The 57,671-nt window shown below is 37.8% G+C and carries 40 protein-coding genes (1 of these 40 running past the window's edge); 8 read left to right on the forward strand and 32 right to left on the reverse strand.

The window, feature by feature from the left end; translation table 11 throughout:
- Positions 1-102 precede the first annotated feature (102 nt).
- The 16 genes from G6N06_RS06645 to G6N06_RS06725 all read right to left on the reverse strand — a co-directional run bounded on the left by G6N06_RS06645 (position 103) and on the right by G6N06_RS06725 (position 26,241).
- On the reverse strand, positions 103-1,620 hold the full coding sequence (locus tag G6N06_RS06645) for an RNA/DNA-binding domain-containing protein (protein WP_163515292.1): 1,518 nt from the start codon (positions 1,618-1,620) through the stop codon (positions 103-105).
- 4 nt (positions 1,621-1,624) lie between these two features.
- On the reverse strand, positions 1,625-3,106 hold the full coding sequence (locus tag G6N06_RS06650; protein ID WP_163515293.1) for a type I restriction-modification system subunit M: 1,482 nt from the start codon (positions 3,104-3,106) through the stop codon (positions 1,625-1,627).
- 1,284 nt (positions 3,107-4,390) lie between these two features.
- On the reverse strand, positions 4,391-5,587 hold the full coding sequence (locus G6N06_RS19850) for a transposase (protein ID WP_503826523.1): 1,197 nt from the start codon (positions 5,585-5,587) through the stop codon (positions 4,391-4,393).
- A gap of 348 nt (positions 5,588-5,935) precedes the next feature.
- Positions 5,936-6,934 (reverse strand): multidrug DMT transporter permease, encoded by a 999-nt coding sequence (locus tag G6N06_RS06665; protein WP_163515294.1) that lies wholly within the window; start codon positions 6,932-6,934, stop codon positions 5,936-5,938.
- A 71-nt stretch (positions 6,935-7,005) separates the two neighbouring features.
- Positions 7,006-7,800 carry a DUF4595 domain-containing protein gene (locus tag G6N06_RS06670; protein WP_163515295.1) on the reverse strand — a complete coding sequence of 265 codons (795 nt, stop codon included), beginning with the start codon at positions 7,798-7,800 and terminating at the stop codon, positions 7,006-7,008.
- A 49-nt stretch (positions 7,801-7,849) separates the two neighbouring features.
- Entirely contained in the window at positions 7,850-9,406 is a 1,557-nt protein-coding gene (locus G6N06_RS06675) for an alpha/beta hydrolase-fold protein (RefSeq protein WP_163515296.1), read from the reverse strand.
- A gap of 9 nt (positions 9,407-9,415) precedes the next feature.
- Positions 9,416-11,029 carry an alpha/beta hydrolase-fold protein gene (locus tag G6N06_RS06680; RefSeq protein ID WP_163515297.1) on the reverse strand — a complete coding sequence of 538 codons (1,614 nt, stop codon included), beginning with the start codon at positions 11,027-11,029 and terminating at the stop codon, positions 9,416-9,418.
- A gap of 23 nt (positions 11,030-11,052) precedes the next feature.
- Complete coding sequence (locus G6N06_RS06685; RefSeq protein ID WP_163515298.1) at positions 11,053-12,621, reverse strand: ADP-ribosylglycohydrolase family protein; 1,569 nt, start codon at positions 12,619-12,621, stop codon at positions 11,053-11,055.
- Positions 12,622-12,633: 12 nt separating this feature from the next.
- Positions 12,634-14,298 carry an ADP-ribosylglycohydrolase family protein gene (locus G6N06_RS06690; protein ID WP_163515299.1) on the reverse strand — a complete coding sequence of 555 codons (1,665 nt, stop codon included), beginning with the start codon at positions 14,296-14,298 and terminating at the stop codon, positions 12,634-12,636.
- Positions 14,299-14,300: 2 nt separating this feature from the next.
- On the reverse strand, positions 14,301-16,313 hold the full coding sequence (locus G6N06_RS06695) for an ADP-ribosylglycohydrolase family protein (RefSeq protein ID WP_163515300.1): 2,013 nt from the start codon (positions 16,311-16,313) through the stop codon (positions 14,301-14,303).
- Positions 16,314-16,315: 2 nt separating this feature from the next.
- Positions 16,316-17,824: a RagB/SusD family nutrient uptake outer membrane protein gene (locus G6N06_RS06700; protein WP_163515301.1), complete on the reverse strand. Its 1,509-nt coding sequence runs from the start codon at positions 17,822-17,824 to the stop codon at positions 16,316-16,318.
- A 19-nt stretch (positions 17,825-17,843) separates the two neighbouring features.
- Complete coding sequence (locus G6N06_RS06705) at positions 17,844-20,786, reverse strand: SusC/RagA family TonB-linked outer membrane protein (RefSeq protein ID WP_163515302.1); 2,943 nt, start codon at positions 20,784-20,786, stop codon at positions 17,844-17,846.
- Between the two features lie 32 nt (positions 20,787-20,818).
- Positions 20,819-21,730, reverse strand: a complete 912-nt coding sequence (gene rbsK, locus G6N06_RS06710; protein WP_163515303.1) for a ribokinase — start codon at positions 21,728-21,730, stop codon at positions 20,819-20,821.
- 212 nt (positions 21,731-21,942) lie between these two features.
- Entirely contained in the window at positions 21,943-23,514 is a 1,572-nt protein-coding gene (locus tag G6N06_RS06715; protein WP_163515304.1) for a citrate lyase subunit alpha, read from the reverse strand.
- Between the two features lie 9 nt (positions 23,515-23,523).
- Positions 23,524-24,738, reverse strand: a complete 1,215-nt coding sequence (locus G6N06_RS06720; protein ID WP_163515305.1) for an aldolase/citrate lyase family protein — start codon at positions 24,736-24,738, stop codon at positions 23,524-23,526.
- 18 nt (positions 24,739-24,756) lie between these two features.
- Positions 24,757-26,241: an SLC13 family permease gene (locus tag G6N06_RS06725; protein ID WP_163515306.1), complete on the reverse strand. Its 1,485-nt coding sequence runs from the start codon at positions 26,239-26,241 to the stop codon at positions 24,757-24,759.
- Positions 26,242-26,410: 169 nt separating this feature from the next.
- On the opposite strand from G6N06_RS06725, the gene G6N06_RS06730 reads away from it, so the two are divergent.
- The 3 genes from G6N06_RS06730 (at position 26,411) to G6N06_RS06740 (ending at position 30,009) form a co-directional block, all read left to right on the forward strand.
- Positions 26,411-27,940, forward strand: a complete 1,530-nt coding sequence (locus G6N06_RS06730; RefSeq protein WP_163515307.1) for a BT2802 family ribose utilization protein — start codon at positions 26,411-26,413, stop codon at positions 27,938-27,940.
- Between the two features lie 385 nt (positions 27,941-28,325).
- Complete coding sequence (locus G6N06_RS06735; RefSeq protein ID WP_163515308.1) at positions 28,326-28,883, forward strand: porin family protein; 558 nt, start codon at positions 28,326-28,328, stop codon at positions 28,881-28,883.
- 322 nt (positions 28,884-29,205) lie between these two features.
- Positions 29,206-30,009, forward strand: a complete 804-nt coding sequence (locus G6N06_RS06740) for a class I SAM-dependent methyltransferase (RefSeq protein ID WP_163515309.1) — start codon at positions 29,206-29,208, stop codon at positions 30,007-30,009.
- 286 nt (positions 30,010-30,295) lie between these two features.
- Here the strand turns inward: G6N06_RS06740 and G6N06_RS06745 are convergent, their stop codons facing one another.
- The 5 genes from G6N06_RS06745 to G6N06_RS19855 form a co-directional block, all read right to left on the reverse strand.
- Positions 30,296-32,020, reverse strand: coding sequence for a glycoside hydrolase family 10-like protein (locus G6N06_RS06745; protein ID WP_308469747.1), 1,725 nt, complete (start codon positions 32,018-32,020; stop codon positions 30,296-30,298).
- A 165-nt stretch (positions 32,021-32,185) separates the two neighbouring features.
- Positions 32,186-33,007: a GIY-YIG nuclease family protein gene (locus G6N06_RS19710; protein WP_205334734.1), complete on the reverse strand. Its 822-nt coding sequence runs from the start codon at positions 33,005-33,007 to the stop codon at positions 32,186-32,188.
- A gap of 880 nt (positions 33,008-33,887) precedes the next feature.
- Positions 33,888-34,196, reverse strand: coding sequence for a transposase (locus tag G6N06_RS20115; RefSeq protein WP_163515311.1), 309 nt, complete (start codon positions 34,194-34,196; stop codon positions 33,888-33,890).
- An 85-nt stretch (positions 34,197-34,281) separates the two neighbouring features.
- The gene (locus tag G6N06_RS20120) at positions 34,282-34,482 is read right to left on the reverse strand and encodes an NADPH-dependent FMN reductase family protein (RefSeq protein WP_371865817.1); all 201 of its coding nucleotides are present in this window, start codon (positions 34,480-34,482) and stop codon (positions 34,282-34,284) included.
- Positions 34,476-34,742, reverse strand: a complete 267-nt coding sequence (locus G6N06_RS19855; RefSeq protein WP_240337997.1) for a flavodoxin domain-containing protein — start codon at positions 34,740-34,742, stop codon at positions 34,476-34,478. The genes G6N06_RS20120 and G6N06_RS19855 overlap by 7 nt, the downstream gene beginning before the upstream one ends.
- A gap of 691 nt (positions 34,743-35,433) precedes the next feature.
- On the opposite strand from G6N06_RS19855, the gene tyrS reads away from it, so the two are divergent.
- On the forward strand, positions 35,434-36,639 hold the full coding sequence (gene tyrS / locus G6N06_RS06765; RefSeq protein WP_163515312.1) for a tyrosine--tRNA ligase: 1,206 nt from the start codon (positions 35,434-35,436) through the stop codon (positions 36,637-36,639).
- Positions 36,640-36,914: 275 nt separating this feature from the next.
- Here the strand turns inward: tyrS and G6N06_RS06770 are convergent, their stop codons facing one another.
- Complete coding sequence (locus G6N06_RS06770; RefSeq protein WP_163515313.1) at positions 36,915-38,141, reverse strand: C40 family peptidase; 1,227 nt, start codon at positions 38,139-38,141, stop codon at positions 36,915-36,917.
- 410 nt (positions 38,142-38,551) lie between these two features.
- Between G6N06_RS06770 and G6N06_RS06775 the strand changes: the two genes are divergently transcribed.
- Entirely contained in the window at positions 38,552-39,940 is a 1,389-nt protein-coding gene (locus tag G6N06_RS06775; protein WP_163515314.1) for an MATE family efflux transporter, read from the forward strand.
- Positions 39,941-40,044: 104 nt separating this feature from the next.
- Here G6N06_RS06775 and G6N06_RS06780 read toward each other — a convergent pair whose 3' ends face one another.
- Positions 40,045-40,368: a hypothetical protein gene (locus G6N06_RS06780; protein ID WP_163515315.1), complete on the reverse strand. Its 324-nt coding sequence runs from the start codon at positions 40,366-40,368 to the stop codon at positions 40,045-40,047.
- Between the two features lie 336 nt (positions 40,369-40,704).
- On the opposite strand from G6N06_RS06780, the gene G6N06_RS06785 reads away from it, so the two are divergent.
- On the forward strand, positions 40,705-41,643 hold the full coding sequence (locus G6N06_RS06785; protein WP_240337998.1) for an N-acetylmuramoyl-L-alanine amidase: 939 nt from the start codon (positions 40,705-40,707) through the stop codon (positions 41,641-41,643).
- A 278-nt stretch (positions 41,644-41,921) separates the two neighbouring features.
- Here the strand turns inward: G6N06_RS06785 and G6N06_RS06790 are convergent, their stop codons facing one another.
- The 6 genes from G6N06_RS06790 to G6N06_RS06815 form a co-directional block, all read right to left on the reverse strand.
- Entirely contained in the window at positions 41,922-43,673 is a 1,752-nt protein-coding gene (locus tag G6N06_RS06790) for an AMP-dependent synthetase/ligase (RefSeq protein ID WP_163515316.1), read from the reverse strand.
- Between the two features lie 19 nt (positions 43,674-43,692).
- Positions 43,693-44,751, reverse strand: a complete 1,059-nt coding sequence (locus tag G6N06_RS06795; RefSeq protein WP_163515317.1) for a CaiB/BaiF CoA transferase family protein — start codon at positions 44,749-44,751, stop codon at positions 43,693-43,695.
- The gene (locus tag G6N06_RS06800; RefSeq protein ID WP_163515318.1) at positions 44,751-45,185 is read right to left on the reverse strand and encodes an acyl-CoA thioesterase; all 435 of its coding nucleotides are present in this window, start codon (positions 45,183-45,185) and stop codon (positions 44,751-44,753) included. The genes G6N06_RS06795 and G6N06_RS06800 overlap by 1 nt, the downstream gene beginning before the upstream one ends.
- Positions 45,185-46,390 carry an acyl-CoA dehydrogenase family protein gene (locus G6N06_RS06805; protein WP_163515319.1) on the reverse strand — a complete coding sequence of 402 codons (1,206 nt, stop codon included), beginning with the start codon at positions 46,388-46,390 and terminating at the stop codon, positions 45,185-45,187. Before G6N06_RS06805 ends, G6N06_RS06800 begins: the two co-directional genes overlap by 1 nt.
- A gap of 466 nt (positions 46,391-46,856) precedes the next feature.
- Positions 46,857-48,998: a 3-hydroxyacyl-CoA dehydrogenase NAD-binding domain-containing protein gene (locus G6N06_RS06810; protein ID WP_163515320.1), complete on the reverse strand. Its 2,142-nt coding sequence runs from the start codon at positions 48,996-48,998 to the stop codon at positions 46,857-46,859.
- An 18-nt stretch (positions 48,999-49,016) separates the two neighbouring features.
- Entirely contained in the window at positions 49,017-50,216 is a 1,200-nt protein-coding gene (locus G6N06_RS06815) for an acetyl-CoA C-acetyltransferase (protein ID WP_163515321.1), read from the reverse strand.
- Positions 50,217-50,400: 184 nt separating this feature from the next.
- Here G6N06_RS06815 and G6N06_RS06820 point away from each other — a divergent pair, with 184 nt between their 5' ends.
- Positions 50,401-51,063, forward strand: a complete 663-nt coding sequence (locus G6N06_RS06820; RefSeq protein ID WP_163515322.1) for a transglutaminase-like domain-containing protein — start codon at positions 50,401-50,403, stop codon at positions 51,061-51,063.
- Between the two features lie 162 nt (positions 51,064-51,225).
- Positions 51,226-51,795, forward strand: coding sequence for a TetR/AcrR family transcriptional regulator (locus G6N06_RS06825; protein WP_163515323.1), 570 nt, complete (start codon positions 51,226-51,228; stop codon positions 51,793-51,795).
- A 153-nt stretch (positions 51,796-51,948) separates the two neighbouring features.
- Here the strand turns inward: G6N06_RS06825 and G6N06_RS06830 are convergent, their stop codons facing one another.
- From G6N06_RS06830 to G6N06_RS06840, 3 genes are all read right to left on the reverse strand, one after another.
- Positions 51,949-55,653, reverse strand: coding sequence for a DEAD/DEAH box helicase (locus G6N06_RS06830; RefSeq protein WP_163515324.1), 3,705 nt, complete (start codon positions 55,651-55,653; stop codon positions 51,949-51,951).
- A 153-nt stretch (positions 55,654-55,806) separates the two neighbouring features.
- Positions 55,807-57,405, reverse strand: coding sequence for a glycoside hydrolase family 10-like protein (locus G6N06_RS06835; RefSeq protein WP_163515325.1), 1,599 nt, complete (start codon positions 57,403-57,405; stop codon positions 55,807-55,809).
- A 113-nt stretch (positions 57,406-57,518) separates the two neighbouring features.
- Positions 57,519-57,671, reverse strand: the final stretch of a protein-coding gene (locus G6N06_RS06840) for a DUF4397 domain-containing protein (protein WP_163515326.1). It continues 639 nt past the right edge of the window; the window shows 153 of its 792 coding nt (coding positions 640-792); its start codon lies beyond the right edge, outside the window; it ends in the stop codon at positions 57,519-57,521.

Consider the following 57,671-nt stretch of genomic DNA (forward strand, 5'->3'; position numbering starts at 1 on the left):
ATAGGTTGGCAGATTCATCTGGCAACAAAGCTATGTTTTCAAGTCCGTTCGGCTGACAAACCTCTATAACCAACTAAATTTCAAATATTTCAAAGAACAATTTTAAGTTTTAATGGGACAGTAATGAGGTTCAATGGTTAATAACAATATTCTAATAAGATAGCTTGTTTTTCTATGAAGTAGCTTGGCACCATTTTGAGTCCAGCTTGGCACCTTTTTAATTTCAGATTCTGTAAACACTTGTTTTTTTGGCCAATCAAGCTGATCTAGCTTGGCACCATTTTGGGCCCAGCTTGACACCAAACGTAGCAAAACGGTTTCCCAATCGGCCTTATTTAAAGCTGTAGGAAGTGGTATTTGCATCAAACTTCTTTTTAAATAATCGCTTATTTCATCTGAGAAATTAAACATCGCAACCAATTCCTTTTGATAATCATGTAAGGTCACATTCACTAAAGGAATTTGAGTAATAAAAATGTCGTTCTCAATAAATACCGGTTTTGCTCCAGGGACATAACTAGTTAAATACTTTTTGATATTTCGCACTCCGGAGCCCAGCTCATCTGTCCAACCAAAAGCTGTAAAAAACTTTCTTATATTAGGGTTTTTGGGATAAGGATTAAATTGGTCCAGGTCCAGTGGGCCATGAAACAAGGCTTTATTTGGATTGGTTACGACCACTTGATCCTTATAAATAATTAATTCAGACGAATGTGCGTTGGTATATTCCCTATGTACAATGACGTTCCCTATCACCTCTCTAAAAATAAGTTCCCTCAAATCTTTACGTTGCCCATCTTCTGTAAAAAACTTTTCATTTAAATGCTTTTTAACAAAGTCTTGCAATTGTAGATAGGTATCAATAAGATTGGTTCTTAGTAGCAATCGATCATCGTATCGATCTGTATTTTCCTTTCTGACTAAAGCATCTACTTTATAAGCAGGAAGCAAATTAGCTATGGTTTCATCTGTTCCAAAAATTAAAGCTGCCGCAAGTGTAAATCCCTGTTCTCCTGTTTTATAATCTGTACGATAAAGTGAGGCAGAAGCAAGCATATCTTTATCGCTCATCTGCAACCAAGGATGCATACTATTGACATTTTTTATAATTGCTCTTGCTTTTTGCAATAGTTTTGGATCTAGATCATCCATTTTTAAAAACGGATAAATAGTGTTTTCCGAAAAGTACTCTCGTTTTTGAAAATAAACTTCTGAAATTTTATTTTGATTTCCTGTAATATCTTGGTCACTATCATCTGACCTAAAATAAATTTTTCCAGCATAAGTATGTAGTTGAGAGGAGACATACACTCTTAAAACAATTAAATTACCTTCTTGAAGACGCACCGTTATTGGTTTAAGATATAAAGGTGGATCAATGCACTCCCTGTTATTTAAATTAGCAGTAATATCTTGAATATACTTAGACAAATTACTTTCATCAATACCATGTATCTTTCCATCATTATCAGCACCCAAAACGATTATGCCTCCGTCCGTGTTACTAAAACTTACCACCGTTTCATACAAAGATCCAGGAACACCAACTTGAGCCAATTTATACTCAATGGTAGTTCCTTCTCTTTTGTTTAGTATATCGTGAAGTTCTTTGGGACTCATTATTTTAAATAAACGTCTTTAAAATAGTTTTAAATTTTTCTTCAGCCTTTTGGCTTTCTGCCCAAGCCGATTTTAAATCGGAAAGCGCTTCTTCTACACTTGGTAAATTATCCTCTATGATTTTTTCAACATATAACGGAATGTTCAGGTTAAAGTCATTTTCTTCAATGTCACTCATGGCAGCTACTTTCACATAGTTTTCAACATTATCATAGTGATTATACCACTCAAATAATTGATGCACGTGCTCTATTTCAAGATAGTTCTGTGCACGGCCTACTCTCACCTGGTCGGAACCATCAATAAACAGGACTTTATCCTTTTTACTTTCTTCTTTGTTCTGTTTAAAAACAAGTACACAAGCGGCTAATTGAGTTCCGTAGAAAATATTAGGGCCTAAACCAATAACGGCCTCCAACAAATCCTCCTCCAATAACTTCTGTCTGATTTTGCCTTCGGCTCCTTTTCTGAATAAGGCACCATGAGGAAGAACAACGGTCATACGGCCGGTACTGTTCATAGATTTAATCATATGTTGCACCCAGGCCATGTCGCCATTTCCCTTTGGTGGCACCCCGGCAATGTTTCGTCCAAAAGGATCATTGGCCCAATTTTCTGCTCCCCATTCCTTTAGAGAAAACGGTGGATTGGCGATTACGCAATCAAAGGTCTTTAAACCATCGGCTGCAAAAAAAGCAGGTTGTCTCAAAGTGTCGCCTCTTGCTATTTGAAAATCTTCAATGCCATGTAAAAACATGTTCATTCTGGCAATAGAACTGGAGGTTAAGTTTTTTTCCTGCCCGAATAATTTAAGTGTTCTATAATCTTCGTTGTTTTCTTTGAGATGATCTACGCACTCCAACAACATACCACCAGTACCACATGCAGGGTCGTAAATGGTTTCGCCCTCATGCGGATCCAAGATTAAACCTAATAAATGGACGACAGAACGCGGCGTATAAAATTCGCCAGCTTTCTTGTTGGTTAAATCAGCAAAGTGTTTAATAAGATATTCATAGGCATTCCCTAAAATATCTGGTTCAACTAATGAATTTGATAAGGTGTATTGAGAAAAGTGTTCTATTAAATCAGTCAATAAACGATCTGATAACTTGTTTTTGTTGCTCCATTGAGCATCGCCAAAAATACCATAGAGAGATTCTTGATTGGCCTGTTCAATTCCGCGAAGTGCTTTTTCAATGGCCAGTCCAACATTGACAGTTGTTTCTCTAACATCTTTCCAAAGACAACCGTCTGGAATTTCAAATCGGTGAAATTCTGGTAAAGAAGCATATTCCACATCACCATCAGATTCTTCTAATGCGAGTTGGTATTCTTCATCGTAAACATCGGATAGCCGCTTGAAGAATAGTAGCGGAAATATATAAACTTTAAAATCGGAAGCATCAACCGGACCTTTAAGAATCCAAGCTGCTTTTGATAAGTATTGTTCGAGTTGAGATAAGGTTAATTTAGTTTTTGTCATTGAAATTGATTGAAAGCCAATAAAAACATAGCATAACACTCACCCTTACAACAAGATGAGTGTTTTACGTTTTTTATAAGTTAGGAAAGGTCAAGATATGAAGATTTTTCAATATTTATCAAGCTTCTTGGATTCCAATCGTGAAATTTTTATGAAAATACGTAGAACTACGTATAGATTCCGCAACTACCCTCATTCAATTCTTATTAGGAGTTAAACTATTAGCGCAAATAATGATGGGTTGAACTAAGTTTTAATAAGTGTTCTTCAGGCATGATATTTATAGAAAAACGCATCAAATTTTCATTAAATATTAACCGTTTTGACACCAAAATTTCATCAAAAATCTTTGTTTATTCCGTACCTATTTACCTACATTAATTAGTTATTTTTAGGAACAAAAGTGAACACGATATGGAATACTATCAACAATAGTGAAGGCTTGAAATTGATTTTATCTCACTAAATTCCTTGTCGTACGAGAAATAGCTTTAGTCAAGTTCATCGGATAGTGGTATTGTTTAGGAATGTCATTTAAGTTACGCTTGATACTTGACTCGTAATGTATAAGACAGGTAAAGCCAAAAAGGTATTGTACCTGGCTCATGACGCCAAAATTCAGCTCGAAGTATGCATAACGGTGATTGATTATCGTGTTACATAAAAGGAAGAGTGTTTTCCCAGAATATATTATTGATGGCCAACAGGCCATTTAATGACAATTCAACGGCATTAATCAACTGTATATATTTATTTTACTTGTAGGAGGGGTGTTCCAAGAGAACATCTATTCCACCATTGCGAAATCCATTCCGATGAAGCGAAATGACTTAAGTTCATTATATCACCCGTGTTGACCATTTTAGGGAGTTTTTACCAGATTAGGATATTTTGCTTAATCTTGTAGTATGATACAAAACGAACAATTATGTTTTAGTAGATAATTAAAAAAACATATATGAACGTAATGCTTGGTAGGCACTTTCAGAAAACAGTTGATTTTTTGAAACAGGTCTTTACAATTTTTGGCTTTATTGAAGTATTATTGGTTAATTGGTTCTTTTTTTATGATAGGATTGGATTTTACTGTTTTTTCCTGACGACAGGACGCACGTTCCCCTTAGTTTTTTTGCCAATTTAAAATCAGGCTGCTTTTTGGTTCAAGTTAGCGTGCATTCGCCTTCCTATTTCCAATGCATTTGCTGTGTGGATCCCGAAGAATATCCAAAGTATTTCAGTTTTCTTGGTTTTGGCCTTGATCTTTTTGAGGTGGTAATGTTCTTTTTACTTGCCAAAACTGCCTTCTAATCTCGAAGCTCTTTCTTTGGTGATTTGTGCCTTTAGCTTCTTTTCGTCCGCATAGCCTTTGGGCAGCTTTCCCTTGCGCTTAAAATCTGTCTTTATCCCATGCCTGGTCACAAACTTTCTGTTTTTATTGGTAGCGTAGATGGCATCAGCACCCAGTACTTTTAGTTTCCTTTTGGTAAGGCTTTGTGTTTTATGGACTGTGGATTGCAGCCTTGTGCCCTCATTGAAGGCATCAAAGCTGATATGTTCTATGAAATTGATCCCATCAACCTGTACTTTATTGACCTTAGCTCCAAACTCAACAGGTTTGACTTCTTTGCCCCTGACAATGGGCCGTATGTAATCTTTCGAGATGCTAACGATGCGATCTTTTATTCTCTCCCCGGCCCTGAAATGTTCTTCTTGCTGTTTGTATATTTTCCTTATGGTTGCCACTCTTCTGTAGTAGCGTACCGTAAAGGTCAGGTCGTGGGATTTTCGCAATTGATCCTCAAAACCTATAAACTTCTTTAGCAATTTGAGCAGCGCTCTTGTCAAGTTTACCCGTTTTTTATTGGTCTTGCGGCGCATCTTGCTAAAGCTTTGGTAACGACGTTTCCACTTTGGGTACTTACTGCGGACCATCCTAGTCCCTAAAATACGGCAGGTCTTACGTAGCTGATTGTACAACCAGCTCGTTGCCTCCCATAACAGTTTCTGTACAGTGGGATAACGCAGTTCACTCTCATAGCAAGTGGCATCTGTGGTGGCTTGATTGGCACTGGCGATAAAGTCGGACCAGTGCCCGTAGAATATTTTTTCTGTGGAATCTATATCAAGGTGGTCTGCCAGCTCACATCTTATTTGACTGACGATCTTGTAATTATCAAGACGCTTGTCGCCCAAGGCAATATCACAAAAGAATTGATATTCCAAATTGCCATTTAGCTGTTCTACCAGCTTTCTATCGGAACAGCAGGCATAATGTTTTAAGAACATTAATCCCAAACGACCTTTGGGACTAAAGAGCATGTCGCGTCCATGTCTTTCTTCGGTAAGGTTGAAATGGGAAACTAAATTGTCCCAGGGAATGGCCTGGTGTATTTTTCCCAGGTCGCTTTCTATAAATCGCGAGTAAAAATTGCCATAATCCTCGCTCAGGGGAAAAAAGAGAAAAACGACCTTGCAGGTCAGAAATTCTTTGTACTTTCATGATAGATTATTTTTGGAAACCCCGTTTTTTGACATTATAGGTCATTTTCGGGGTTTTTGTTACTATAAATATACAATAAAACCCGTGTAAATACAAGGGTTTTAAGGCTTTCTGAAAGTGCCTTGGTACTTTGATACCCAAAACACTACCTTAATTGCATCGAAACAACAAATACACTATCCTAAATGAAATATTCCAATAATAAACCTATATGATAAATTGTATTTATATACTATTATTATAGACAACACCTCCCTCTACTCCATACATTCTATCCCTATTAACTTAGAGCTAAAAGACAAATTTCACGTTAAAACGGTTCATTTTAATTAAACATTTTTTGCCATTATAATTAGTGTAATGCCAACAATAAACAACAAAAACATCAGCGCTATTAATTTATTTGTTCCTTTGGGTGCATCTTTAAATTCTTTCCATATAAAAATTCCCCAAATGGCGGCAACCATTGTTGCCCCTTGTCCTAAACCATATGAAATTGCAAATCCAGCTTCTCCAGCCGCTATCATATTAAATATAAAGCCTATACACCATATAGCACCTCCCAAAATTCCAATAAAATGAAGTCTAGGCGTTCCTATATTGAAATAATCTTTATATGTTACTTTACTACCACTTATGGGTTTATACATAAAGTAAGTATTGAATAAAAAGTTAGAAATAAATATTCCTATTGAAAATACAAACACCGCAGTATATGGGGTCAATAAACCTTCTGTAGGATTTGCGAAATCTGAAGACATCGATGCTGCTACAAATCTATAAAAGAAACCCATTAAGACCCCAGCCGCTAAGGAAATCGCTATTCCTTTTGTTGTCGCCGCTCCTTTTGAAATACGCTTATATGCTAATGCATCCACAATTATTGCCAAAGCCACCAAACCTACTCCAGTAAACAACAAGATTGGATCTCCCACAGGTATAGCTACGTAATTCACTACCACACCCAACACTAATGCAATCCCTATTCCAATTGGAAATGCAATTGCCATACCGGCGATATCTATAGCCGCAACTAATAATAAATTGGCCATATTAAAAACAATACCTCCCAATAATGCATAAAAAATTGCATTCATAGATGCATCACTTAAATTTGGTATAAATGCTTGCCCACTATCACCACTACTTCCCATAGTTAAACCAAAAACAAGAGATATTAGAATCACTCCCAATGTATAATCCCAATAAAAAAGCGGAAAACCCCACTTTTTGGAAGCTAACTTTTGTGTATTGGCCCAAGAGCCCCAACACAACATTGTAATTACGCATAAGAAAACGGCTAAAGAATAATTGTCTATTACAAACATGATTTATTTTTTTGGGTTATTAATATGTTATATTATCTTAATTATTATGTATGGTGCTAACTTAATTCAAACTAATCTTCATAGTAGGTATATGACCATGATTCAGAAAAATTTCCTCCACTGCCTGTGCCATTTTTTGTTTGCGTTGCTACTCGGTTTTCATCGTCAAATGTATATTCATAGCTTGCTCCATAATTGGAATCTGGATCCGATGCCAACTTTCTAACATAGTTTTTCACCAATTTTTTACTTTGTTTACCATATAATCCACTGATAACTTTCCACTCTGAATCCACAGCATAAATCTGGTGAATCGAACTTGAATTATCACCAATTGTGTAATCAAAAACCCTATCTTCTCTTATGGTTGTACCGTCGTCTTCATACCTAATTCTATTGGTAATATTATTTTTAGTAATCTTATTTTCATATTTTAAATGATCTTCCCCATCGTAATGCTCAATGATTTTTATTAAAAAACCTTCACTATTATATTCAAAACCTGCGTATTCAGTCCCTTCGTCATTCCATAATTCTCTGCTAATACGACCCTTATCATCAAGTTTGTAATAAGTACTATTGTTCCCTTTAGTAATTACTAAATTCTCTGCTGAATAATCAAACGTAATTATTTCTGGTTCTCCACCCTCCCATGAATTTGCAATTGTTGTTACTCTACCCTCTGAGTCATAAGTGTAAACCCAGCTTTCCGAACCCCAGTCAGCGTCAAAACTTATAGACTTAATTTTCGAATCTGGTACTATAGGATACTCTGCAGTACCTTCTATTTCCGTTGTACAAGAAGACACTAAAAATAATGTCAAGCAAATAGAAATTGCGTTTAAAAATTTAATTGAGTTTTTCATAATTTATAAGTTTTAATAATTAATAATAGCTTGTTGTTCATAGGGTACTTTAATAATGAATCTTTTTTTGACTAAAATCTAAAGCGGTTGGAAGCTCATTCAAAAACCAATCGATATCCCCGAAGCCTTCACTTACTCTATATTCATGATATATTTCCTTCTCTTTTAATATGATGTGAGTTAAACCGTTTGATTTATAATTAAAGCTTTTATCGGTTGTAGATATGAAAAACCAATTAGATTTTAAGGATTTAATTTTAGGCGCGCTTAGTGCATTGAAAATTCGGATATCAATAGGGGCATCATAAACAGCACATGAGGTAAATCCTGCTGTCCTAACAGCATAGTCCAAAGCTTTTGCCCCACCCTCTTTATAACCTATTAAAGACTGAAAACGACGACCTTCACGAATTCGATAATTTTTCTTAACATTGGATATAATAGAATCCAGAGACAACTTAGCATCTACCAAATCAATAAAAACAGAAATACTCAGTGGAAACTTGTTTTCTTTAGTTTTATCTATTACTGTTTTAGATATGATTTCCTTGGTTGAAGCATCAAATTGACCTATAAAATAAACAGCTGGGTAATAACGAAAAGAACTCTCATAACCATCTGGCAACAATATGTCAAATTCATTATTTCGTATCAAATTTGAACTTAGTATATTGACCGTAGAATCTTCAAAGATGTTATTTTTCTCATCTCCCCGATATGGTTTTTGATTGAATGCATCATCTATAAAATTAAGCCCATTTATTAGTGAGCCTCTCCAATAATCAAAAGAATGTCCACCATTTCTTACTCTGAATTCATGATCAATATTCAACTCTCTTAGTAGGATATGTAATTCTTCATTACTTTTGCTTAGGGTTTGCTCATCATCCCCATTGTCAATGAAAATTTTTAATTTTTTAAATTGATTTAAATTATCTTTGCTTAACAAATGAAAAGGAGAATTATCTTTATAATATTGAGTAATTCTTGCTTGACCATATAAACCTACACCGCCAAAAAGTCTTCCCCATTGCTCATCCCATTCGTTTGGGTCTTCTGTCATATATTGATCATCTGTCCGGATTGAGATACTCAAGGGCACACAAACTGAGAATATTTCAGGATGTTTTAACGGGAGAATTAAAGCACCAAAACCACCCATAGAAACCCCGATTGTTGCTCTACTCCTATTATCGGGTATGGTCCTATAATTGGCGTCAATATATGGAACAAGTTCCTTCACAAACATGTCTTGATAAAGAAATTTACCGTAAAAATCATTTACATAATATGTTCGGTAACCTTCCGGCATTACGTAAATCATTGGTTGGATCTCTTCATTCTGTACCTTTTTCTCTATAAACTGGCTCAATCTACCGTACTCTAACCAAGAGTAATGACTATCTCCTAATCCGTGAAGAAGATATACTACGGGATAACTTTTATTGCTTTCATAATAATCTTTAGGAAGAATTATGGAATACTTAACAGACTGACTAAGAATTTCACTATCAATTGATTTTCCTTCATAAGTAAATACCATATCCTGAGTCAAACCTTTGTGAGATTGAAATAGAAAAAACAAAATTATTAGGAGATTCCTCATGAAGTTTGATTATAATTTTTTATTAATAACAGAAAGTGAGTTACTTAAACCGTTTAGAAATGATTGATATCCATCAATCCCTTGTCTTACTCTATATTCATACTCAATGTTTTGCTCCCTTATCGACAAATAGATATTATGGTAGCCCTTATATTGATCACTCTTGTCAACAATATCAAGATAGTAGAAAACGTTAACAGTTGGCACCACATTCTTGCCTGTTAACTTAGCACCAAACAAAAAACATGAATTAAAAAAAGAAGGTTCAACATTTACAAATTGAGCCGCCATAAGTCCTCCTTTCGAATTTCCTATGATTACCCTATTTTCTTTGTTTGGTAGTGTTCTATAATTAGTGTCCATATAGCTAATTATTTCATCTATTTTATTCGGGTTGAGATCTTTAGTTAAAAGGATATCCACAATGATTGAAGATGGAATTATTTTGTCATTCATTGCATTATTAAGTATGGACAAGGTGCTTAATTGATCTTCAGAGGATTGATCATCAATGTCATGAATCAAATACAAAACAGGAAACTGAGAAGTATTGGAAACATCGTACTCTTTGTTCTTTAATACTTTTAAGGTAACGCCAGAAACCGTTTGAATTTCATAGTCGGTTTTTTTAATCGTCTTCCCTATTACCACGGGCTCAGGCTCATCATTATATTCTATTTCTTGAAATGCATTGCTAATAAATTTTAGAGCCTCAGGATAAGATTCTTTCCAATAATCAAACGAATGACCTCCATTTCTCACTCTATATTCATGCGAAATATTCAAATCTTTTAATAAAGTGTGCAACTTATCGTTCGTAACAGAAAGAGACACCTCGTCATCTCCGCAATCAATCAGTAATTTTAAATTAGAAAAATTACTTGTAGCTTGATCTTTAAAAAAATGAAAAGGACTGTATTGTTTAAAATGATCTGTGATTCTATTTTGTCCGTTCGCTCCAATTCCACCAAAAATGGGACTCCATTGATAATCATAAACCCCTTGAGGCTCTTCAATATATTGACCGTCTGTTCTAAATGACATACTTAAAGGAACCCCAATTGAAAACACACGCGGGTTTAGGGCCGGTAGAATTAATGCTCCATACCCCCCCATAGAATACCCCATTACTGCTCTGCTTTTACTATCACGTTTCGTCCTATATATTTTATCTATTTCTGGCACCATTTCTGTTGTAAGCATATTCATAAAAGGATATCTTCCATCATACCGATTAACATAATATGTATTGTATGCCCTTGGGATAACAAAGATCATTGAGGTAATCTCATCTTTGAATCGGTCAGAATAATATTGTATCATACCATCATAATACCAAGCTTTTTCATCATTCCCGTAGCCATGTAATAAATATACTACAGGATAATCATCCTTCGATTTATCATATCCATCAGGTAATAAAACAGCGTATTGGAAATCCTCTCCTAACGCATTACTATAAAATTTCTGATTAGTAATAAGTCTTGAGAACGGTATTTCATCATCCTTAGGGAATGGGTTCTGTTCAGAAACAAAATCGTTGGTACAGCTAACCAAGAGTATGGGTAGTGCAAAGAACCACAACGATTTATAAAAACCATTTATTAGATTAAGGACGAACATCGTAATTCGGATTTAATATCTTATTAAATACTTGGAGTGTCAGCGTAGATCACAATTGATTTCATATAAATACTGAAATCAGCGTTTTTATTTACCCATTTAATTCCTACGTGATGGTCCTTATTATCTAATAAATACTTATGAAAAATATCATATTTTCGGACGATATAATCATAGGGCATCTTTACTTGCTCTACTTTTTCGCCGTCAATATAAACATCCAAAAGTGCGACATAATCACTTGATGGTACACTACAAATACTGTTTACATTTCCTAAAACCACAATACCATTCCCAGTGAAATCTATATTAATATCTTCGGTTGTATAATGTTCTCTTAGATAACGTTCTTCAGAAGGATAAAGCCCAGTGAAGGACTCTTCAAATCTAACCGTTTCTGGTTTTTGTATTTTTATTTTTATTGTTTCCCCGTCAATTTCCCCTCCATTTTGCTCAATCAACTGCAGACTATGTTTATAGGTTAAAGCGTAAACATCATTTAAAGTTATATCCATATATGGAAAGTTTATGTCCTCCACTTCCTCTAATGCTGGCTTCCAATAATCTGGTATAGCATCGTAACCAAACATTACACCTAAAATCCCAGCAGCTGTTGCTGGGTTACAATCTGAATCCTGTCCACATCTAGTCGCGATATCCATTGTCTTAAAAAAATCTTTTTCGCCATATAACAACCCGACAACAACATATGCTGCATTTAACCTTGCGTCTATATTGAACGAATTAAAGACCCCCTCTGGACATCCTTTCTCCGATGTATGTTTTTTTTCTATTTCAAACCAAGTTTGTTTCCAATCATCAGGATATTGTTTGTGCCATTGAATAACATCTGCTATAGTTTTATAAAAAAGACTTTCTTTTGGTATTGTACTTAACGCCTCTGCAATTACGTAATCAAGATCATCATTCACATAAGCCAGTGTGTACATAGCAGAAACAAAAACACCACCATACCAACCATCTCCATAGTTCATAATATGACCAATTTCATCACAATATTTGGATGCGGTATTAGTCATGCCAGGCGCCATCATACCAGCAAAATCAGCCTCAATTTGAAAATCGATATCATCGGCATGTGGATTGTTCATCCAATGACCAGAGGCAGGAGGCATTATTCCATTTAATATATTATACCGTGCCGCTTGGTTAGCATGCCATAATTTATAGTCTTCGTTCGCAAATTCTATAGCAAATGAATCTATCGGTGCATTTAACCCCACCTTTTCTAAAATATTGACAAAAGTAAGGTCGAGATATACATCGTCATATAGTCCCGGGTCTGCTTCAAAAGTTTCCTTTATGTAATGGTCATGCCAGATTATTTTTTGATAGTCCTGTATCATAGTCCCCTTAAAGCGAAATTCTGTTGGACCACCAAACGTTACCCCAATAGTCTGTCCAGCCCAACCTCCTCTTATTTTATCTTTCAATTCTTTTTTTGAAAAGATTTTAAATGTCTCAATAGGAATGGTATTATTTGCTGTTTGAGAATTTAGTTTAGCACAACTATATATCAAAACGCCGAAAATAAAGGAGAGAAAAAAATATTTTAAAAATCTAAATTTCATAATATTATTGGTTTATATGGGCAAATTGCTCACTGGTTTATTTTTTGAGAATACAATTAAATCATTAATTCTGTATTCATACTCAGATTTATGGTTTATCCACTTTAATCTCAAAGTATGTTTTCCTTCTGGAAGATTATATTTCCACGCGGGCTCCAATCTTCGTGCTGAATTCATCATTGGTAATTTTACAGTTTCTTCAAGTTCACCATCTATATAAACTTCCATTATTGCAACATAAGGATCATCGGGCTCTGCCAATCCAAATGACTCAGAACCATAAGTTCGTTTGGAAACTCTATCTACATATTCCACGTCAACTTTAGACCGTTTTACCATATTACCATAAAGCAGAAATCCATTACCCGTAAATTCAAAATTTATCTCATCTGTAAAAGACTCATCTATTTTATTTCTCTCTATCGGATGAGTATTTTCAAAATTCTGTTCAAAGGCTACAGCAATTGGTTCCATTAAAGGAATTGTCAATTGGTTTTGTTCTACTGTACCTCCTTCACCCTCTATAATTTGCAATGCATGCTTCATACTCAAGTCATAGGCTTTACTTAAGGACATATCTGTGTTCTCAAAATTATCATTTTCAATTTCCTGAAGCGGTTTCAACCAAAAATCTGGAATATCATTATAACCTACCATCACTCCTAAAACACCACCAACTGTTGCAGGGTTACAATCAGCATCTTGCCCACAACGAGTAGCAATATCTATCGACTTAGAAAAATCCGCATCACCATACAACAAACCAATGGTTACATATGCGGAATTTATTTTTGCATCTATATTGAAACCTAAGAAAATACCTTTTGGACAACCAACAGGTTTGTTCCATTTTTTTTGTAGCTCAAACCAAGTTTGTTTCCAATCATTTGGATATTCTTTTTTCCATTTTATAACATCATCTATGCACTCGCGAAACTTAGTCCCCTCAGGAATAGTTTTAATGGCATTTTCTACAATCATTGTTGGATCATTAAAAATAAAAGCAGATGAATATAATGCCGACACATAGACACCGCCATACCACCCATCACCACTATTCATTACATGACCGACTCGATCCGCAATTTCTGTGGCCTTATTAATCATTCCAGGGGCCATTAAACCAATAAAATCGGCTTCGATTTGAAAATCAAGGTCATCTGCATGTGGATTATTTTTCCAATTGCCGGATTCTGGTGGCAAAATCCCATTTAAAATATTGTAACGTGAAGCTTGATTTGCATGGGCTAAATGGTACGCAGTATTTGACCAATGTTCTGCGATGGATTTAGAACTCGCATTCATCCCATATTTTTCAAATGCACTTACAAAATTTAAATCTGTATAGATGTCATCAAAAAGTCCTGGTTTTTTATCCCACCAATATTTTACATAATGATCATTCCATGGTATGTTTTGATACTCATCGATTAGGGAGCCATTATATTTAAACTCCACAGGAGCTCCATAAACAACCCCTATAGTTTGTCCTGCCCATCCTCCTTTAATTTTATTTTGTAAATCCTCTTTTGAAATTACTAGTGATTCTTTTTGAATTGGCGAATTTGAATTAATATTACTGTCTGATGTTTTCGGTGTTTTATCACTACACGATAGAACTCCAAATACTAAGACAACAATTAATCCTTTTAAAAAACTCTGATTTTTTAAATTCATATCTAATTTTGTTTTTGGGAATTATGAACACTTAGTTCGCTTATTGATGTGAAACTCGATACATTTTTAGTGTATTTATGCCAATGATCTTGGACAGCAGCATCTCCGATAATTCGGATTGCATTAGTCGACACAGGTTGAAAAGTCAGAATATAATCTGCAAAATGAGGTTGAAAAAAAACAACATCGGTTTTTGGTAAATTTGGTTCTATACTTTGATTTTCAACCGCGACCCATTTACCCTCATTGTTTTTGTACTGGACATTTAAAGATGTAAACCACCCTCCAAACTCTTCCATTCCTCCTGTGGAAAAGACCATCATATCAATAGTTTGAGGCTTATTCCATTCATAACCATAGTAATCAACTTTAGGTATTTTTGCTTTAGCGGCAATACTATAAAAAACCGAATTAGGACCATTGAAAATACCGTCATTAATTATAGTTGGTGATTTAGAATAAATAGAATTGCCAAAAGTTGTCCAACAAGAATCTAAAACTGAATCATTCAAAATATTAACATTGGTGATTATGGAATCAGCATTCAAAGCAAGATTTTCGTTCTTTACCAATAAATCAAATGTTTTTGATAAAAAGGTTTTATCATTGTCAAGTTGTAATTTAATAGGAAACACTCCAAATGATTTTGGAACACCTTGGAGCCTTCCCTTATCGAAAGTAGTACCTGGAGGAAGATCCCCTCCAATCAATGACCAATTATAATCCTTATTTGCATTACTATAGAATGTAAAATCTACAGGTTGATTAATTTCCATTTTCACAGGGGGACCTAGATAAAATTCTATAGGAGCTTCAAATTGCGCACTGATATTTATATCAACAGTTTTAATATTATTCATTACATATACTCTACCTCCTTTTTCTTCAATAAGCTTTATAGCTATAGCTAAGGTTCTGTCTATTAAATCATCGATACTAGCGTCTGGCAATTCATGGCGAGTAATATTTATATAAGTATCGTTAAATGCTTTAGTCCACCCCTCTATTGGTAAGTACAAGTCTTTAGGCAATGATTTAAATCCGGAAGTAACGCCTAACAAACCTGCCAAGGTTGCTGCTTGATTATCCGCATCAAACCCCATTGCACAAGATAAATCCAAAGTATTTTGAAAATCTCCTTCTCCATAGAGCATTGCTAAAATTCCGCAGGCTCCATTTAAATTAGCATTCCAAATTGTTTTGGTTAGATTAGGTTCATTGATATAATACTTTTGAGCCATTTCTTTCCATGCATCTTGCCACTTTGGATGTTTCTTGTGAAGTGCAATCATATCGCGAACAGTTTGTGCGTATCTACCGTCGTTGGGTAATGCACTTAAACCAATTTCAATTAATTTATTAATGTCTTTTTCAAAAAAAGCTGCTGCATACATAGCACCATAATGTATAGTAGGTTCTGTACCCCAATCATCACTAGTAACACGAGCAGCCCAATCAGATTTTTGAGCGGCATAATCAACCATTCCTGGAGCTGTATAAGCCCATATTTCATTTATTAGTTGAGGGTCAATTTGAAACCAATGTGGGTTAATTTCTTTCTTACCCGTAAAAGGAGGGGTATAACCATAATGCATCAACCCGAGCGTTGCGCGATTCGCCAACCAAACACGATCTCTGATATGAAACATCCATGCCTCTCTCATTTGCTCATAGGTTGGTTCCACACCATATTTCTCCATAGTCAATAGATACATATACTCAACATCTGTATCGTCATCAGAAAATGCACCATTATATTGTCTAAGCTTATCAATGTTTTTCATATAGCCATAGGGCCAATTTTCCTCTCCAGGGGCATCTATATATTTATTCTCATGTGGTAAACCATATATATTGCCGATCATCTGACCTATCCACGCTCCAGCTATTTTATCTCTTAGCTCATTAACAGTTATAGTTTTATATTTTTTTAACTGAGGTTCAATTTTCTTAATACTATCGGCATTAATAAATAGTAGAGAGGAAATAAGACATATTAACAATTCCTTCTTCATTATTAATCAGGATTTTGAGTTAAATTAGGATTCGTATTTAAAGCTGTTTGAGGAATTGGAAAAAGCTTTTTGTTTGGTCCCGATGCTGGTTTTTCCCACCAAGAATTTCCATATACACCGAAACGAATTAAATCTTGTCTTCTTCTTCCTTCCCAAGCAAACTCTCTACCGAATTCATCTAATAACTCAGAATCTGATAAATCACCTACAGTATAGGGAGTTAGCCCCGCTCTAGTTCGTATCTTCTGCAAATCAGAATTATCAATAAATTCGCCGGCTCTTCCTAACCTATATAAAGCTTCTAATTTCATATAAAGTACATCTGCATATCTAAACAGAACGAAGTCATTTTCCATATCGGCTCCGTAATTTATATTTTTTTGATATTCATATTTAGCTATTCTAGCACCTTCCCATTTAGTACGAGAATTATAATTTGCAATTGTAGGTGAGTAAATAAAAGGCTCCCCATTCTCAACAATAGGGTTTCCATTACTATCATACTGTTGTCCGAATAAAAATGAATTGCGTCTAATGTCATTTTCAGAAAATTTAGTAAAAAAGTCTGGTTGAACCACAAAACCATCCCATGGATCGGCAATCATATCGAAAGAAGCTTTACTTGATGAATTTAGTGTTAAATAACCCCAGTAAAAACCGTCTCCTGTAAGACTAGGATGAAATGGAATGACAAAAATATTCTCAAAAGAATTTTCATTATGAACTAAAAAATTAGAAAAATAATTATCCTCAATAGCATAGGCCCCAATTTCAATCACTGCATCACAAGCTGACACAGCTTCCGAATATTTATCTTCACCAATCCATTCTTTCGCATTTAGATACATTTTTGCCAGTAGTGTATAAGCCATTCCTTGGGTTACTCTACCATAATATTCTGGAGTAGGAAGCTCTTGAAGTGCACCTATATTATCATTAATCTCTTTCACAATAAAATCAAAAATAAATTTACGATTTTGTTGTTGAGGAGGTCCTGGTTCAGAAAAGTCAATTGAAAAAGGGATGTTTCCCCAATAATCTAACGCCCAATAATAATAATAAGCTCTTAAGATTTTAATTTCGCCTTCTACTCTTAATTTACTCTCAAATTCCATAGGACCAATTACAGAAAGTATTTCATTGCAGGCACTAATCCCTTCAAAAACCATATTCCATGATTTAGTAAGAATTTTGTTGTTAGCAGTTGAACTATTCAATGTGTGTTTTTGAATTACTTGCCACCGGCCTTGCTCATACCAATCACCATTATCTTTACCAGGTATGACCATTTCGTCAGATGCATTCTGCCCAAGTGACCATAAAAACTGTTCTCCAGGATAATCTTGCAATTTGGTGTATGCTCGCCCTGTGTAGGCTAATAAATCTTTTTCACTATTGAAAAACTGACCTGCTTCTATTTCTGAATATACTGTTTCAGACAAATCAGTACATGAAAATACTGAACAAACTATTAGTAATAAGCTTACGATTTTTAAAGAATATGATTTCATAATAGTTTTATTTTAATAATTAAAATTTCGCATTTAATCCAAAAGATATCGAAGTTGTTCGCGGATAATAAGACAGCGCATCTATTCCTGGTTCTATCCCTCCTAAATTCACCTCTGGGTCTATGCCCTTATATTTTGTTATTGTAAAAACATTTTGTGCTGATGCAAATACGCTTAAGCTGGAAATTACTTTAGAATCAATTTTAAAATTGTGGTTTAAAGTAATATTATCCAATTTTAAAAAAGTCGCGTCTTCGATATATTTTGATGAATAAGTAATATTTCCAATAAACTCTGGATTTTCGTATTGTGAATGCACAACATTTTTAAGTCCTATAACATTCCATGATTCGTAATAAAGCCTATATGAATTTAAAACGTCTCCACCAATACCTGCGCGCATTGCAAAACTTAAATCCCAGTTTTTGTAACTCATAGAGTTACTCCATCCAATAATTGCATCTGGATTAGCATTTCCAATCTTTTCCCAATCACTTTTATCTACTTCTCCTAAAGGATTTTGATTTTTAAATACATCAACACCATCTTCACTTACCCCTAACCACACTGGACCATAAAAAGACCCAAGTTCTTGACCCTCTTGAATTCGCTGTGTATTCACAGTAACTGCTCCTCCCACGAAACCGCGTTCATAAGATGTTTGTGTAAATTCAGCATTTGATATTTTATCCAAGATATTTTTATTATGACTTGCGGTAAGCGTCATAGCCCACTTAAAATCAGAATTGTTAATGATTAATCCATTTAAAGTTACCTCAACACCAGAATTACTAATTGTCCCCACGTTTGTGAACAACTCATTGAATAAATAAGGTGGCACGGGCACTTCAAAGTTCCATAGGAGATCCTCTGTTTTACGCTTATAAAATTCTATACTTCCTCCAAATCTTTGATTAAAAAGAGAAAAATCAACACCTAAGTTATACTCCTTCTTTTTTTCCCACCTCAAATCAGGATTTGGGTTTTGTCCCGGGCCATATGAATTGATCCATTTTTGATTGTAATACAAACTCCCTACTCTTTTCAATAAGATAAGGGACTGATAAGATCCAAAGTCCTGATTACCAGTGACACCATAACCCAGACGTATCTTTAGATTATCCAACCATTCAACATCTTTCAAAAATTGCTCTTCATTTAACCTCCAACCTACGCTAACAGCTGGAAATAAACCCCATTTATTGTTATCTCCAAATTTTGAAGATCCTTCGCGTCTCAGAGACGCGGACAATAAATATTTTTCTTGATAATTATACATAACTCTACCAAAAAATGAAATCAATCGACTCATTCCCTTATATGATCCTAAACTCGCATTACCCTTAGATAATCCTAAGCCCGCACCAATGTTATTGTATAAAAATGAATCTGAATCAAATTCCGAATTGCTCATTGAAGAACTATTATATTCACTTTCCTGAAAGGAATAACCTGCAATAACCCCTAAAGTATGATCACCAAAGTTTTCATGAAAATCTAAAACACTTTCAAGTTGTGTATCTCGATTTCTTCCGTTTGAAATTTCTGCTTTGCCTCCTGACCCAAGTGAATTAGGATAAAAATTAGTTCTATAAGAACTGTCTTCCCATTCAGATTTTTGTTCTGATACAAAATTATCCCAAGTCAAATAGTCTGTGATCTTTGTTGTTATTCTTAAATTTGTTAATAGTTCATTGGTTTTACCGTCTCTAATTCTTTCATTGAGCAAAGCCACTGGATTGTAGTACTCTATACCCGAAACAAAAGAATAGCCCCCTGTTTCAGGGTTGGAATCATCATAGACGGGTTGAGTTGGATTCTGTATGAATGCCTGTCTGAAAACATCATAACTTGCAGGCTTGTAATTTCTACTACTACTAGTTAAATTGAAATCCAACTTAATGATATCATTAAATAAGCTCTGAACAATATTTGTCTTTACCAATAATCTGTTGGATTCATTTTGTTTCAACAAACCTTCATTTTTATCGTGGGTAAATGATGTTCGGTGTGACAAAACCTCATCTCCTCCTGAGAAAGATAGTGTGTTTTGAAAACTAATTGGACTTGACCTAGTAATTTCTTTAAACCAGTCTGTCTTACTCCCATAGAGACTACCGGTTTTTGATGGCTGATAGGTGTTAATAGCATCCACAAATTCATCAGCTGTGAGGTTTCTGACACTTTTGGGAGCAACTTGAGTTGATATCCGGGATGAATATTCAAAAGTCATTTTACCACTCTTCGCTCGTTTAGTTGTGATGATAATCACTCCATTTGTTCCTCTTGTCCCATATATTGCAGCTGCAGAACCATCTTTTAGAACATCAAAAGATTCAACATCTTGAAAATTTATATTCTTTAAATCAGCTCCTATTACTCCATCAATTATTATCAATGGCTCCTGCCCAGAAGTTAAGGTGTTTGCACCTCTCAGTAAAATTTGATAACCCGACATGGGATCTGCCCCATTTGGCGCAGTAATAGACAACCCTGCAACTTTTCCTTGAATTAGCCCCATGGGATCACTATAAGCTCCTTTATTAAATTCATCAGATTTGATTGAAGTAACCGCACCAGTATTTTCCTTTTTTGTAGACTTTCCATAACCAATTAAAAGGACCTCATCTAAACCCTCAATAGATTCCTGAAGAACAACATTGACAATCGAGTTCGTTGCATTAACTTCTATCTCCTGAGTATTATATCCAACGTAAGAAAAAACTATAATTGCGATTGAAGGGGCTATTATTTGATAATTTCCATCAAAATCTGTAAGAGCGCCGGTTTGTGAGTTTTTAACATAAACATTGACACCGGCAAGAGGCATTCCTTCCTCATTTGTCACCTGTCCAGTAATATTTATATTTTGCGCAAAAAGGGTACTAGTTGTAAAAATAAATATTAGAAGGAATGTCACTATTCTAAAGTCCTTTAATTTAAAGATAAGATGTGTTGCCATATTCTTTGGTTTTTATTAGTTAGTTTAAATTATTAGTTATCCGTTAGTTCTTTTTTATATGGAATTGAGGATTGAGCACCCATTTTTTGCACACATAGTCCAGATGCCTTTACGGCTAACTTTACAGACTCCACAATTGACTTCCCCTCCGAGAGGCCTACACACAAAGTTCCATTAAAGCAATCACCGGCTGCAGTAGTATCAACAGCAGTAATTTTCCTTGCAGCTATTTCGAAATACTTATCTCCTTCTTTTACAAACGCTCCAAGCGCCCCCATTGTAATTACCACATTAGACACGCCTTTACCACTAATAACATCGGCAGCCTCCTTTGCTTTTTCATAATCCTTGACTTTTATTCCTGACAGTATTTCAGCCTCACTTTCATTAGGTGTAATAAGAAAAAGACCTTTTAATAATTTTTCAGGCAAACTTCTTGCTGGAGCTGGATTCAGAATCACGGGTATATTTTTTTCAAAGGCCAATTCAGACACATATTCTACAGTTTCAATAGGTATCTCCAATTGCATTAAAATCAAATCAGCAATACCAATTTGAGTCTTAAACTTCTCAATATCCTTTGGCATTAAATTGGCATTAGATCCAGATGCTACAGAAATACAATTTTCACCCTCAGAATTAACCATAATAAGCGCTACTCCAGAGGGATTTTTAGAATCAGACAATATTAAATCAATGTTTATTCCTTCCGAATTGTATAACTCCAGAGATTGCCTACCGAACACATCGTTTCCGGTTTTGGCAATAAATGTAACATTACCTCCTTGACGAGCGGCAGCAACCGCCTGATTAGCCCCTTTTCCCCCCGGATTCATCAAAAATGTACCTCCAATAACCGTTTCCCCTGGCGTTGGCAATCGGTCACTTTTAATAACCATATCTGTGTTGCAACTACCTATAACAAATATTTTCTTCTTATTCATAAATTATTTTATTATCACAATGAATGTATTGTTTAATTTAAAACTGAAATGACAAATTTTTTATAAAAAACACAAGGTCAAATCATCACTTGGATTAACAATCAATTGATTATTATGGCTTTAATAGTATTTATTTTAATTGTTTTTATATTTATAAATAACTTTTTATATAGTATTTTAAATCAATAATTAAGTAAATGATAAAACAAAATTTATCTGCCTGGATTAATAACCCTTCTGACGGAATCAATTACAGTACCGTCAACCCATTTAATCACCGCAACAACCTCTTCTCCAAATATTGGTTTACTCGGAACACCACAAATTCGTTCCGCTTCATCTTTTAATTCATAGATTGATTTAATTGGCAATCCAGAACCCTTTGTTTTCTCAATCAAATCTTTTCGCAAAGGATTAATAGCAATACCTCTTTCCGTTATTATAACATCAATCAATTCCCCTGGACCACAAACGGTTGTGACACGATCCTTAATTACTGGTATTCTATCACGAAATAAAGGGATAGGTAAAATTGTACATTTAGAAAAAAGACAGTTTTGCCAACCACCTAAACCATGTAATAATAGACCGTCTGAATGGGTAGCCACATTTCCATTAAAATTGACATCCACTTCGGTGGCTCCCAAAACAACCACATCTACCAGTTGAGCGAAATTGCCTTTGCCGTGAAAATTATAACTTGTAAATGGACTGGTATCAGCATGATTAGGATTTAGCCTCATCGAATTCACGCCATCTAAATCGAAAGTCTGTCCATCCAAAATGAAATCTAACAAATTATCCCTTAACATATTTACCAAAAACTTATTACTGCCACCTCTAGCAAAGCGTGCCTTTATTCCTTTTCTTTTTAGAATTTCTGCAAAATAAAAACTAACAGCCAAAGATGTTCCGCCAGCTCCTGCCTGAAAAGAAAATCCGTTTTTGATTATTCCTGCCTGTTCACAAAAACGAGCTGTCAGTTTAGCAAGAAATAATCGATCGGGACTTTTTGTAATTGCTGTGGTTCCAGATAATATCCTTTCGGGCAAACCAATCTTATCTACTTTTACAACATAATCAACATTGTTACCTTGAATTTGCCAAGGCAAACAAGGAAAAGGCACTAGATTATCCGTTACAACAATAACTTTATTGGCATATTGAGAATCTGCTAACGCAAAACCCAACAAACCGCAAGCAGAAGGCCCATCAACACCATTAGCATTTCCAAAGCTATCTGCTGTTGGTGCTGCAATTACAGAAATATCTATTTGGACCTCACCATCTTGAATAGCTTGATATCGTCCTCCATGAGACCGTAGAACGCCCACGCCTTTCATTTTTCCGTGTGAAACATATTCCCCGAGCGCTCCATTTAGACTACCCTCTATATGGTGGATTGTACCATTGTCTAAGTATTTGATCAATTTAGAATGGCATTCAAATGAAGCCGAAGGAAACCATATCAAATTTTTTACGTTTAATTCGGAAGCAATTTCAAATATCCTATTAGCAATTAGATCCCCGTTTCTAAAATGATGATGTGTAGAAACTGTCATCCCATCTCTCAATCCGGATTTAATTAACGCTTCTTTTAAACCTTGAATCAACTTATTTCCATCTTCAGGAAAGTCAATGCATGTAGCAACTTTAGGAGCATGTTTAAAGCCTTCAGGTCTGTGCTTGTTAACTCCTTTGAAAGGAATCACATTCATATTATTTACAGTACTAGGCACCTCTCTATCAAGAGAATTAATAAGCATCATATTTTCTCGTTTCATTCTTCATAGTTATTTACATGTCCAATTTTCATCTAACCTACCTAATTCAATTGCATGTTTAATTATATGTTTTGCTTTTTCAACTACCGGAACGTCAATCATTTTAGTCCCCAACGAAATAACGCCCAATCCTTTTTCAATCGCCAAATTATATGCGACAATAATCGATTTAGCTTCTTCAATTTCATCATCAGAAGGCGCGAAATATCTTCTAATAATCTCAATCTGTCTCGGATGAATACATCCCATGCCTTCAAAGCCTAAAGACTTGGATGCAAGTACATTTTCCTTTAACCCCTCCAAATCTTCTACATCACTAAAAACTGAGTCTATAGGCTGAATTCCAAAGGCTTTACATGTTGTAATAATTTGTGACCTTGCAAAAAGTGATTCTATACCTAAATGGGTTCTACTTACGCCCAGATCAGCTGTTAAATCTTCCAATCCAATAGCAATTGCAACGATCGTATTTGAAGACTTAGCTATTTCTACAATGTTTAAAACACCTTTAGCGCTTTCAATTATTGGCATTAACCAAACGGGATTGATTGTTTTTGATTTTTTCTGAATCATTTCTATATGACCTACAATTGTTTTGATCTGAACTTCATTTTCACACTTAGGAATTAATATAACATTTACATTATGAGGAATTAAATATGGCAAATCCTTTAACCCTTCTGGAAATTGATTTATCCTAACCATTCTTTCTGCACCTAAAAAATTCAAACTTCTAAGAGCATTTCTCACTAAAAAACGTGCTTCATGCTTCTTTAAATATGCCACAGAATCTTCTAAATCCAAGATGACACCGTCAGGCTGATGAATTCCAGAATTAATCATTAGGCTAGGTGTATTACCAGGCAAATACAACCTTGTAATTCGATTCCGCTTTTTATTGGTTATCAACGTGTTCTCAGTAATCAGCTCTTGTAAAAACTCCTTATCTGAAGCTTTCGATTGCTTTATAACAGACTCAAGCCTAGCTGCTATAACAAAATCTAAAGCGCCACTATCTTCGATATCTAGTACCGCATGTTTTACTTCAAAATAATCAAGAATCTTAAGACATAATAACCTTATATGTTCGCCATAAATCGATTCAACCTTGCTAGACAAGGTCAGTTTTATGCCTCCTTCAGTCTTTAATTCAAAAGTCATAAAACAATCAGATCTCACTTTTTCACCTCTATTTCCAGCAGAAAACCTATTGATTTCTTCCATAATAATATGATTAATGTTTTACACTTGCGATGCCCAAGTAGGCAATTCCAATTCAATACCAAGCCATGGAATAATCACAAAATAAAATACCAATGGCAGCATTAACAAAATAATTAAATTTAACCAAAAACCACACTTTATCATCTCTGGAACTGAGACTCGATTACTTGCAAAAACTACAGTATTTGGTCCAGTAGCGGCTGGCATCATAAAGGCACATGAACAAACTACCGTTGCCGGAATCATAAAAAGTAATGGATTCATATTTGCTGCTAGAGCTGTACTTGCCAAAATAGGAAGAAGAATGTTAGCACTAGCGGTATTAGAATTAAACTCTGTAAAAGTCAAAACAAAAGCTATAACAACAATAAGAATGGTAAAAAAGGAAAAATTACTAACAAAATTGAGCTGACCACCCAACCAATTTGCTAAGCCAGTAGCATCAAATCCATTAGCAACAGCATAACCACCACCTACAATGATAACCACACCCCAAGGAACCTGTTTGGCTTCTTCCCAATTTAATAACTTTCTATCTTTATTTGCGGGAACAATAAACAGCAATATCGCCGAAGCCATTGCAATAGTCCCATCATGTACTCGGTCGGAAATTCCTAAAATTTCAGTCCAACCATAAACATGAAATTCTCCTATATAAATTGCATCTTTAAATACCCAAGCAAAGACAGTTAAGACAGCGATATACAAAACTCGTTTTTCCCCTGACTTGATGTGACCTAAATCTATTAACTCTTCCCTAACAACATTTAAATTATCACTTAATTTGCCCTTTATTTTAAAGTATTTTATAATAAACAGCCAAAAAATCGGTAAAAAGATGAAGACTACTGGAACGCCAATTTTCAACCATTTAAAGAAATTGAATGTCGGAGCTTCGGGGAAAAGCTTTTCAAATATTCCTATAAAAATCATATTGGTTGGAGAACCTATTAAGGTGGCAAGCCCTCCTATGGATGCCGAATAAGCAATGGACAGCATCAAGGCAGGTGCGAAATCGTTTTTGCCGCCAGTTATATTTTCGTCCTTCTCAATAATTGACAGACCTATGGGCAACATCATTAACGCCGTTGTAATATTAGCTATCCACATTGATACAAATGCCGTAGCAACCATCATACTTAATATTATCCTCGAACGGCTGGTACCGAAGAAAGTGAGTATTTTTAATGCTATCCTTTTATGTAAGTTCTGAACTTCTATAGCTTTAGCTAAGAAAAAGATTGCCAAAAACATGAGAACATAGTTGTGTCCGTAATTTGAAGAAGTTTCTGAGGGTGAAAGAATATTAAAAAATGGAAACAAAACAAGTGGAACAAATGCAGTCACATAAACGGGTACAGCTTCTGTAATCCACCAAACACTCATGAGCACAACTACAGCTGCAGTCCCTTTTGCTTCATAGCTCATACCTTCTGGCGTTGGCAAAAGTTGAATAATAATAAAAAGTGAAAAACCGAGAACTATTCCAATATTTTTTTTCAAAGCGCCTATATTTATTCTCAAATTTATCAGAATTAAATTACCATATTCATCAAAAAATTAACTAATTTCATATACTCAAAATCATTCTTTAATTTCTAAAGAACTATATACCAGCACTTTGCAAGGTAAATGCGATTAAAATATTATATATCTAAAATAAATTTTCGAAATGACGAAATCAGAATCATTAATTTATCTTATAAACTCATTAACAAAAGCTGAAAAAAAATCAATAAGTAGTTCTTTGTTATACTCAACATCGAACTTTGAGAAACTATATCATATCATCCTTAATAAAAAAAATAGTACCTCTGATTCAGTTAGAAAGGATTATAATATGATTTGTAAAGGGACTTCATTTGAAACTTCAGTAATTTATCTTCATAATTTTTTACTCAATGCCATCTTAGATTTGAGAAAAAATCAAGATCTGAATTTCTTATTATTTGATAATATTTCCAAGGCGCGAATATTATTTGAAAAATCTCTTTATAAAGAATGTTTTAAACTATTAAAAAAGACCAAAAACCTGGCTTTAAAACACGAATATCAATACGCTTTTCTTTTATCATCTCGTCTTGAATTAGATTATCTCCTCTCTTTAAACTATCCTGAAATAGACGAAAACACATTACTTAAAAAACAATTTAAACTGAACGAAGCGTTACTGACTATTCAAAAAGCAAATCAACTTTCATCTTTATTAGAACTGTTGAAACATAGATCTGTTTATGTAGGAAACGCTAGAACAGAATTACAAAAAAATAAGCTCAATGATCTAGTCATGAGTGAAATGAGTATCATCAATTCATTTACTAAAGAAAATGTAGAAATTGATAAGTTACATCAACTTTTTCAGGCAAATTATTTAATTGATGTAGGAGATTTTAAATCGGCTCAACGATCATTTTACGAACTAAATTCGTTAATGGAGAAAAATAAACATTTATGGTCTGAGCCTCCAATTTATTATTTATTTACCTTAGAAGGAATTTTAGACACCTTGAGATTCCAGCGAAATTATGAAGGCATGACTTATTTTATTGAACAATTAAAAAAGCTTCAAGGGGCTCATCAATATTTTAATTTAAGAATTCAATGCACTATATTTCTTTATGAATTAATACCATTGCTTGATAATGGCGATTTTGCTTCCGGCTTAGAAAAAATGAAATTGAGTGCTAAAGATTTAATTAAAAATGAAAACCTTCTTAGTCTATCTCAAAATGCTGAACTCAAATTGCACATGTCTTTAATTTATTTTGGTTTGGGAGAATTTAAAAAAGCTCAAAAAATTCTAAATAAAATTTTATTTGCGAGTAGAGATTACACGCAACTTCCACTTTATAGAACTATAAGATTAGTGAATTTATTGATATTATATGAGATGAAGGATTTTGAATTTATAAAGTATGAATCTCGAACTTTAAATAGAGAAATACAAATGGCAAAAAAAAGCTATAAAATAGAAAGGGAGATTATTAAATTTGTAAATAAGCACAATCTACCATACTTAAATTCAAAACGCTCAAAACTTTGGTCTGAAAAAGAAGAAAAATTCAAACTTATTTCTAAAGATATTTACGAGAAACAAACCTTGAAGTATTTTGATTTTCTAATCTGGATAGAAAGTAAAATCAAGAGAGTTAAATTATGCCACTTATTATCTGCTAAAGCAAATTCCGACATAGTAAATTAATATAAATTACACAATTAAGCTTTTATACTATCGATGGTTTGAAACCCTTATAAACACTGGGCTTACCGATTTATAAGCTGCCTTCATAACCTGGAGATCCGGGGTTCAAGTCAAGATTTTACTGTTTGACAATCAGGCAATTAAATTATTCTATCGTTTCCACTATTTATTACCATAAAGAACCATAAATCCTAATTCAAGGTGGGCTATTTTTTAAAAGTTAAGCATAAATCCTTAGGAGAACTTATTGACCTGACAGCAAATAATCGTCACAACCTATAGACTGTCAAACACTTGAAGCAAGATTCAAAAAAAGATATCATGGCACCCCTTTTTGGAATAATTTTTGAACAATTGATTGGCTTTAATCTTTAAACAATCAATTATGAAAAAACTTTTATTATTATCAACGTTTGTTGTTTTCGGACTCTCTACGTCTATTAAAGCCCAAAATGTAGATTTTGGATTAAAAACAGGTCTTAATATGGCCAACTTAACGGGAGGTGATGCCGATAGAAACAATCTCTTCAGTTTTCACGTGGGTGGATTCACCGAATTTAAAATAAGTGATACCTTCTCGCTTCAACCAGAACTGTTATACACCAGACAAGGTTCGGAAGTAGAGAATTCATTAAAAGTCAAAGTAGATTATCTTGCCATTCCGTTGATGGCCAAATATTATCTGACGGAGAAGCTCAGCCTGGAAGCAGGGCCGCAGCTTTCATTTTTAATCAATGACAAAGCCGAGTTTGACGACAGCAGCATCCCTGATGCTGAGACGGATGCCTCAAGTTTTGATTTCGGACTTAATATAGGCTTGGGCTATGCCATTACTTCCAATGTATTTACGCAAGCGCGCTACAACTACGGGGTGACTACGGTTGCGGAAAACCCGGATATCAAGAATAGCGTCTTTCAAATTTCATTGGGCTATAAATTCTAAGAAATCCCACATTTCATCCCAAAAGGCATCTTATCAGTAAGGTGCCTTTTTGATTTAAATGTCTTGTGATTTAGGAGGTTTTCTGCCCACACCATATTTAGTTTATAGCACTGCAAATTGCGCTTTACTGCCCTCACCTTCCCTTGGTCGTCTTATTTAAAAGCGTCTTAAACAAAGGGACTGTTTTATCTTCATAACAAGCGCCTGATCCTTCTCTCGCACTTGTCCATCAAAACACCAGGGACCACAAACCTCGAACTATCTTTCAATCCGAGTGGAATACACTTATATTTGAGGCAAAAATTTAAGGGTCATAAGAAAGATGAAAAAAGGAAAGATCTCAAACTTACTACGTCAACTCGGGTTAATATATCCGGCAGATTGGGCGCGTTATTATTTGGAGAGGTTTAAAAACAGGAAGGTTAACAAGCGTTTTAAATTAGAGCATCCTCATGTTAAGTTACCGCCAGATTACCTATTATATGAATCCTTTCAGATCAATTATCAGAAATATTACACCGGGAGTATGGAGACCGTTAAGTGGTTGAAAAACCATTTTGAGAAACATATTGAATTAAAGGATAAACGGATACTGGATTGGGGATGTGGCCCTGGTCGGATCATTAGACATCTACCACAGATCATCGGCAATAGATGCGACTATTATGGGACCGATTATAATAAAAGATCGATTGATTGGTGTTCAAAAAACTTGCCCGATATTCACTTCAACAACAATTCGCTGAAGGCCCAATTACCCTACGATGACCATTTTATGGATATCATCTATGGCATCTCAATTTTCACCCACCTTTCTGAGCAACTCCATTACGATTGGTACCATGAGCTATATCGAATTTTAAAGCCCAAAGGCATCATGTTCCTAACGACGCATGGCGATAATTACAAGGTCAAACTAACAGATCCAGAAATGAACACCTACAACAATAACCAACTGGTGGTGAGGGGAAAGGTAAAAGAAGGCCATAGGACCTACACGACGTTTCAACCCAAGGCATTTATGGAAAAACTATTCAGCAATGTTGAGATTTTAGAGCATATCGAAACAAAACCTGAAGCTGGATCATGGATACCGCAAGATATTTGGATCGTCAGGAAGCATTAACGCCACATTTTCCTAACATATATATCTATAAAAGGATGGCATTCTTTATCAATTGTATGCACTGAATAGCATCCTAAAACAGTCCGCCATCGCCAATAAACCACCTCGGGGCTCGTCCGACCGGCAGGGGCGGTCAAAGCCCAAGAGGTATTCAAATTCCAATAAAAACAAAACGAAGTAGAGCCTCGGGGAATTAAACCCGAAGATCCCGCTTTTCAGCGGGATTAGTTCAACTATCAATTTTTAATGCATTGCTTGGCAATTTTTAAAAATTGAGTTTCACTAATTAAAACGCGCCAAACAACTTTGCCTCTATTTCAATTTCGTTGAAGCTGCTCTGATTGCCGCTTTTATTTACCGCAGTCACACCAATACTCGTCAGCAGATCCCTACTCTCCAGTTCGTCCAAATAGAGGGACAGTTCAAAACTGTTTTTAGTCTTGTCCAAGATGATATATTCCCAAGTATCGGCATATTTATAGAACACCACCCAATTAAAAACCGAGGATGATTCTGCATGGTTCCAAGAAACAACCACCTTATCGCCATTAATCAGGGCGTCCACCACTGGGGCTTCCGGTAGTTGGTCATTCAGCCAAGGACTCGCCGGCACCAAGGCCTGTTTTTTATACGGACCCTCCACCAAGGCTTTTGAAAGGTTTGGATATTTCAATAACGGACTAATACTCCAATGTGCAGTGCCTTTACTTTCGGCAGCCATTCCACGCGTCAACATGATCTGATTGATGGTTTCGTCCACATTGGCGGCATCCCCGCCATAATCGATCCTGAGGCCAGGCCATAAGTGTCGGTTCTGGGTGTTTTCGGTTTCCCACCACGACAATAATACGGGGAAGCTTTGACCAACCTGATCGATTTTCCAATACAACTGAGGTGTGAAATAATCAATCCATCCTTCGTTCAGCCATAGCTTGGCATCTGCATAGAGTTCGTTGTATTGATCCATGCCTGTAATGGATTGCGGATAACCTGGTCGCCAGATGCCAAACGGACTGATCCCAAATTTCACTTCCGGCTTTTCAGCTTTTATTTCCTGATAGATGCGCTTTACAAATCTGTTGACGGCCGCTCTTCGCCAATCGGGCTTGCTGAGCTTTCCTCCTGACTTTAAATAGCTCTGATAACTTTCGGTATCGGGAAAGTCCTGCCCTCCGTTATAGGATGCATAAGGGTAAAAGTAATCGTCAAAATGAATCCCATCAATGTCGTATCTTTTTACGATATCCATGACCACCGCCGAAGAATGATCTTGTGTGGCCTTTTTGGATGGATCCATCCACCACATGCCATTCTTTAAGCCCACCATCAATTCCGGATGTGTTTTTACCAAGGATTTCGGGACCAGGTCGCCACCGGTACTGTGGTGGGAGCGATAGGGATTCAACCAGACGTGCAGTTCCAATCCGCGTTCGTGGGCCGCTTCTATCCAAAACTGAAGTGGGTCATAATAAGGCGACGGCGCTTTCCCCACTTCACCGGTCAGAAAGAAAGACCAGGGCTCGAAATGGCTTGGATACAGGGCATCCGCTTGGGGTCTGGCCTGAAAAATGACTGCATTGTAATTATGGGCCTTTAAAAAGTCGAGTAATCTTAAGGCCTCGTCCTGCTGTTGTTTGGTGGACAGACCGCGCTTACTTGGCCAATTGATGTTCGCCACGGTTGCAATCCACGCAGCACGAAATTCGCGCATGACAAAGGGACTGTGATTGAATTGAGGAGCGATTTCGGTCTTTTCTTTGGATTCAATTGCATCCTTAACTTCTACTTTAACTTCTTTATTGATCTCTTTATTGATCTCTTTCTTGAGGTCTTCCTTGAAGTCTTCCTTGACTTCTGCGTTGGTTGCAGGGCGTGACGGTTTGGTTGCAGGAAGTGATGATTTGGGTTTTGCAACCACCCGTGGAACTTCTCTTTTTGGAAGCGAAGGTCGTGAAACCACCTTGGGCGATTTACAGGAATGAAAGGCTACAACAAGAAAAAGGAGTAGCAAAACCGATTTAATTTTAAGCGACATAGGGTTAGGGAAATATTTCGGCAAATTATACACTTTAATTCCAGCATTCAAAATCTATTAACAAAAGAGAACGACCGGAATCCCAGTATATGGGGTTGGTGATAAAAACAATTGAAGTAATACGGATAGGAACAGCCGTTGTTAACGATCTCCTCGTGCAATTTCCTTGCACTTATTCCGCAACATTCTGACGTTATTGATAACGCCTGGGTTTCCAGCAATATTTAACAAAGGCATGTGTTCTTTGATCAACTTGGCCTCTACTGCTTTCAGATCGGTGTCGGTGGCTATCCAATTAACTATCAAATGCTCTTCCATCCACTGTACAATCTCCTGCTCATGATCAGGAGCAAACTTATAATTGTTCTGATTGCTCTTCCCTATCAATGAACCTTTCTCTGGCACGTATCCAAGGACAGCTCCCATGGTCCTAAAAAAAGTACCGTGTCCTATGGCCCGTAGTTCTTCCTCTAAAAACCTTTTCCGTAAACTTTTGGACGCATGGCCGATATACATCAGGGTATCGTTTCGTTCTGCCAAGACATTTAAAAACACAGTATCCAAGGCCTTGATGTCCTTGATGCGCACGGCATAAAGTCCCGGTGCCTCTGGAATGTTCTGCTCACAGTCTGCAATAGATTTAAAGTTCTTTTCATTGATGAGCACTTTCATCATCAAGTTATCATCCAACACTATTTTCTTTACGGGCACTTGCTTTTGTTTGGGTGTCGATTTTTTGGGAATGATGCCCGTTGTACTTTTTAAACCAATCAAGTTATTGGTCCTACTGAACAGATGCGGATAGTTTTTAATACGAGCTCCCACCTGACTGCTTTTGAGGTCAGACCCATCCTTCTTACTGTACCAGCTGTTTGCATTTAAAATTTTGGTGATTTCTGGAACTGTTAAGGACTTACCTCCTGCTTGTAATAACACTTGTTGTATGGCTTCGTGTAGGGTCATAATTTAAAACACTTGATTATTTAAACTTTTTTTAGGGAAGCGGACCCCATGATTTCAATTTTTATCTAAAAGCCCAAGGCTTACCTTCTCCAATTCCATTCGCTACGGCAGCGCCCCAGGCCGCATGGAATTTGTACGCGACATATTAGCTCCGTTCATATAGTGACAGCGTTCCATTTTACGCTTCTGATTGAATTATCATATTCATTTCCAAGCGTTTATCCATTGCCAATTCGGTCCTACAGTTTTTGTAGGTACAGGTCTTGAAACAAGCTTTGGGGATTTGTATGGATTTAGTGCTACAGTAAGGCACATGTCTATTAAAACAGATAAATTTTGTACACTATTAGGGTGAGGGGGTAAAATTAGGGAAAATTTTGAACTTTAAATCCTGTGGGAAAAAGTATTTAGGGTTTGTGAGGGATTTCTGCAAAACAAAACTTTGCCTTTTTCTGAAATTTCAAACCACAAAGGACCAAAGATCTTTTTGTTCGGACTGAAATGTCTGTTATGCGAATTATTCTTCAACTCTAATATTAATAAGAATATTCTCTAATGTTTTCGATTTTTCAATTATTCGCTTTTAACTGATTATTACTCATGAATAAAATTTATCCTCCTTCCAGTTTTTTGGATTATCCACAATATACTGGGCTATCTTTTGATACGACAGGTCATTTCGAATGACATGATCATGGAATCGGGATTGCCACCCAAATGCCGCAACGCTTTTCTTGATTTCGAATGTGCATCGTCCCTTATACCATCGGATGATTCGTGAAATGTTATCGTGAAACATCGGGTTTTTGTTGCCGGTGATGCCACCGGGGGATTTTGGTGATGGCGCGGATGGCGCGGATGGCGGCGGTAGAGACGCGATTTATCGCGTCTCTACCGCGGACGACGAATACCCCATTTTATCAATCGCCAATATCCCATGGACATGGTTGGGCATGACCACAAAATTTCCCAATGCCACATACGGAAATTGTTGTGGGATTTGCATCCAAACGTCATGGGCTACCTGCCCCGATGCATTCAATACCATTTTTTGATCATTTATATTCCCAAAAAACCATTTGCGATCCTGGGTGCAAATGGTAATAAAATAGGCGGCATCAGACCCGTAATCACAATTCGGCATTCGTGCCGATGGTATGCGGTATTTATTTCGGAATTTTTTGGTCATTTTTTTAGTTCATTGTTCATTTATAAGGCTGAATCTCATTTGGGATCCATAATTGGAAGATGACAGACATCGACAGTTCTACGTCCTAAGTCTTTCGGTTTTTTGAAAACGATGCTACCAAATCCCGCGCAAATTGTTTTATCTTTTCTTTGTCTTTGGGCTCAGGTGCGAGATTTATTTTTAGCGGATCTGCGCCTCGTATGGCATGGGTTTTTTCGAATTGTTTATCAAAATCGTCCACAGAAGGACAGAATTTATCGTAAATCAGATCTCCCGACCCTAGCACTCCAAAGATCTTTCCTGTGAGATCGACCTCCTGGAGATCATAAAAAAGTCTTCTGCTTCTTCTGGTAAGGCACCATCAGATCCGTAGGTATAGGTGGCCATGACACAGATGTCATTCTCCAAATATTCCGCGGGATACACCTCTGTACATTCCCTTATAAGTACTTCAACCTGATGTTCTCTTAGGTCGGCTGCCAAGATTTCAGCAATTCCTTTGGTGGTGCCGGTAAAGCTTGCGTAAACGACTAATGCCTTGATCATCTTTTTTTGAATGTATACGTTCACATGGTATTAAAGAGATTAAAGTTAGTAAAAACAGATCAGGATAGATTGTGCGATGTCAAGTATTCACTAATCCGTAGTCTGGCGAAATAGATTGCCAGTTTCTTATATCAATGTAAATCAAAAGCAGTCCATGTTATTTGGGCATGGTTTGAGTTCAGACTAAAGAACATAGAGAATAGAATAAAGATACAAGATGCAGGAGTCACGAGCCAAGATGCGGGATGCGAGATGTAAGAGTCAAGATTTAAGACCTATAAATTTGTATGTCCACTACATTCCACAAAAATGCAAACAAGAAACGAGCCTGCCCGTGCGCCTGCCCGCCCGCCTGCCCGACCGTAGCGAAGTGAAGGCGGGTAGTGAAGCGAAGGCGGGTAGCGAAGCGAAGGCGGGCCTGCCCGTCCGTAGCGCAGCGAAGGCGGGAAACAAAACAACCCGCACGTTTATCTTTAAACAGCTTGTTTATCCTATATTATTCCCTAACTTTGCCCCCGAAATGAAATTTTTGAACCACATATTACGCCTTCCGTATTTCAGCACTTATTATATTTCTAATACTTGCTCGGATAGGTTATATACATACGTGAAATTGATTTAAACAAATTATATATAGTAACATACCTAAGGCCCGAGCATTTTGCTCGGGCTTTTTTTATTTAATAATGATATGGAAACAGTAAACAGATTAAAAGAGAACGTAGACATTATTCTACCAGAAAATGGGTTGGACCAGAAGTTGGAACAGGCGGAAAAAGAAGGCAGGAAACTCATCATCAAACTTGGGTTTGACCCCACCGCCCCCGATTTACATTTGGGTCATGCCGTGGTACTGAAAAAACTAAAGGAGTTTCAGGACTTAGGTCATCAAATTGTTATTTTGGTGGGCGATTTTACCGCCAGAATCGGTGATCCGACCGGGAAGAATAAAAGTCGCCAACCCTTAAGCAACAACGAGGTAGTTAAGAATGCCGAAACCTATATCGCCCAACTATCCAAGATCATTGATGTTGAAAAAAGCAAGATCGTTTTCAACTCCGATTGGTTGGACCAACTGTCCTTTTCTGAAATCATTCAGATTTTATCAAAAGTGACCGTGGCGCAATTGATGCATCGCAAGGATTTCAATCAGCGGTTTACCGAAAATACGCCCATTGCCATGCACGAGTTGGTGTACCCTATTTTACAAGGCTATGACTCTGTAAAAATTGACTGCGACATTGAAATGGGTGGCACCGACCAACTCTTTAACTGTACCATGGGGCGGCAATTGCAACAAACCTACGGTATGGAGCCACAAACGGTCATGTGTATGCCTTTGTTAAGAGGTTTGGACGGGAAAGAAAAGATGAGCAAATCGCTACACAATACCATCGGTTTGACCGACGCCCCCAATGAGATGTTTGGAAAAACCATGTCCATGCCCGATACGCTAATTACAGAGTTTTTGGAGTTGACCACCGACTTTTCCCTCGAAGAAAAGCAGGCCTTAAAAGAGCGGTTGGCCGTCGGAGAGAACCCCATGAATCTTAAAAAAATCATCGCTAAAAACATCATTACCCAATACCACAGTCCGCAGGAAGCGCAAGATGCTGAAGATTTTTTCACCAATCAGTTTCAAAATAAAATATTTGAAGAGAAAGCATTTGAGCCTGTTTCCATAGCGTCCATGACTTCCGAAAACGGCAGCCTTAGTCTGATTGATTTATGCAGCCATTTAAAGGACGATTTGAGCAAATCCGCTCTCAGACGACTCATTGAAAGCGGTGCCATACAAATTGACACCAAAAAAATGACCGATCCTTACCAACGTATTCCGCTAAAAAAAGATTTACGGATCAAGGTGGGGAAACGCGGGTTTTATGAGCTGAGGTAGTGGGGAGTGGTGAGTGGGGAGTTTTCTTCCTACCATTTTACGGCACACCTCTGGAAGCTGATTTCAGTATAAACAAAACATGGGGCTTGGGATTGATTTAGTTAATGATAGAATTAGGTCGGCCAGATGCCCTGAATGGACCGTTCGGTTTTGTGAAAAGATCCTATGACCGAGTTCAAAAAAAAATGCTCCTCATTGGGAGCATTTTACTTTATCATACTATTGGAGTTTCTTATGAGGTCAACTCAACCTGCCAATTGTTTCTGACTGGAACCTTATTTCTTAAGAGGTTGTGCCTCTGACTTGTCCATGAAAATATCAGTTTCGGCGAGGTACGTAAGCCCTGGGCCTTTTTGGTCATGGATTCTTTTGGTTCGGAGGTAGCGGTCGTAATTGTATTTGTCAAAATCGTCAGCGGTCGTATCCATATTGCTGATATGGACATCGCCCATGGCATGGATGAATTTGTTATCGCCTATCCACATACCCACATGAACTACTCTTTCCTTTGAGGTATCGGTTGCTTTCTTTCCAAAGAACAACAGGTCTCCAGGAACTAGGTTTTCAAAATTTTTGGTCGAATCGACTAATTCGCCCGTATGGATTTGTTGCGAGGCATCTCTCGGAATGATCAAGCCGTTCAGGAAAAAGACGGTTTTCGTAAATCCGCTACAATCCATCCCCTTAGGAGAAGTACCACCCCATAGGTACGGCGAGCCCATCATCTTTTTGGCGGAAGCCACCAAGTCTTCCTCCGATTGGTCGACAGATGCCACCCACACCAAATAAGGTTTGGCCTTGTCTTTTTCTATAAATGCCTTTTTGCCATCAGGATATTTGATTTCATAAAATCCATTTCGTTCGCCCACTACCTCAATAATATTACCGGCCACCAAATCTGAAACCACCTGGCTATTAGGGTCGGGGTTTTGATAAGAAGAACCATAGGGATTTAAATAAATGAGTTTATCGGCGGCTTTCCACGCGGCAAATTCGTCATCGGTCAAACTCACGATCCCGCCATTATCTACCCAAGAGATATAACCTTCCGGAGTTTGGATTAAGCTCCACCCACCTGTTTTCTTTAATATTGTTAAGGGTGTGCCCAACATGGCCTGGGTAACCAATTCAGCCGAATGGGTTCCTTTTCCTCTTAAATTGGCAACGGATATTTTCACAAGTCCGTGGGTCTTCTCCTCTTTTGCCATTGGGAGTACCTGAATACTGTCGGTATAAGAAAGACCTTCGGCATCTAATTTCTCTTTTAATGCGTTGACGGCATCTGGTAAATTCGATTCGCCTTTTAAGATATAGGTGTCATTGGATTTTTTTGCGTCCACATCAAACAAGGCCACTCTCTTATCTGGAGCATAGGCGTTTCTTATTTCTGAAATATAGACTTCAGCTTGATTCTCCTCCTTCTCTTCTGTCTTTTTAGTGCAAGACGCCAATATTAAAAGTCCAATGAGGCTTAATAGATTAATTTTTTTCAACCGATTCATTCTAATAAATTTAATTGATTTTATAGTTAACACTTGTATTTCAGATCCATACCCTTTGGAACAGACATTTTTCTTTAATACAGCTCTTTATACCTCGGGCAATATAATGCTTTTTTATAAATATCCTCGGGGCAATCCCTCGGGTGTGATACCTTGGATCCTGTTATCCCTATAGCCATTGGGAACTGAATTAACCTGCTTGTCGCCAGGCAGGCTCAACCACCAAAGATACTCATTTTATATGCGATAACATTCCCCAATTAATATGTCCACAACCCCAAGCAATATATCCACCGAAGGATTTGTATCAATTGGTTTTTGACTTCAGATCTGAACTTATGACCTTATTATTTTAACTATTAAGACTAATTTAAGCGGCACATCGAAAAGGTTGTTATAATTTTGCAGGAATGAGTTCCACAACTAAAAATAAGTTTACCGAAGGAAATATATTTAGCTCGCTATTGAGTTTGGCGCTGCCCATTATTTTCGCCAATATTCTTCAGTCCGCCTATCAGCTCATCGATACGTTTTGGTTGGGAAGGCTGGGTGCCGATGCGGTTGCTGCAGTGAGTCTTAGTTTTCCTTTGTTATTTCTGGTCCTTTCAATTGGCTCAGGACTTACCTTGGCCGGTACCGTTATGGTGGCGCGCTACCAAGGTGCCAATAACCGGAAGGCGGTGGATTTCAGTTCGTCACAAAGCGTCTTTTTGATCTTTTTAACGTCCATCGTTTTGGCTATCCTAAGTTATTTTGCATCAGGGCCCTTAATGAAAATCATCGGCGCCGGACCGGATATCATAGAGGATTCAGTCACTTATTTCAAAGTCTCTTCCCTCGGCTTTGTTTTCCTATTCCTCTTTTTTATTTTCCAATCGCTTATGCGTGGCATCGGAAACGTGATGCTTCCTGTTTATATTGTGTTGTTCACGGTGATCCTCAATGCGGGATTGGATCCCCTATTTATCTATGGCTACGGTCCGATTCCGGGATATGGGGTGGCGGGAGCGGCGGTGTCAAGCGTCATTACGCAAGCTATTGCGGCTACAATCGGATTATTCATTCTTTTTAGGGGCAAACATGGTATTACCATTTCCTTGTCGTCCATGTATTTCAATATGGAAAATCTAAGAAGAACCTTCACCATTGGTTTTCCAGCAAGTATTGAGCAATCCACTCGGGCTCTTGGAATGACGTTTATGATGGTGATCGTGACCAGTTTTGGAAGTGATATTGTAGCGGCCTACGGCATTGGTGCACGAATGTTGAGTTTTATAGTGGTGCCCGCATTGGGACTTGGCATTGCCACGACTTCCTTGGTAGGCCAAAACATTGGGGCCCTAAAGATCAAACGAGCTGAAAAAGTGGCCAATCTGAGTGCCAAGGTGGCCTTCTTCGGGTTTACCGGTATGGGACTGATCATGTTCTTGGTAGCAGAACCCTTAACGGCATTCTTTATTCCCGATGACCCCCAAGTCATCCGAGACGGAGCGCTGTTCATTAAGATCATGTCCACGAGTTTTGGTTTTCTCGGTCTGCAACAAGTGATGAACGGCACCTTTAATGGCGCTGGATTTACCAAAGCCTCCATGTTTATTTCCATCTTGGGCCTATGGGTGGTGCGGTTTCCATTGGCCTATATTCTTTCATATATCCTTGAAATGGGACCGGTGGGAATTTGGTGGGCCTTCCCCATCTCCAATCTTATTGCCGGTACGGTGGCCTTTATTTATTACAAAACTGGGTATTGGAAAAAACGGGTGATCAGGGATCGGAGCTTTTTAACGGCGCATGAATAATAATATCCTGGATTTATGTTTCACTACAGATTGTTGGTGGAAAAGACCAACAATGGCCCAATAATTAACAGAAGTTCGGGTCCTGATTGTCCAGAATTTACAGACTATTCGACGCTTTGCAACCAGCGTTGCACATAATCGTCATTTCGCGCATACCATTGTGTATTCATGGCATAGGCAAATCCGTTGCGTTTAAACTCAAAGTCCCAGGTCCAGCGGTTCACCCCTTTTACATCTTTTAGGGCATTCGCTTTTTCAGTCTCGGTAAAATGCTCTGGTACTTTTAAAAACAGCGGCGTACTGATATCGAAAACCGTTTTTGAATGCGATTTCTTGCAGAACTTGTCTACTTCCGCATCGGATAGGTTTTTAATGGCAGCGGCGATTTTTTCTTGGATTTCGGTGTTGGAATAAATTCTTTGACTCATAATGGGGACTGAGATTATATGGGTTGATTTAAATAAATGGACTTCCCAAGTGGATCCCGGATGAGCTCAAATATTTGGTAAAAGTAAGCATATATATTTGTGGTTTTCTCTACAACTTATGATTAATTGATTATTTAAGGCTTTTGATGTGGGAACGAGTAAAAGTGCGCTGGGTAAATAACTTAGCTATGGTTAGAATTATTGATAGGAAACACTATCAACGGCTGAGGCGGGGCAGATTTCTAAAACTTAGATGGAGTAAGTTTGTAAATACAAAACGGATGACAGCATTTATCATTAATTTTGAAACCACAACCACTGAAAATATCATTACCAATGAAAAGAATAAACGCCATCATCTTATTATTTGCCATTGTTTCTATAATGGTTTCCTGTGCGGGAAATCCTTATGCACCCACAAATAGAGTACATAAAAAGCAGGCTAAGGCACTCAGTAAAGAATTAAAAGTCCTACCTCCACCTTCACCAGGGCCTAATGCCATGCAGAACTATGCAGAAGATTGGGTCGGCACTACAAACTTTAGCTTAAGACGCCCAAATATCGTGGTGATTCACCATACGGCTCAAAACTCTGTTGATCAGACGCTTAAAACCTTTACGTTGAAAAGAACCCAAGTGAGCTCTCACTATGTGATTGGAAGAAACGGTGAGGTGTATCATATGCTCAACGATCTTTATCGGGCTTGGCATGCTGGAAACGGCCAATGGGGCTCCAACACCGATATCAATTCCGCCTCTATTGGTATCGAATTGGACAATAATGGATTTGAAGCGTTTTCGCCGCTGCAGATGGCCAGTCTGCTGGAATTATTAGAAGACCTAAAAACCAAGTACAACATCCCGACGGCCAATTTTATTGGCCATTCGGATATTGCACCTACCCGTAAAAATGACCCCAATAGAACATTTCCTTGGAAATTACTTTCAGAAAAAGGCTTCGGATTATGGTATGATGAGCCGATTGCAGAATTTGGACACGATTTGGAGGACAGCAGTATGACACTCGAAGTCATAACTCCAGAACTCAGGATTGCAGTGACCGATTCGGTTACTACCACTACAACACCAGACTTGACTCCAGTATTATTGGATGTGAGCCCTCGGATTGCTCTAAAAATAATTGGTTACGACGTGACCGATCTCCCCGCGGCAATCAAAGCTTTTAAACTCCACTTTATACAAACGGAAGTCGATACTACATTAACAGATTATGATTTAAAAGTGCTCAATAATCTTTATAAGAAATATTTGTAAAGGACGAGATTTAAAGGAACTCCTTTTGGTCATTGAAAGAGCGCAAGTGAGATCTCAGTACTAGGACTTTCTTCTTTGCAATACCTCTGTATGGATTTAAAAACAAGAGATCTAGCATTGGATGGATGGACAAGCAAGTTTCGAGTTTGTCCGTTGTTCTAAACTTCGATATGTGATATTCAAAGTTCGATATTCGATATTTAAAACTTAATAAATCATCTTCCAGCCTTTGTTAATTCGCTTTGAATCTAATCAATTTCAACTTTCGCCCAGCACATCTAATCCGCATAAATTTTCGCGAAAAGCGCTTTATACTTTTCTTTGATCACTTTTCGTTTCAGTTTTAATGTAGGCGTCAGGTGTCCCGCCTCAACCGTCCATTCATCTGGGGTAATTTCAAACTTTTTGATCTTTTCCCAGTTGCCTAGGCTTTCGTTATAGTCATCAATATCTTCTTGAATTCTGGCGATAAGTTGGACATCTGTAGTGATATCTTTAATCTGATGATGATTCTTTTCTGCCCAATCGTTAACAGATTCATGATTCACCTGAATGAGTGCAGCAGGCATCTTATACCCTTCTCCTATCACCATAATCTGTTCTATAAAAGGCGATTGTTTCATGATGTTTTCAATGATGGCTGGCGCAATGTATTTTCCTCCTGAGGTTTTGAATATGGCTTTTTTCCGATCGGTAATCTTTAAAAATCCGTCCTCGCAGATTTCGCCAATATCCCCCGTATGAAAAAAACCATCTCTAAAAGCCTCGGCGGTATTCACCTCATCTTTATAATAACCTTTAAAGATATTCAGTCCTTTTAAAAGGATTTCACCATCTTCAGCGATTTTAACTTCCAAACTCGATATAACCTTACCGACGGTTTTTAAACGTGATTCTCCTTTTTTATAGCCATTTATAGAGATCACTCCAGAAGACTCTGTCATCCCGTAACCTTCATAAATGGGCAATCCGGCCGCGGTAAACACTTTAATCAATCGCTCGTGTAACGGTGCGGAACCTGATACCAAAAACCGTAACTCTCCTCCGAAAATCGCACGCCATTTACTGTAGATTAATTTGTCTGCTAGTTGAAGTTGCCAACCTCTTTTCTGATCGATTTCCGTACGTTCGGCAAGACGTACTGCCCAGAAGAATAGTATTTTTTTCAGACCTGAGAGCTCGTTGCCTTTCGCTATAATTTTATCGAATATCTTTTCGAGCAAACGGGGCACAATTGGAAGAAATGCGGGTTTTATCTCTTGTAAATTATCGACCAGTTTTTCTAAAGATTCTGCAAAATAAATTTCAAATCCCATATACTGGTAGTAGTACATGACCAAACGTTCAAAAACATGACTGATGGGCAAATAACTCACCATCGGGAGATGAGGCTCGTGTAAATTTAATAAGTCCTTACACAGGGTCGCCGTATATAACAGTTCTTCATGGGTAATCATCACGCCTTTTGGAACTCCAGTAGTCCCCGAGGTGTAAATAATAGTGGCGAGATGTTGTGGGGAGATGTTTGCTTTGCGCGCTTCAACTTCTGAATGATGAGCTGCGTTTTTTCCTAAGACTAATAATTTATTCCAGTTGTCATCAGAAACTGTATTATCAAAACTGAAAACTGAAGTGACCTGTGTGTTCTTTTGAACCGATTGTACTTTCTCGAATAAATCCTTATTGGAAACAAAACACAATTTCGAATCGGAATGGTTTAAAATAAATTCGTAGTCTTTTGAGGATAGGGTTGCATATAGAGGCACGTTGATAGCGCCAATCTGTAAAATAGCCATATCCAAAATATGCCATTCCACGCAATTCTTCTCCGTTACTATGGCAATCTTATCATCAACTTGAACCCCTAATGCCATTAAAGCATTACTGATGACAGCGATTTGTTGACAGTAGTCTTGTGTGCTTAAAGCCACCCATTGCCCATCAACTTTCGTATTGAAAGCTTTGTCTTGAGGACTATGCCGTAACTGATAGTCTGGCAAATCGAATAAGCGCGTGAGGTGTTTAGACATGATCTCCGAGATTTAGTAGTTAGCTATAGGTTTTAAATGGTGCCGCATAAGTTTTAATCGTTTTGTCCATGACCTTAGTGTCCATAAAAACTTGGCGTCCTTGAATATGCTTATGGTCGATAACTTCTTCTATTTCTAAGATTGGAGACAAGCAGGTGTCGTAATCTTTACTTAATCGTGCCCATTCGTCCCTTGTTTTGGTTTTAAAAAGCAATTCCAAATCCTTTTTGGGAAAGATGCCATCGATCAATTCCATATCTGTTTTTCTTTTCCAGTCTGGTTTATCCACCATCTCACAGAAGGCATTCCAAAATTTCGGTTCCAAAGCTCCCAAGGCCACCCATTTCCCATCCAAGCACTCATAAACATTATAGTTGACCAACATGCCACTTAAAATAGGTGATTTTTTATAAGAAGCACCGCCTTGGGACATACTGTGGGCAATGGCATTTAAAGGAATGGTGGCATCGAGCAAGCTAAGATCGATATACTGTGGTTTATTCTGTAATTTCTGAGCCAACAAGCCTGACGTACATGCCGAAAGCAGCATATATGATCCGCCGGCAATATCGGCGATTTGAAACCCGGGAATAACGGGTTTCCCTTGGCTATCCCTATTTAAATCCAAAAAGCCTGCCGTAGCCAAATAATTAATATCATGGCCGGCTTTGGTATGCAGATCTCCATTTTGTCCGTAGCCTGTAACCGAGACATAAACAATATTGGGGTTGGTTTTTTTTACCGTCTCAAAATCCAAATTAAAACTGGCCATGGCACCCGGACGAAACTGTTCGATCAACACATCGGCAGTGGCTATTAAATCGGTTATTTTCTGATAGCCTTCTTCAGTTTCATAATCGATAATGACCTGTTCCTTAGAATGGTTCATTGCATGAAACATGAGCGAACCATCTCCTATTTTAGGCTCGTAAAAACGGGTATAGTCCAAGCGTTTCGGGCTTTCTATTTTGATGACCTTAGCGCCCAATTGGCTTAATAAATGCGTGCCCAAAGGGCCTGGCAATAAGCGGGTAAAATCAATAATGGTAATCCCTTGAAGTGGCTTTGTTTCTTGCATTAATTTTCTATTTGATGGATCTCATCCATAATCGATTGAGGAATTGCAATTTTTTGTTGTTTGTTATAATCGACAATTACAACTTCGTGTGTTTGTATTGCAACCAATCGGTTTTGCTGGTTACTGAAAAAGTAAGATTTTAACACAAATCGATCGTCTTTAATGGCATCGGTCTTTGTTCCAATAATAATGGTATCCGGATACACCACAGGAGCAATATACTTTACCGATTGAAACCCTAAGATTGGTGCATAGAGCATCTTTTTAGGATCCTGATTTATAATAAAACCCATAGCTCTAAAATAATCCACTCGAGCGGTTTCTCCCCAACGTACATAATTTACATTATTCACATGTTGGTAGGCATCCATCTCCCCCCATTGCACAACAATAGTGGTTTGAATTTTAAAATCTGCTATAGTCACTTCCCGCATTATTTCTTTTTTTGCTGACGCGCGGCCTTCATTTGCGCAAACAACTCTTTAAATAGGCCTCTTGCCACCACTAATTTCATGATTTCATTGGTTCCGGCATAAATTCGTGCCACCCGATTATCGGCATACATTCTCGCGATAGGATATTCCCACATATAGCCATAGCCTCCAAAGAGCTGTAAACATTCGTCAACCACTTTACTGTGCATGTCGGTTGCCGAAAACTTGGCCATGGACGCACTTTCCGCGGAGAGTTTATGCTGTGCTAAATCTTCTGTACAACGGTCCACAAAAGCTTGATGAATCTGCAATTGTGCTGCAGCCTCGGCGAGTTTGAATTGGGTGTTTTGAAACCCTGCGATCGGCTGTTTAAAAGCTGTGCGTGTAGAGGTGTACGCTACAGTTTCTTCGATAGCACCTTCGGCACCTCCAATGGCCGCCAAAGCTACGGACAAACGCTCCCGCGCCAATTCCTTCATCATAATGACAAAACCTTCGCCTTCTTTGCCTAAGAGGTTCTCTTTGGGCACTTTGACATTATCAAAAAAGAGTTCGCAGGTGTCTTGTGCTTTCATTCCAATTTTATGGAAAGGCACTCCTTTTTCGAAGCCTTCCCATTTGCTTTCCATAATCAATAAGGACACGCCTTCTTCCGGAGTCCCTGAATTTGTTTTTACAGCCACAATGGCCATATCACACATATAGCCATTGGTGATAAATGTCTTTTGTCCGTTGACCAAATAATGGTCGCCCTTATCTACCGCTGTTGTGCGAAGGGCTTGCAAATCGGATCCACAATTTGGTTCCGTCATTCCAATGGCGGTGATTATTTCTCCAGTGGCCATAATGGGCAAATATTGCTGTTTTTGAGCCTCTGTTCCCCATTTTAATAGATAGGGTGCAATAATATCAGAGTGCAATGAAAATCCAGGACCACTGATGGCTTTTTTAGCTAATTCTTCAATGAACAACGCATTAAAACTAAAATCCAATCCAGAGCCTCCATAGGCTTCTGGCATATCTATGCAAAGTAAGCCCAGATCTCCTGCCCGTTTCCAGATGTCGCGACTCACCATGCCATCTTTTTCCCAAGCGTCCATTTGAGGCAAGATTTCATTGTTTATAAAATCCTGAATCATGCCCTGCATCATCTTGTGTTCTTCTGAGGCATATATTTTCCGTTCTAATAATACGTTTTGTAACATGGCTACTTTATTTAGTTATTCATTGATGTACGATAAAGAATCAAGACCGCTTCGCTTATACCTGTCTGCCGAACAGGCAGGGAACAATCCCGAAAGCTTTCGGGATGATTGTAACAAGGTGACAAACAGCTCTTGTTTAAATTATAATGCCCAAACACACTCCTATAAAAAGCGTTTTAAAAGTAAGGTATCAATTTGAAAACTCTGTATATCCATTACTTTAAAAGACTTTCTTAACTTTTTTTTGCATATCCTCAATTAATCCTAAAAAATTGAGATTGCTCATTTAAAATCCGAATAAGTATTGCCCCGGTCCTAAAGGGTGGCTTATTCTTAAATTAATTAATCATTTGAGATTTTTTGCTCCCTTTAGGGCGGGGCAAACAAAAAATCGGTATTGTATTTTCAGTTTTTAATTCTTATGACTAAGATCGGATATGCAAACTTTTTTTTACGGACACTAATGTTAGTTTTTATAGAACATGCGATTGGTTCCTGCTTTTTCTATTCGCTGCAAAAGTGATTCTGGCAATTGGAAACGCTCTCCATACTTTTTAGCCAAAACAGCGGCATAGTCTTTAAACTTTTGTGCGCCTATATAATCGATATAAGACATGACGCCACCTGTGTGAATTGGGAATCCAAGCCCTAAGATAGAACCTATATCGGCATCTTTGGCTTCTTTTAACACGCCACTATCCAAACATTTGTACGCATCGATGACCATTGCAAACAATAAACGTCTTCCTATTTCTTCTTCGTCGTAGTCCTCTACAGTTGAATAAATGGTACTCCACTCTTTCCAGAGGTGTTTTTTTGCTCCTTTTGGATAATCGTAAAAGCCTTTGCCTTCCTTTTTACCAGGTCTCTTGTGGGTATGGACTATCGTCGAAATTATTTTTTCCAGTTCTTTTTCAAAATCCGTTAATGTAGGGTCTTCACTCATAATGTCCAGCATGAGTTTCAAATTCACCTCATCTGAAATTGCCAATGGCCCCACCGGCATGCCGATCTTCTTGGCTACATTTTCTATGACTGCTGGCGGAATGCCTTCCGTTAACATGGTGATGCCTTCATTTACAAATTTCCCAAAAACGCGAGAGGTGAAAAATCCGCGACCATCATTCACGATAATGGGTACTTTTCGTATTTTAATAACATAATCAATAGCCGCTGCCAAGGTTTCATCAGACGTTTTTTTACCAACGATAACCTCAACCAAAGGCATTCTATCTACCGGCGAAAAGAAATGTAGGCCTATAAATTTATCAGGTTTAGATGAAGCTTTAGCTAAGCTGGTAATTGGAATTGTTGAAGTATTACTCGCATAAACGACTTCCGGTCTTATAACCGCTTCCGTTTCCTTTGTGACCCGATTTTTTAAGTCTTCATTTTCAAAAACAGCTTCGATAATTAAATCACAATCTTTTAAATCGCCCACACTTTCCGAAGGGATAATATGATCCAAAATTACCGTTGCCTTTTCTTGAGTACTTCTTCCCTTCTCTATTTTTTGCTGTTCAATAGTTGCTGCATACCCTTTTCCTCTTTCAGCACCTTCTAAAGATACATCTTTTAAAATCACATCCAAGCCTGCTTTTGCCGACTCATAAGCAATTCCTGCACCCATCATTCCCGCACCTAAAACACCAATTTTTTTGAATTTTGCATGCTCAAAGCCTTTAGGCTTCGCTTTTCCTTTGGCTGCATCGCCTATAAAAATGAAAGAGGCTCTAATAATATTTTTGGTTTCTTTAGTAAATAAGGTATCCACAAAATAACGCGCTTCAACTTCTAAAGCATTGTCAATTCCCGTAGAACTCCCATGGTATAAGGCACTCAATACGTTTTTGATGTGCGGCATATTGCCATGGGTCGTTTTATAGGCCATGGCATTGGAGACGGAGTAAAACTCAGTATACCCAGATAGTTGTCCGATGCCATTTGGAGTGCCAGGAACTACAAATCGCTTGTCATCCCAAGGTTGTCTGACTTCAGGATTTTGCAAGATCCATGCTTTCGCCAAAGCATTGATATCGTCCTCTGGTTTACAGATTTGATTGACCAATTGATCTTTTAAAGCCTGATCGGCAGTTAGTTTTTTGGCCTGAGTAATATATTCTATCGCTTTTTGAGGTCCCAACATTCTCAAGAAACGCTGTGTTCCACCTGCACCTGGAAGCAATCCCACAGAGCACTCCACCAATCCAATTCTGTTGGCTGGATGATCCGTCATAATTCGATAATTACAAGCTAAGGCAATTTCCAATCCGCCACCTAAGGCCAATCCGTTTATTGCCGCTACAACTGGTTTAGAGGATAATTCCAATTGTCGAAGGGCATGGTGGGTCTTCATAAGCATTTCAAAGCAATCCTCTTTGGATTTGTCGTAATCTAAGAACCACTTCAAATCGCCTCCAGAAATAAAATCCCTTTTTGCTGAATTAATAACGATTCCTTTCACTGAATCATCTGCCGTAGCCATATCCACCGCTATTGAGAATTCCCCAAAAGTGGCTTCATTCATGATATTAACTGATGAGTTGGCGACATCCCAAGTAATAAAAGCGATTCCGTCCGTATCTATTGAATAGTTTATATGTTGCATGTTGTCATTTTTTAGAGATTATACACGTTCGATGATGGTGGCAATACCCATTCCTCCCCCTACGCAGAGCGTGGCTAAGGCGGTGCTTTTATCTTGCCGTTCCAATTCGTCCAAAGCCGTTCCAAGAATCATACAGCCTGTAGCCCCCAATGGATGGCCCATAGCTATGGCACCTCCGTTGACATTGACGATGGAGTGGTCTATCTTCATGTTGTCCATGAGGCGCAACGGCACGACGGCAAAAGCCTCATTGACTTCCCACAAATCGATATCTGAAGCCGTCATCCCTGCTTTGCGTAAGGCTTTTTTAGTGGCGGGGGTTGGTCCTTCCAACATGATCAAAGGTTCTGAACCAATGATACTTCCCATTCTGATTTTTGCTCTTGGGATCAAACCCAATTTTTCGCCAATTTCTTTGGTACCAATGAGCATCAATCCAGCGCCATCTACAAGGCCAGACGAATTTCCGGCATGATGGACGTGATTGATGCGTTCGATCTCGATATAAGTGTCCAAGGCCGTTTGATTGAATAATAGCTCGCCCATCATTTCAAAGGATGGATTCAATTTCCCTAAAGCCTCTAAGGTGGTGTTCGCACGAATATATTCATCTGTTGATAAGTGTTCCAATCCGTTGAGATCCCTGACCGGAATGATCGATTTATCAAATGCTTTCTTAGCCCACGCTGCGGCTGCCCTTTTTTGGGATTCTACAGCAAAGGCGTCCACATCGTTTCTTGAATAGCCGTATTTGGTGGCGATTAAATCGGCCGAAATCCCCTGGGGTACAAACTTCCCAAAAGCAGCATCCGGCTCCATGACCCAAGCCGAACCGTCGATGCCCATAGGAACTCTCGACATGGATTCTACACCACCTGCAATGATCAAATCTGACCATCCGGACCTTACACGGGCTGCGGCTTGATTGACCGCCTCCAATCCAGAAGCACAATATCTGTTGAGGGACACTGCCGCTAAATGATCGCCATAATTCGCCACTTGGGCCGCTACCTTAGCAATATTCCCACCTTGCTCCCCTGCTTGCGTGACACAGCCCATTACCAAATCTTCCACATAAGAAGTGTCCAAATTATTGCGCTCTTTTAATGCTGAAAGCAGTGTTGTTACCAATTGCACGGGACTAACTTGAGATAGGCGTCCCGTTTTTTTTCCGATGCCTCGAGGAGTTCTTACTGAATCAAAAATATATGCATCCATTATGTCAAATTGTTTAGAGTTACTAAGTGGTAACATGAGTAGAAAAAAAATGTGACCAAGTGGTTACAAACTTATACAAAAGAATTATATTTGTCAAATAAAACATCAGTAAATATTAAGATTGACTACAAATTTACAATATGCAACTCACTGCTAACCTATCGCTTAAATTAAGCTAAAACATATGGAACCGACTTATTTAGAAGAGAATAGTAATTTTGATTATTCCTCTGAGGGTATTCAGGATTTGGTTAAAACGATTGAGGACGGCGCATCGGATGCCTCTCCCCTTGATTTTGCCCTAAAAGCCTATCACTATATTCGAGATGCCTGGCCCTACAATCCCTATCGTTTCAGTTTAATTGAAAACGATTGGCGTGCGTCAAAAATCTGCACCCGTAAAACAGGCCATTGTTTGGATAAAGCTATTTTATTGATCAGTGTTTTACGTGCCAAAAACATCCCTGCGCGATTAGGGCTGGCGAAAGTTAAAAATCATATTGCCGTTGAAGACATTATTGAAAAATTCGGTAATGATGTTTTGGTGCCACACGGCTATGTTGAACTCTATTTAAACGGCAAGTGGGTGAAAGCAACTCCAGCGTTCAATAAATCCTTATGCGAAAAATTGAATGTCGTGCCCTTAGATTTCGATGGGACAACTGATTCTTTGTTTCAGGCTTATGACAGCTCTGGCACATCGGTATTCATGGAGTATATAGAAGATTATGGGGCCTTTGATCACGTCCCGTTAGCCTATATGTTCGATTTAATGAAAGACACCTATCCCCCATTACGGGAAAAAAATATAGACCTAGGAATGGTATTAAACCTCAATCAATTATAATACCAATTAAACATTCAAATGCCGCATAAAATTAGTTTCTTTTTAGCTCATTTGTCGTCATAAAAATGAACCGTAACTAAGGCTATGCTTAATTTTTCTTCCTAAAGTGAACTAAAAATAATTCAAATTTTTAATACGACATTTAAAAATCCAATTGGTATAATGAAAAAAGACAGAGCCGCTACCGAAGATAAAATATACGAAAGCTTTTTAAGCCTTTTAGAAGAAAAAGGACCTCAGGCCGTAGGCATTAATGCCATTGCCAAAAAAGCTGGGGTTTCTAAGGAACTCATCTATCGTTATTTTGGAGGTTTGCAAGGACTGCTCCTTCAACTGGCCAAAAAAGGTGATTTTTTCAGATCGATGTTAGCACTTCACGATAAGGATTTAGCAACGGTGGAGGATCTTAAGGAATTTGCGAAAGCAGGAACCCAAGAGCTGCGAGAAAATAAACTCACACAGGAAATCTTGCGTTGGCAATTGCTCGAAAACAACGAGGTGACGCGCGATTTGTTTAAGTACAGCAATAAAGAAATAGGTAAAATGTTCGCCATTTCTGATAAGGACAGTTCTCTTAACCACGCCTTTCAATTAATGATTGGCGGCTATGTGTATTTTACACTGCTGTCCAAGTTCAATAAAAAGTTTATTACCACCGATTTGACCTCTCAGGAGTCATGGGACAATTTTGATAAAGCGATTGAAAAGACGATTGATTTGTTTAACAAATAAACATCTCGATTTTTGATAAAAATTTGATAATCAATATATGATTATCAGTAAAAAACACCAATAATGGCAAAAACAAAAAACGAATCGCTCAAGTAAAGATTTTCACAACACCACTATGAAATTTTTTGTCATTTAACCAACCAATATAACCAGCTAACTAAAGAGGGCCTGGATTTCTTGGGCATCAAATGATTTCTTTCCTCGGTCAACCTGTATGACAGCGTCTGAAACACTTTTTTTACTTTTTTGAAGGTTGATAATTTTCTCTTCAATGGTATCCTTACAGATCATTTTATAAGCCATGACGTGCTTTGTCTGTCCTATCCGATACGACCGATCAATGGCTTGGTTCTCTACCGCAGGATTCCACCAAGGATCCACCAGAAACACATAATCGGCAGCTGTCAGATTGAGTCCTACGCCACCGGCTTTTAGACTTATTAAAAATACCCGTAAGGCATCGGTGTCCTGAAAATTGGAAACCTTATCCTCTCTTTTTTGGGTTTTTCCGTCCAAATATTCATAATCGATATTTTCATTGTCCAAACGGTCCTTAATAAGCTGAAGCATGGAGGTAAATTGTGAAAACACCAATACTTTGTGCTGGGTAGTCTTTGTTTTGATATGGTCGATCAAGACATCCAATTTTACCGATGATTTGCCATAATCTTCAGCATCGCTCAACAGTTCGGGCGAATTACAGATCTGACGTAATTTCGTTAAGCCTTCCAATACGTACATTTGAGATTTTGCAGCGCCATTTTCGTCAATTTTATTCAGTAAATAATCCCTGTATTTATCCTTAAAATAATTATAAACCTTGCGTTGTTCCGCTCCCATTTCGCAATAAATAATACTTTCTGTCTTCTCGGGAAGTTCGGTAGCGACTTGTTTTTTAGTGCGACGCAACAAAAACGGATGGATCATCTTACTTAGCAACTGGGAGGTTTCCTCACTTTTGACCTTGTCGATCGCATCGGCAAACTCGTTCTTAAAATGGCTCATGGCACCCAACAGTCCCGGGTTAAGGAAGTTCATCTGCGCGTACAGATCGAAGGTATTGTTTTCAATGGGCGTGCCGGTAAGCGCCAATCGGTTTTTGCTTTTTAACATCCTTACCGCTTTATACCGCTTGGAGTTGGGGTTTTTAATTGCCTGGCTTTCGTCCAAAACCGTATAACCAAAATTCAGATCGGTCAGGATTTCAATATCGTTTAAGATTGTACCATAAGTTGTTAAAACAATATCCGATTTTTTAAAATCCTTGCGCTTTTCTGATCGGTTGGCACCGGTATAGATCAGTGTTTTTAAGGAAGGGCAGAACTTTGACACCTCGTTTTCCCAATTAAAAATCAAAGAGGTCGGAGCCACTACCAAATGGGTGTCTTTTTCTTTCCTTACAAATTTCAAGTAGGCAAAAAAAGCAATGACCTGAATGGTTTTGCCCAGTCCCATATCGTCTGCCAAACAACCGCCCAATTTATTTTCGTGTAAAAATGCAAGCCAATTCAATCCTTCTTTTTGATAGGGACGGAGCGTGGCCTTTAATTGTTTTGGGAGGATGATATCGGCTAAGTTTTTTAAATTTTGGAGTTGTTTCTTCTTTCGTTGCAATTCCAATAGAAACGCTGGCGTTGATTCTATGGATTCATAAAGCTCATCAATAATATTGAACTGGTAGTTGGATATTTTAATTGCATTATTTCCAACCTCACCTACTTTAAAATAGTTCGTAAACTTCTGAAGCCATTCTTTGGGCAAAACCCCAAGAGTACCATCGCTCAATACCACATATTTGCTTTTGTTAATAATCGCTTTTTTGAGGTCTTTTAGGCTCACCTTCTCGTTGCCAAATTTTATTTCGAGTGCCAGGTCAAACCAATCGGTATTGGCGTTTACACTCATGGTCATCGTGGGCTTGTTCAAGTTGTACTTAAATGATTTTAATTGCTTGGCTCCAAAGATGGCAATGCCCATCTGTTCCATTTTCTGTGAGGCCTTTAACAGCCATTGGTCCTCAATCAGCTGATAAGGTGTGAGAAAAAACACGCCGTCCTGTTCCTGAAATTCGGGATGTAACTCTTTAAACTCCTCTATAAATTCATTTTCAAAAGTGTCATTGCGCATTTGGATGCGTTGTGTCTTTTCATCATAGAGCTGTTCTTTAGTATGCAGCAACACGAGCGTATCATTATATTGCACGCCCAGTTTGAATAGAATATATTCACCTTCATAATCCGATAGATAAACCTGGCGCTTCAATTGGTCGTCGGCAGTTTGATTTTTGGCGTGCTTATATACTTTTGAATTGATTTCAAAATGTTGCGACAGCGGTTTTAAAACTTCAGTATAAAGATGGTCAGAGTCCGTTTTTATAAAATTGATCTCATTTCTCATGTTCAACCTATTGATATACACATATTCATTAGGCGTTTTAAACCTGTAAACCGTATGTTCATGCAAACAAAAAAACGGGAATATCCTTATCTTGGAACTTGTTAATTTATAGCTTTTGTCGGCTATTGTAATTTTAGGTTTGAGGGTAAATACATCCTTGTTTTCGATCAAATCAAATGATAGGATGGCATAATCATCAGAAAAAGCCAAAGGCGATAAGTTTTTTTTGACCAAACTCTCCGATTCCTTTTTAATATAATACGGATAAGTGGATGTCTCATCCAAAAGTTCATTGAATTGTATAAAAGCATTCCGAAACGTGTCCAGCGAAAACTCATGAAAAAACGCGTCATGAACCTCCGAAAAACCCAATGCCTTTATAACCAGCAGATGATTCGATTCCGGTATGTTTTTTAATTGGGTCATAAAATAAAATGGATCGATCTGCTTATATGATGAAACAAACGTTGTGGAATGTTTTTTATACTTGGCTTTAAAGACCAAATAATTAAAATAATCAATGCCTGCGTTTTCGTAGATTTCAAAACAAAACCCAATCCCGTGCGTAAATTCAGTGATTTTCGCTTTTTTGGGAATGAGCAGTCCATCGGTCTCATTGGCGCTAAATTTGGGCAATAAATTTTCAGTGGCACTTTTGAGTGAGGGCACAAGGTTTTTTATTTTCTCAGTGATCTTCAGGCCTTGAATGTCGAACGAAAAATCAAAATACTTTTGGTAGTCATCGGTTAGCGTAAGCCCATAATCTTTTAAAAACAACGCTTTTTGGTTGTCGACATATCGTGGATTAAAAAAGTCTTGCCCAAAATGTTCCTCAATTCTGATTAATGCAGATAGGATATGGTCGCACCATTTTTTTTTGGATTCTTTACAGGAACAGGTTGCCGTTAAGGTGCTGGTCTCGCGATTGTATTTAAATTCCTGAAAGGATTTGGTCCAATCGCTATACTTCGTTTTTACAACATCGGTTTCTATGGCCGTGATGTCCACAAAATAGCCTCGGAAATTATGGAGATTATTTTTAATTCGTATCGAATCAATCAATCCTTTTGTGAGTTGATGGTTCAATAAAACAATCTGATTTACATGAGTTTCACGTGCAATGGCACCAGCTGGCTGGTCGTTCTTTCTCTCATCTGAGATGACATTGCCAAAAAGATCAGTGCTGGCAACCACTTTAAGGTCGCGATAGATTAAAAAATAAAGGGCAGCAACTTCATGTTTGCATAAACCGACATAGTCATAAGGGCAGCTACAAGAGGTACGCACCTTGGAATCCTTATAGGATACTTTTATAGTGTATGGTTCCCACCCTGAACCTTCATAGGAAAAAACATAAGAATGATCCCGCTCTGATGTAAGTTCTAAATCAATACTTTTAGCCCGACTACGGATGATCGCTGCAGAATTGTGCTGAATGTGTTTTTTAAATTCGGAAACCATTTTTCACCTGTTTTTTTCCAGTTTAAGAGGGACTAAAAATAGATAAAAAATAGATTTTCGCGAAGATATCCGGATTTAAATTGGCGATTGGCGGCAATTTCAAAACTGAATTAAAACTGCTTCACTTTCTATTGCATTGGAACAACTCTGACATTATTTCATGTTCAATTCAATTTCATTAAAACTGCTCTGGTTTCCAGTTCTACCTATCGCCGTAATCCCAATGGCCGACAAAGCCAGCTGATTTTCATTGGTGGTTCTATGCAATTGCAATTCCGTTGTCTTGTAAGTCCTGTCCAAAATCTTATATTCCCAATTTTGGCCATATTTATAGAAAACCACCCATTTAAAGACTTCTTCAGATCCTATTGGGTCCCAAGAGACAACCACTTTTTGTCCCTCAATTTTGGTGTGGACCTTTGGGGCATCGGGAAGCTTACTGTTGAGCCAAGGACTCGCAGGAACCAAGGCCTGTTTTTTGTAAGGCCCATTTAATATGCCTTGCGCAAGGTTGGGATAGGTGATCAACGGACTGATACTCCAATGGACGGTACCCAGACTTTCAGGAAGCATGCCCCTGGTGATCATAATCTGATTGATGGTTTCATCAACATTTTCAGGACCACCACCATGGTATAAGCTGATTCCTGGCCACAAATGCCGGTTTAAGGTGTTTTCACTTTTCCACCACCCCAACAACACTGGAAAACTTTGTGGAATTTGGTTGATTTTCCAATACAGTTGCGGTGTGAAATAATCGATCCATCCCCTATTTAGCCAAAGCTTGGCATCAGCATAGAGGGCATCATACTGATCCATACCGGCAATTGAACTTGGGTGGCCAGGTCTCCAAATCCCAAATGGGCTCAGACCAAATTTGACTTTAGGTTTTTCTGCTTTGATTTCGTTGTAGATCCGTTGCACAAAACTATTGACCGCATCTCTCCTCCAATCCGGTATTGACAGTGAGCCTCCTGTATTTAAATAGTTTTGATAGCTTATGGAGTCTGGAAAATCCTGTCCATCATTATAGGAGGTATATGGATAGAAATAGTCGTCAAAATGAACCCCATCAACATCATATCGTTTTACGATATCCATAACAACTGCTGCGGAGTGATCTTGGGTCGCTTTTTTGGAAGGATCCATCCACCACATTCCGTTTTTCAATGGCACCATAATTTCAGGGTGTGTTTTTACCAACGATTTTGGACTCAAATCACCTCCGGTTGTATGATGTGAACGATAAGGATTCAACCATACGTGCAGCTCCAAACCTCTGTCGTGCGCAGCTTCGATCCAGAAACTGAGTGGATCGTACCAAGGTTCTGGAGCTTTCCCTACTTCTCCCGAAAGAAAGTAAGACCAAGGCTCCAAGGAACTGTTGTATAAGGCATCTGCCTGGGGCCTTACTTGAAAAATTACGGCGTTATAATGGTGATCCTTTAAAAGATCGAGTAATTTCAGGGCTTCCTCCTGCTGTTCTTGGGTGGACAGTCCGGGTTTGCTGGGCCAATTGATGTTTGCGACCGTTGCAATCCAAGCCGCTCTAAATTCGCGCATCACTTCAGGGCTGTTCCTGAATTGTTGCCCCGTGACTGTCCTTTGGTCTTCCCCTACCTCGTTATTTGGTCCTTGTGGAAATTCCACGCCAGTTTTCGAAGTAGAAGTTGAAGGTTTTATAGGTTTACAAGAATTTAGCACGATACCACAAAGCAGCATCAAAACAATAGATTGAATGTGTGTTGACATAAGAAAGTAAGATTAGAATGGATTGAAAGTTCACATTTTAGTCTTATCCTATTTAACAAAGAAAGAGCCACATTTGGGTGTCTCTTTCTCAGTTTAAGGATTTAAAATAAGGCTTAGCGCTCTCTCCAATAATCAATATTTTTTGAACTTGGTGTAGGAGCATAGGTTCCTCTAATTTGTGTAGAATATACTCTACCCAAACTTCCAAGGGTAATGGTGTTTTGAATATAAGGTGTCGATGTTTCCACATCATAATCAGTCCCCGA

It is taken from the genome of Gelidibacter japonicus, from assembly GCF_010725055.1.
GTDB lineage: Bacteria > Bacteroidota > Bacteroidia > Flavobacteriales > Flavobacteriaceae > Gelidibacter > Gelidibacter japonicus.

Bases quoted from the DNA above. Each gene is read 5' to 3' on its own strand.
- G6N06_RS06740 (WP_163515309.1), top strand. From the start codon at position 29,206: ATGAAAAAAGGAAAGATCTCAAACTTACTACGTCAACTCGGGTTAATA.
- G6N06_RS06650 (WP_163515293.1), bottom strand. From the start codon at position 3,106: ATGACAAAAACTAAATTAACCTTATCTCAACTCGAACAATACTTATCA.
- G6N06_RS06770 (WP_163515313.1), bottom strand. From the start codon at position 38,141: ATGAATCGGTTGAAAAAAATTAATCTATTAAGCCTCATTGGACTTTTA.
- G6N06_RS06835 (WP_163515325.1), bottom strand. From the start codon at position 57,405: ATGTCAACACACATTCAATCTATTGTTTTGATGCTGCTTTGTGGTATC.
- G6N06_RS06795 (WP_163515317.1), bottom strand. From the start codon at position 44,751: ATGCAAGAAACAAAGCCACTTCAAGGGATTACCATTATTGATTTTACC.
- G6N06_RS06680 (WP_163515297.1), bottom strand. From the start codon at position 11,029: ATGTTCGTCCTTAATCTAATAAATGGTTTTTATAAATCGTTGTGGTTC.
- rbsK (WP_163515303.1), bottom strand. From the start codon at position 21,730: ATGAATAAGAAGAAAATATTTGTTATAGGTAGTTGCAACACAGATATG.
- G6N06_RS06670 (WP_163515295.1), bottom strand. From the start codon at position 7,800: ATGAAAAACTCAATTAAATTTTTAAACGCAATTTCTATTTGCTTGACA.
- G6N06_RS06675 (WP_163515296.1), bottom strand. From the start codon at position 9,406: ATGAGGAATCTCCTAATAATTTTGTTTTTTCTATTTCAATCTCACAAA.
- G6N06_RS06810 (WP_163515320.1), bottom strand. From the start codon at position 48,998: ATGCAACATATAAACTATTCAATAGATACGGACGGAATCGCTTTTATT.
- G6N06_RS20115 (WP_163515311.1), bottom strand. From the start codon at position 34,196: ATGACCAAAAAATTCCGAAATAAATACCGCATACCATCGGCACGAATG.
- G6N06_RS06720 (WP_163515305.1), bottom strand. From the start codon at position 24,738: ATGGAAGAAATCAATAGGTTTTCTGCTGGAAATAGAGGTGAAAAAGTG.
- G6N06_RS06690 (WP_163515299.1), bottom strand. From the start codon at position 14,298: ATGAATTTAAAAAATCAGAGTTTTTTAAAAGGATTAATTGTTGTCTTA.
- G6N06_RS06825 (WP_163515323.1), top strand. From the start codon at position 51,226: ATGAAAAAAGACAGAGCCGCTACCGAAGATAAAATATACGAAAGCTTT.
- G6N06_RS19710 (WP_205334734.1), bottom strand. From the start codon at position 33,007: ATGACCCTACACGAAGCCATACAACAAGTGTTATTACAAGCAGGAGGT.
- G6N06_RS06665 (WP_163515294.1), bottom strand. From the start codon at position 6,934: ATGTTTGTAATAGACAATTATTCTTTAGCCGTTTTCTTATGCGTAATT.
- G6N06_RS06685 (WP_163515298.1), bottom strand. From the start codon at position 12,621: ATGAAATTTAGATTTTTAAAATATTTTTTTCTCTCCTTTATTTTCGGC.
- tyrS (WP_163515312.1), top strand. From the start codon at position 35,434: ATGGAAACAGTAAACAGATTAAAAGAGAACGTAGACATTATTCTACCA.
- G6N06_RS19855 (WP_240337997.1), bottom strand. From the start codon at position 34,742: ATGATCAAGGCATTAGTCGTTTACGCAAGCTTTACCGGCACCACCAAA.
- G6N06_RS06715 (WP_163515304.1), bottom strand. From the start codon at position 23,514: ATGAAACGAGAAAATATGATGCTTATTAATTCTCTTGATAGAGAGGTG.
- G6N06_RS06780 (WP_163515315.1), bottom strand. From the start codon at position 40,368: ATGAGTCAAAGAATTTATTCCAACACCGAAATCCAAGAAAAAATCGCC.
- G6N06_RS06730 (WP_163515307.1), top strand. From the start codon at position 26,411: ATGACGAAATCAGAATCATTAATTTATCTTATAAACTCATTAACAAAA.
- G6N06_RS06800 (WP_163515318.1), bottom strand. From the start codon at position 45,185: ATGCGGGAAGTGACTATAGCAGATTTTAAAATTCAAACCACTATTGTT.
- G6N06_RS06815 (WP_163515321.1), bottom strand. From the start codon at position 50,216: ATGGATGCATATATTTTTGATTCAGTAAGAACTCCTCGAGGCATCGGA.
- G6N06_RS06705 (WP_163515302.1), bottom strand. From the start codon at position 20,786: ATGGCAACACATCTTATCTTTAAATTAAAGGACTTTAGAATAGTGACA.
- G6N06_RS06820 (WP_163515322.1), top strand. From the start codon at position 50,401: ATGGAACCGACTTATTTAGAAGAGAATAGTAATTTTGATTATTCCTCT.
- G6N06_RS06775 (WP_163515314.1), top strand. From the start codon at position 38,552: ATGAGTTCCACAACTAAAAATAAGTTTACCGAAGGAAATATATTTAGC.
- G6N06_RS06695 (WP_163515300.1), bottom strand. From the start codon at position 16,313: ATGAAGAAGGAATTGTTAATATGTCTTATTTCCTCTCTACTATTTATT.
- G6N06_RS06830 (WP_163515324.1), bottom strand. From the start codon at position 55,653: ATGGTTTCCGAATTTAAAAAACACATTCAGCACAATTCTGCAGCGATC.
- G6N06_RS06645 (WP_163515292.1), bottom strand. From the start codon at position 1,620: ATGAGTCCCAAAGAACTTCACGATATACTAAACAAAAGAGAAGGAACT.
- G6N06_RS06790 (WP_163515316.1), bottom strand. From the start codon at position 43,673: ATGTCTAAACACCTCACGCGCTTATTCGATTTGCCAGACTATCAGTTA.
- G6N06_RS06785 (WP_240337998.1), top strand. From the start codon at position 40,705: ATGAAAAGAATAAACGCCATCATCTTATTATTTGCCATTGTTTCTATA.
- G6N06_RS06700 (WP_163515301.1), bottom strand. From the start codon at position 17,824: ATGAAATCATATTCTTTAAAAATCGTAAGCTTATTACTAATAGTTTGT.
- G6N06_RS06735 (WP_163515308.1), top strand. From the start codon at position 28,326: ATGAAAAAACTTTTATTATTATCAACGTTTGTTGTTTTCGGACTCTCT.
- G6N06_RS06805 (WP_163515319.1), bottom strand. From the start codon at position 46,390: ATGTTACAAAACGTATTATTAGAACGGAAAATATATGCCTCAGAAGAA.